At 45.3% G+C, this 45,897-nt stretch carries 27 protein-coding genes and 1 riboswitch; of the genes, 20 read left to right on the top strand and 7 right to left on the bottom strand.

The features are described 5' to 3' along the window. Positions 1-161: 161 nt before the first annotated feature. From GX348_05215 to GX348_05195, 5 genes are all read left to right on the top strand, one after another. Entirely contained in the window at positions 162-2,642 is a 2,481-nt protein-coding gene (locus tag GX348_05215) for a helix-turn-helix transcriptional regulator (GenBank protein ID NLP41589.1), read from the top strand. Positions 2,643-2,758: 116 nt separating this feature from the next. After that, positions 2,759-3,010, top strand: coding sequence for a DUF2442 domain-containing protein (locus GX348_05210; protein NLP41588.1), 252 nt, complete (start codon positions 2,759-2,761; stop codon positions 3,008-3,010). Positions 3,011-3,061: 51 nt separating this feature from the next. Continuing rightward, positions 3,062-18,244 (top strand): leukotoxin LktA family filamentous adhesin, encoded by a 15,183-nt coding sequence (locus GX348_05205; GenBank protein ID NLP41587.1) that lies wholly within the window; start codon positions 3,062-3,064, stop codon positions 18,242-18,244. Positions 18,245-18,326: 82 nt separating this feature from the next. Continuing rightward, positions 18,327-19,940: a ShlB/FhaC/HecB family hemolysin secretion/activation protein gene (locus GX348_05200; GenBank protein ID NLP41586.1), complete on the top strand. Its 1,614-nt coding sequence runs from the start codon at positions 18,327-18,329 to the stop codon at positions 19,938-19,940. A gap of 192 nt (positions 19,941-20,132) precedes the next feature. Next, entirely contained in the window at positions 20,133-20,720 is a 588-nt protein-coding gene (locus GX348_05195; GenBank protein ID NLP41585.1) for a hypothetical protein, read from the top strand. Between the two features lie 71 nt (positions 20,721-20,791). On the opposite strand, the gene GX348_05190 is transcribed toward GX348_05195, so the two are convergent. Both GX348_05190 and GX348_05185 read right to left on the bottom strand, forming a co-directional pair. Then, on the bottom strand, positions 20,792-21,802 hold the full coding sequence (locus tag GX348_05190; protein NLP41584.1) for a D-cysteine desulfhydrase: 1,011 nt from the start codon (positions 21,800-21,802) through the stop codon (positions 20,792-20,794). Between the two features lie 124 nt (positions 21,803-21,926). Further along, entirely contained in the window at positions 21,927-23,144 is a 1,218-nt protein-coding gene (locus GX348_05185) for a dicarboxylate/amino acid:cation symporter (GenBank protein NLP41583.1), read from the bottom strand. Positions 23,145-23,798: 654 nt separating this feature from the next. Between GX348_05185 and GX348_05180 the strand changes: the two genes are divergently transcribed. The 6 genes from GX348_05180 to GX348_05155 all read left to right on the top strand — a co-directional run bounded on the left by GX348_05180 (position 23,799) and on the right by GX348_05155 (position 29,818). Continuing rightward, complete coding sequence (locus GX348_05180; protein ID NLP41582.1) at positions 23,799-25,352, top strand: diguanylate cyclase; 1,554 nt, start codon at positions 23,799-23,801, stop codon at positions 25,350-25,352. A gap of 153 nt (positions 25,353-25,505) precedes the next feature. Next, positions 25,506-26,672: a response regulator gene (locus GX348_05175; protein ID NLP41581.1), complete on the top strand. Its 1,167-nt coding sequence runs from the start codon at positions 25,506-25,508 to the stop codon at positions 26,670-26,672. Between the two features lie 31 nt (positions 26,673-26,703). Then, a complete protein-coding gene (locus GX348_05170; GenBank protein NLP41580.1) occupies positions 26,704-27,186 on the top strand; it encodes a response regulator in 483 nt (160 codons plus the stop codon). Between the two features lie 95 nt (positions 27,187-27,281). Further along, positions 27,282-27,692, top strand: a complete 411-nt coding sequence (locus GX348_05165; GenBank protein ID NLP41579.1) for a hypothetical protein — start codon at positions 27,282-27,284, stop codon at positions 27,690-27,692. Positions 27,693-27,764: 72 nt separating this feature from the next. Then, positions 27,765-29,585: a GAF domain-containing protein gene (locus GX348_05160; protein ID NLP41578.1), complete on the top strand. Its 1,821-nt coding sequence runs from the start codon at positions 27,765-27,767 to the stop codon at positions 29,583-29,585. Positions 29,586-29,650: 65 nt separating this feature from the next. After that, positions 29,651-29,818, top strand: a complete 168-nt coding sequence (locus GX348_05155; GenBank protein ID NLP41577.1) for a DUF1540 domain-containing protein — start codon at positions 29,651-29,653, stop codon at positions 29,816-29,818. A gap of 114 nt (positions 29,819-29,932) precedes the next feature. Here GX348_05155 and GX348_05150 read toward each other — a convergent pair whose 3' ends face one another. From GX348_05150 to GX348_05135, 4 genes are all read right to left on the bottom strand, one after another. Continuing rightward, complete coding sequence (locus GX348_05150; protein NLP41576.1) at positions 29,933-32,173, bottom strand: EAL domain-containing protein; 2,241 nt, start codon at positions 32,171-32,173, stop codon at positions 29,933-29,935. Then, the gene (locus GX348_05145; GenBank protein ID NLP41575.1) at positions 32,157-33,329 is read right to left on the bottom strand and encodes an iron-containing alcohol dehydrogenase; all 1,173 of its coding nucleotides are present in this window, start codon (positions 33,327-33,329) and stop codon (positions 32,157-32,159) included. The genes GX348_05150 and GX348_05145 overlap by 17 nt, the downstream gene beginning before the upstream one ends. 144 nt (positions 33,330-33,473) lie before the next feature. Next, entirely contained in the window at positions 33,474-34,019 is a 546-nt protein-coding gene (locus tag GX348_05140) for a GDYXXLXY domain-containing protein (GenBank protein NLP41574.1), read from the bottom strand. Beyond that, complete coding sequence (locus GX348_05135) at positions 34,009-35,307, bottom strand: DUF2157 domain-containing protein (GenBank protein ID NLP41573.1); 1,299 nt, start codon at positions 35,305-35,307, stop codon at positions 34,009-34,011. Before GX348_05135 ends, GX348_05140 begins: the two co-directional genes overlap by 11 nt. 218 nt (positions 35,308-35,525) lie before the next feature. Between GX348_05135 and msrB the strand changes: the two genes are divergently transcribed. The 5 genes from msrB (at position 35,526) to pheA (ending at position 40,953) form a co-directional block, all read left to right on the top strand. Continuing rightward, positions 35,526-35,921: a peptide-methionine (R)-S-oxide reductase MsrB gene (msrB, locus tag GX348_05130; GenBank protein ID NLP41572.1), complete on the top strand. Its 396-nt coding sequence runs from the start codon at positions 35,526-35,528 to the stop codon at positions 35,919-35,921. A 410-nt stretch (positions 35,922-36,331) separates the two neighbouring features. Continuing rightward, positions 36,332-36,775: a DUF188 domain-containing protein gene (locus tag GX348_05125; GenBank protein NLP41571.1), complete on the top strand. Its 444-nt coding sequence runs from the start codon at positions 36,332-36,334 to the stop codon at positions 36,773-36,775. Between the two features lie 194 nt (positions 36,776-36,969). After that, positions 36,970-38,658: a HAMP domain-containing protein gene (locus tag GX348_05120; GenBank protein ID NLP41570.1), complete on the top strand. Its 1,689-nt coding sequence runs from the start codon at positions 36,970-36,972 to the stop codon at positions 38,656-38,658. 427 nt (positions 38,659-39,085) lie between these two features. Further along, complete coding sequence (aroF, locus tag GX348_05115; protein ID NLP41569.1) at positions 39,086-40,087, top strand: 3-deoxy-7-phosphoheptulonate synthase; 1,002 nt, start codon at positions 39,086-39,088, stop codon at positions 40,085-40,087. A 17-nt stretch (positions 40,088-40,104) separates the two neighbouring features. Continuing rightward, positions 40,105-40,953 carry a prephenate dehydratase gene (gene pheA, locus GX348_05110; GenBank protein NLP41568.1) on the top strand — a complete coding sequence of 283 codons (849 nt, stop codon included), beginning with the start codon at positions 40,105-40,107 and terminating at the stop codon, positions 40,951-40,953. Here the strand turns inward: pheA and xth are convergent. Continuing rightward, complete coding sequence (xth, locus tag GX348_05105; protein ID NLP41567.1) at positions 40,914-41,675, bottom strand: exodeoxyribonuclease III; 762 nt, start codon at positions 41,673-41,675, stop codon at positions 40,914-40,916. The two genes, pheA and xth, sit on opposite strands and share 40 nt — an antisense overlap. A gap of 95 nt (positions 41,676-41,770) precedes the next feature. Next, positions 41,771-41,956, top strand: a riboswitch (cobalamin riboswitch). Between the two features lie 95 nt (positions 41,957-42,051). Here xth and cobT point away from each other — a divergent pair. From cobT to GX348_05085, 4 genes are all read left to right on the top strand, one after another. Further along, complete coding sequence (cobT, locus tag GX348_05100; GenBank protein ID NLP41566.1) at positions 42,052-44,025, top strand: nicotinate-nucleotide--dimethylbenzimidazole phosphoribosyltransferase; 1,974 nt, start codon at positions 42,052-42,054, stop codon at positions 44,023-44,025. Between the two features lie 85 nt (positions 44,026-44,110). After that, on the top strand, positions 44,111-44,545 hold the full coding sequence (locus tag GX348_05095) for an EamA family transporter (protein ID NLP41565.1): 435 nt from the start codon (positions 44,111-44,113) through the stop codon (positions 44,543-44,545). Positions 44,546-44,740: 195 nt separating this feature from the next. Continuing rightward, positions 44,741-45,649 (top strand): nitroreductase, encoded by a 909-nt coding sequence (locus GX348_05090; protein ID NLP41564.1) that lies wholly within the window; start codon positions 44,741-44,743, stop codon positions 45,647-45,649. 10 nt (positions 45,650-45,659) lie between these two features. Beyond that, positions 45,660-45,897: DNA-3-methyladenine glycosylase (locus GX348_05085; GenBank protein NLP41563.1), on the top strand; the 238-nt coding region annotated here is incomplete at its 3' end.

Raw genomic sequence — 45,897 nt, 5'->3', positions numbered from 1 at the left:
TACCCGATACGGCATTGCCTGTGTCGGGTATTTTTATTAGCAAAAAATATTTTTGGATTTTAAAGGAAATATTTCAATAAACCATAATTTGTGATAAAATATAGCAAATTTAAGTTAAACCCCTAGATGCGCGAAGAGGTATGCTCCTAGGAGGTAGCAGTATGTCAACATATAATCCAAAGGCTCTATACATCCGTAAGCCAATTCGAAAAGCACTCGAAAAGGTTTGGGAATATCCTTTAACTGTTATAGAAGCCCCGATGGGCTACGGCAAAACAACGGCTGTAAGAGAATATTTAAAAAACTGTAAAGCTAAAGTTTTATGGCAAACGGTAGCAGACGACTCAATAAGTGGATTTTGGAACGGTTTTTGTCGTTTAATCGCCAAGCTCAATAATCAATGTGCAATTAGTCTGATTGATTTGGGCGCGCCTACTAGCAGTATTTGCAGGGAAGAATCCTTGGACCTTATTACTGGGCTAGTCTTTTCCCGCAAGACGGTAATTGTTATAGACGATTACCATCTATTGTCATGCGAAAGTATTGATAAGTTTTTTGAATGTCTAATAAAAAAGGCTCATCCTAATCTGCATATCATAGTAATTTCCCGAGAGATGTTTAGTGAAAATACTGCAGAACTGATGCTCAAAGGCTATTGCTATTTAATTGATAAGCGTAATTTTGAGTTTACTCAAGATGAAATTATTGAATATTATAAGCTTTGCGGTGTACAGCTAAAGCAACAGGAAGCATCCGCGCTCTATGCTTATACCGAAGGCTGGGTCAGCGCCTTATATCTTTGCATGTTAAGTATTATGCAGGAAGGGCGGATTGAGTGTCAGGCCACTCTTCATGAACTTATTGAAAAGGTCGTTTATCGTAATTGCTCTCCGGAGTTAAAGGCTTTTTTGGAAGTTGTGTGTATCTTTGACAGCTTTAGCTTAAAGCAGGCTAAAGCCATGTGGAATAAGGATAATGCCGAGGTTTTGTTATGCCAGCTTGTCGCTAAAAATGCCTTTACAACATATGATAATGTTAGCAAGACCTATCAGATTCATAATGTTTTTACCAGTTTTCTGCGGGACTTACTGGATAGGCAAGAGGAGAAGAAGCAGCGATCGATTTATGCGATGGCGGGAGAATGGTATTTAAGTGTTCGTGATTATATAAACGCTATGCATTATTTTTATAAAGCCGCTGATTTTGACAAGCTATTAACGGTATTTGAGCTTGATAGAGGCGAAAGTATTAATAATAGCCATAGAGAAATGTTGCTTAGATATTTTGCCGAATGCCCAACGGCAATAAAAAGACAACATCCGCTGGCGGTTTTGTTTTATGTTTCAAAGTTATTTTTGTTTAATGAAAAAGAGTTATATACCGTACAGTACAAGGAGCTTATTGAGGATATCGGCAGTATTCAGGACGAAGAAAAAAGGAACTGGCTATTGGGAGAACTGGCATTTTCAAATATGTTTACAAGATATAATGATTTAAATGCTATGGCCGAACAGGCTTCCCAAGCCAGTCAATTATTGAAAGGCCCTTCCCGGATTTTCAATAGTAATTCTGCCTGGAACTTTGGTGCGCCGTCTATACTCTATCTATTTTATCGCTGCAGCGGCGAACTTGAGAAACAAGCACAGCAGATTATGGAGCTTATCCATCGTTATTGTCAGATAACAGCCGGTCATGGAGCGGGCGGCGATTATGTTATGCAGGCAGAGCGTTATTATTATTGCGGAGACTTTGAAAACGCTGAAATTAACAATCATAAAGCGATGTATATAGCAGGCTGCCATCAGCAGCTGGGTATCATGCTTTGTGCAATGTTTCTGCAAATCCGGCTGGCTTTGATTAAGGGAGATTTATCTTCGGCCTTGGATGTTTTGCAGCAGATGCGGTCAGAAGTTAAGAAAAATAGAAAGTATATGTATGTCGATCTGGTGGATATGTGTGAAGGGTATATATATTCATGCCTTGGTCAAGCATATAAGATTCCCAATTGGATTTTGCATGGCCAGTTACAGGAAAGCCGGCTGCATTATCCTTGTTATGCCTTTTTTAACATTATCTATGGCAGAGGGTTATTGCTGAAAGGTGAATATACAAAACTGCTTGGCATTGCTACACAGTTTATTAGTATTGCCAGCGTTTTTCCTCATCTATTAGGGCATGTGTATACTTATATCTATATGGCGGCAGCCCACTATCGACTAAATCATTACCAGGAAGGGCAAGCAGCACTTAAAAAAGCAATTGATATTGCGGCTCCCGATCAATTAATTATGCCTTTTGTTGAAAATGGGGACTACATCAGCAATATTCTTATCGATTTAGCGCAAGACGGCAATTGTGTCGAATTTATTGGTCATGTCAGAAAAGTTTATGCTTCTGTAAGTAAGAACGTAGAAGGAATGATAGCAAACATCGAGCAACACTTCGGTATCACTAGGCTTACGGCAAGAGAACTGGAAATTGCTGAACTTGTAGCCCAGGGATTATCCAATCACATTATTGCCACCAAGCTTAGTATCGCCGAAGTAACTGTTAAAAAGGCTCTCCAGAAAATATACGCTAAATTAGGCATTGGCAGCCGGGCAGTTCTTGTACGACTATTTACTGAGCAAAAAAAAGGGTGAAACTGGGAAAAGTATACTTTTGGATAGTATTCTGAAACAACTATTTGACTTTATTATAAAGTTAGCTAGTTGTTTCTTTTTTTTTGAATTATTCCAACTAATCAACATTGGCCAAAATGGAGACGAAAGGAATGCTTAAAATGAAAATATTAAGAGTTGTGCCTGACAATAGGCAGTATATTACGGCTTATTTTGACAACAATCATTCGATAAAAATTGATATGAAAGACAAGCTGCAAACGGCTCGTTTTTCCAACCTGAGAAATATGGAATTGTTCATGGCGCCAAAAACTGATGGTCGGGCTATTTTGTGGTCGGGCGGGATTTCGATAGGTATCAGCGAGCTAATGGAAATGGCTAGCAGGTAGATTGTGTCGTACTGGAAGGACTTTAATGTATGGTGAGGAGGAGAAAAGAAAATGGCTGGTATTCAAAGATCGTGGCGGCGTGCCTGGGGACGGGACAAGCCTGTTTGGCAGAAAACAGCGCCGATTAATATAAGACGCCGTGGGCCAAAGAAGGCTAGCGGCAAAGTTGTTGCCGACATTTCAGCCAAACGGAAGAGTTTGGCTAAACAGGTTGCTGCAAGTGTGGCCGTATTGCAATTGCTTAGCAATATAGGCCTTGGCAGTGCGTATGCCAGCAATATCACCATTGATAACAGAACAGCCACCCAAGTCGACATAAACGGCAACATTACTAATATTCATACCAATACCTTTAGTTCCAATGGCAAAAACGCTTTTAATTCCTTCAAAGATTTTTCAGTGTCGCAGGGAGATATTGTAAACCTGCACTTTTCAAATTTGGCCAATACTATGACGGCCGATAATCTGCTTAATTATGTAACCGGCGGAAACGCCTCAAATATTGATGGTATGCTCAACGGGATAAAAAACGGTCAAATTGGCGGCAATGTATATCTGCTTAACCCTAGCGGGATTATGGTTGGGTCTACCGGCGTAGTTAATGTGGGGAATTTAACATTTAGTACTTCAAGCATTGGAAAGCAAATAGATACCGAAAAGTCGATTGCAAGCATTCTGGAAGGTTCAGCCAGCGGCGATATCACTATCCAGGGAAAAATCAATACCGTAACCGGGGCAACGCTGCTGGGCAATACAGTGAAAAACAGTGGTGTTATTCAGACCGGCGCAGCGTTTACCCATGATTCAAGTGTCGTGGACTTCTCTGATATCGTAAATGCAAATGATTTGCAATATGGAACAAAGCTAGCTGTCGAAAACGGCAATATCGTTATTACGGCAGATGACAATTTTGAAAATTCGGGGACTATCAGCGCTCACTCGACTTCAGGCAGTGATGCGGTCCGAATTACTGCTCCTTCAGTCAAGCTGGGCGGCAATATCCTGACCGGCGGGGCGAGTCTTGAGGTCAAAGCCACAGACAGTATTAAAGTTGATAATGCTTTGCTGTCAACGCGGCAGGTTGCTGAGGACAGCACTTTAGAGAATATAAAAAACGGTACGGCAACCGGCGTAGGTAAGGCGGGGAATGTAAGTCTGGCCGTCAATCACACAACGTACAAAGATAAAGCTGATATTAATATAAATAAGTCAGTTATTGATGCTGCCGGAACGGGCGCAGCCGATACCGGCGGCGATGTATCAATTATTGCCTCCAGTCAGGACAAGCTGTTTGCCTGGGCCATGACGGGGCCGGATGCAACTGTAACGGTAAAAGAGGCAGCTATTAAAGGCAACAATATCAGCCTCCAAGCAATCGCTAAAAATGATGCTGCCGATAGCCCGACCTTTGATGAACTGGAGGATGTTAATGATGCTAAGAACAATGATTCTTTGGACGACTTAAAAAACAGCGGCAGCAGTATCGGTGATACACTGGTAAGCACCTTGGGTAATTTGCGGGTTGGTGCGTCGGTCAGTAATGTTCATGCCAAAGCCGAAGTAACACTTGATGACAAGGCAAAACTTGTGGCCGACAAGGATGTGCAGGTCAGCACGGCGGCAACATCGGCAGTCGAGTCGATGCTGTTCTCAGTTTTCGGGGGAGCAGGAGTTGCTATTTCCGATGCGCAAGCGTTAACTACTGTCAAGAGCGGCGCTGAAATTATCGCCGGCAATAATGTTGATGTATCGGCCGCAACCAAGAACAAGATAACTATGAGCACCAAGGCTATACCAGTTGTAGCAGGTTTGACGCCGCTCAATATGCTGGTAACCTATGCCGATATGAAGTCCAATGCTTCGGCAGTAACCGAGGCGGGATCAAGCGTTGATGCCGGAGGAGCATTAAACGTGACGGCCGGCAGTGTAAAGGATATGACTGTTTCGGCCTCGGCCTCGGCGGCCGGCGGGTATTTTTCGGCAGGTGTTGCTATTAATAAATCGGACGTGAACGCTACTGCTGAAATTGCCGGCAATGTTGATGCCGGTAAGGTTGCAGTTGATGCTAAGGTTGACACCCTGAATAACAATACTTGGTCTGAGGCCAGTGTGGGTGACGGCGAACCAGGTTCAGGACTTGATTTAGCGGTTGATTGGATATCAAATTCGTTTGGCGTTTGGGTAAAAGATAAGTTAGGATTAGGCAAACCGCCTAAAAAAGTGCCGCCGTCAGTCGGAATTACGGGGGCAATCGCTGTTACGCTGTCTGAAGACGATGCCACTGCCAAAATTACCAGTAAAGGAACGAATGCGGTTAAGTCTCAGGGCGACATATCGGTAACTTCGGAAGTAACCGATATTATAAGAACAGCGGCCATTGCTCAGCAAAAGCAGCGGGAAGAGAATAATGTCCTAAACCATCCGACCGATGCCAATAAAAAAGCGGCCGGTGTTTCGGCTGCTGTCATTTACGGTCAATATAATAACACTGCCGATGCCTATATCGGCGACAATGCCATAGTAGATACCAAGCAGAAACTGACCATTGACTCCAATGTTAAAATTCCGTTTGAAAACAACTGGAAAGATTTCGACAAGCTTACAACAAATCTCTCCAATGCCTTTCTGAGTTCTAACCTGGGTCTGGACAAGGCCATGTTCACCAGCTGGGCGCAAGCCAGCAGTAACGGTGATAAAGGCACCGGATCGGCCTCAGTAGATATTATGAATTTTAATAACAAGAGCAATGCCTATATCGGCAAAGGCGCAATGATTAACCAGGATGATACATTTAACAGTGACCATGGGAAAAATGACGTAAGTGTAACAGCTAAGACCGATATTGCCACGCTTGATCTTTCCGGCATGCTAAAAACCCCGCTTGATGATTTAATCCAGGCGGCCCGAGACAAAACTGATCCCATGCTGAGCGCCTTTGGCAATACCAGCGGCGGAACGGGTGTTGGCGGGTCAGTACTGGTCACTTTAGAAGACAATACAACTAAAGCGTATATTGATGAAGGCGCTAAAGTAAAAGCTAATGATTTAACGGTTGATGCTGATACCACTGTAAAAAATATTTCACTTGGAGCGGCCGGCGGTAAGGCGGCGGATATCGGGTTTAATGGCACGGCTACTGCAAATATCATTAATAATACTACCTATGCACAAGTTATCGATGCTGATGATATTACAGCTGCAGGTGATATAACCATCGATGCTGCTGACAATATCTATAATATCGACGCCGCCGGCGGGGTAACCGAGAGCAGCAGTGTCGGGGTCGGCGTTTCCATCGCGTATAACGATATTTCGCGGGATACTAAGGCTTCGGTTAGCGGAAATCTTACCGCCGGCGATAGCCTTAATGTCACTGCCGAAAATACTGGTGGCATTGCTACCGTGTCGCTGGCCGGCAGTGTTACGGCCGATAAACCGCCGGAGCCCAAACCTAACGAAGAAGATAAGGATCCGATTGAATTTATCCGCTATTTATTTGCGGAGGAGGATGCTTCAGACGCCTCTAATCCGCTCGCCAAGATTGAAAGTGAGCTGCCTGATCTTGCTTCTAAGGATACTGGCGGGGATAAGCCGCAATCTGGAATTAGCACGGCCGGCAATGTTTCAATTAATATTACTGATGAAAAAGCGGTAGCTTTTGTTGGCGGTGAAACAGCCGGCAAAGTCAAGGCGAAAACCAGCAACATTGAGGCCAAAAATGATTCCGGAATCTATGCGCTATCCGGCGCTGTCGCAATTGCCGCCAATGCCGATCCCAACTCCAAAGGGCTGGCGGGCGCCTTTATGCTCAATAAAGTAAATGAAACTACCGAGGCCTATGTCAAGAATGCCTCGCTTGAAGTAACAGGAACTGCCTCAGGGGAAGGTTTAGCTTTAAAAGCCACGAACGATGCTGATATCGTCAGTATTGCGGCCAGCGGCGGGGTTGCGCCAAGCGGCAAAGCCATTGCCGGTCAGGTTAGTCTAAATATGATGGACAATACAACTGCGGCCTATGTCGATAATGCAGTGATAACAACGGCCAATGATATGACGGCAGTTGCAAAGGACAGCGCTGATATTATCGCGGTGGGCGGCGCTGTGGCCTATGGCGGCGCTGCGGGATTCGGGGCCTCGATTGCCGCAAACTTGATGGACAATACTACCGAAGCCTATATTAATAATTCGAAAGTTGTCGGTACAAGTAATGATAGCGATATTAGTGTAACGGCTGAAGAGGAGAGTGTAATCACAGCAGTAACCGCCGCTGTCGGTGCAAGTCGCGGTTCCATGGCCGGAGCTTTCTCAGCATCAGGAAACGCCCTAAAGAATACGACAAAAGCGTATATTTCCGGCGGTAAGGCGGAAAGTGCAGCAGTTGATACCAAAGGCAGCGTAGCCGTTGCTGCTAGCGACACCGCTGCCGTGACTTCGATAGCCGGTGCCGGGGCAGTGGCTGCCGGCGGCAGCGGCGTTGGGATTGGAGCTTCAACATCGGTATTGGTAACTAATAATGTTGTCAGTGCCGCTATCGGCGACAATACTCAAATTACGGCGCTGGGGCAAAATGCCGGCATTGCAGTTGACGGGATAACAACTGCCGGGCTGGCAGTATCGGCAAAATCCGAGCAAGAAGTAGAGACAATTGCCGCCGGCGGCGCGGGCGGCGGCAATGCCGGTATTGCCGGTTCAGCCGTAGTTAATGTTCTGGATCACCAAAATAAGGCGTATATCGGCAAAAACTCAGTTATTAACGGCAACAATACAGGGGCGGGTGCGGCGCAAAGTATCAGGGTGGCTGCAGCCAATACCACCAATGTTACCGGTTTGGCCGGGGCTTTGGCTATCGGCAAAACAGCCGGCGTTGGCGCAGGTGTCAGCACCGAAGTAATTACAACCGATACAGAGGCTTATATTGATACCGGCGCTGATGTCAAGGCCAAGAATAATGTCATTGTGAGGGCGGATTCACAGGAAAATATAAATTCTTATGCCGGCGGAGCAGCTGGCGGCAACAGCGCCGGCATTGCCGGGGCGGCCAATATTCATATAATGAAAACGGATACAGCCGCCTATATCGGCCGAGCCGGTGATACCGATAAGACTCATGCTAATGTAACTGCTGACGGTAATGTGGCGGTAATAGCTAAAGATGACAGTACGATAAATCTTATCGCCGGTTCGGCGGCCTACGGCGGTAATGCCGGTATTGGCGCGTCAGTTGATACAAATGTTGTAACGAAAAATACCGCCGCCTATCTCGGTGATTACGCTGTAGTAGAGGCAAATGGTCAGGGGGCCGGCGTAGATGTAGAGAATGGTACTTTTACTGTCAGTTATGAAGATTACGGCCAAGACAGTTTTAAAGCACCAACCGTTTCGACGAACGGCAATGGCAGTATTGATGACCGTGCTATTACCAAGGAGCGAAAAGCAGATGCCGCAGCGACTGCCGTTAAGGGGGTTGCAGTTTCCGCAACCAGCCAGAATACAATTAGAAGTGTAGCGGTCGGGGCGAGTGCTTCCGGCAAAGTGGCGGTGACCGGTTCAGCAAGTGTAAACGTAGTCGATAATACAACTGCCGCGTCTATCGGCAAAAATGCCGCAGTAAACCAGAGCGGCGGAACTGACAGTCAGTCGGTATTGGTTGCAGCCGGCAGTGATTACTTTAATCTTGGCATAGGTGGAGCCGGCGCTGCCGGTATTGGTGCGGCCGGCGTTGGTGCCGGTGCCGACGTGGCCATTCTGAATAATACAACTAAAGCCTACATTGATAACGGCGCTAAGGTAGCGGCGAAAAAAGATATTGACGTTAAAGCTGCGGCGAAGGAAGAAGCCATATCGGTTGCTGCTGCGCTTGGGGCCAGTGGTGAAGTCGGAGTGGCCGGAGCGGTAGGCGCTAATATAATAACAAATGAAACCAAGGCCTATATCGGCGATCAAGCTGTGGTTGAAGCCAAAAACAATCTTGCGGTCAACGCTCAGGACGATACTAGTGTAATCAGCGTGGCCGGCGGAGCCGGCATTGGTATAGGCACCGCCGGAGTCGGCGGTTCTGTCAGCGCGACAGTAATCAATAAAGATACGGCAGCTTATATTGGCGATAGTGCAACTGTGGACGCCGGCGCCCAATCCAGTGACGACAGGCTTGAAGTTTATACCGGAGAATATGACGGCAGCGGCAATAGGAAGAAAAGTAAAATAAGTGGAATGTCGGTCTTGGCGCAAAGCAGTGAAAAAATTACTGATGTTGTCGCCAGCGGGGGCGGCGGTCTTTATGCCGGCGTAGCCGGTTCGGCAGCTGTTAATATTGATAAATCCACGACACAGGCATACATTGCTGAAAATGCAAAAATCAATACCTTAGATCAAGCTGCTGCCGGGGCTAAACAGAGTGTAAACGTAGCAGCGGTTAACGATGTTTCCATCTTGTCGGTTAGCGGGGCGGCCGGCGGTGGGGCAGTAGGCGTGAGCGGCGGGGTTGATATCGGCATTGTGCAGAGCGACACTGCCGCATACCTTGGCAATAACGCTCAACTTAACGCAAAAGACAACTTTGCCCTTACAGCGCTTGCTGATAAAGATATTTCAAGTAATGTGGCCAGTCTATCCGGCGGCGGTGTCGGTGTGGCCGGCAGTGTTTCGGTATACGCTTTAGGCACTAACCTTAGCAGCGACGCGCAAAGCAGTTTAACCGCTAAGAAAGACAGCGCCGATGCTAAAAACCCCAATGAAGATAATGTCCAAGGCTATGTAGACGGTCAGCTCAGAACCGATAAATACAGTAAGCTAATGCAATCCTATGATAATGAAAATGCTCATGAGGCGGCGTCTGTATTGAGCCAAAGACAGCAAACCATTAATCTTACCCAAGCAGTAGAAAATACTACAGCAGTGCCAGGGGGCACGGCTGCTTTTACCGGCACTAATGCCAAAATAAATGTCGGTAAAAACCTTGCTGTTAACGCCGCGGACAATCTGACTTTCAACAGCAAGGTGGGGGCGGCAGCGCTGGCCGGAGTGGCGGTTGGCGGTGCTGTAAGTGTGGTGGCGGCTGATAACAGGGCCGATGCACATGTAGGCAGCGGAACAGAAATTACTGCCGGGCAGGACGTTTTGATAAATGGCAGTTTGAGCACAGGTTTTGATGTAAAAGCGCTGGCCGGATCGGCAGGTATGAGCACTGCTTTGGCCGGGTCGGGTGTTTTCATAAAAGATGACAGCGCGGCTGCCGCTTATCTTGATAATATAGCCAAACTTACAGCAGCCAATCTTAGTGTCAACGCGACCGGCGCTCACAATTTGAAAGGGCAGGCGATAGGCGGAGCTGCAGCTTACATCGGTTTGGCTTTATCAGGTGCAGTAGTAAACGGTACGGTAGACGGTGACACTACCGCTTATCTGGGCAATGCTACAGCTAACAACGATAATACTATTTTAGTCAGTGGTAATATTGATATTTCCGCAGACACTGATACCAACTTAACTGGCGATGTTATTGCGCCGGCAGTCGGTTCTTTCGCCGGCGGTGCCGGTGTCGTTAACATGAAGGATTCCAGTAATACCAAAGCCTTTATTGGTCCCAATATGGCCATTCAACAAGCAGATGCAATAAATATTTCGGCGGAATCTACGCCGAAAGTAACGGCTGATGCGACTGTCATCAGCGGTGGTATTGGCGCATTAGGCGCATCGATTGCTATTGCCGAGTCCTCGGGCGGCAGTGAAGCATTTGTGGGCGAGGGCGTAGAAATCGGACAAGAAAGCGGTAAAACGGTTGGTTCTTTAACAATAAGAGCTAAACAATCAAGACAAGGAAATGCTGAGAATGCTGCAGCAACGGCTCGTGGCGGTGCTGTTGGCGGAATCGCCGCCCAAGGAATTGTTACGTCGGCCAAAGTCAACCCGGAGGTTAAGGCTTATACCGGTCAAGATGCAAAAATTTCAACTACCGGCCAAGTCTTGATTAATGCCAACGCTAACCCAAAGGGCAAGGCTAACTCAACAGGTATTAATGCCGGCGGTGTCGCTGTTGGGGCGTCGACAGCCATTACCGAAATTACGCCGGTAATTTCGGCAGCGGTTGGACGAAACAATACACTGACTGCTGATAGTCTTACGGTAGAGGCACAGTTATTGCGTCAGCCTGACAGAAATACCGGTGAGGCAGTGGCCATTGCCGCAGGCGGCGGACTTCTGGTAGGAGTCAATGCTACGGTCAGCAAGACAAACCTTGCGGCTGATGTTACTGGCTCAGTCGGCCAGAACAGTAAGCTTACAGTCACTAATGCGGTGAATGTTAAAGCCAACGCCGATACCAAGCAAGACAGCAAGGCAACAGCAGTTGCGGCCGGTTATTACGCCGCAGGCGCTAACGCGGCCAGCGCTTCCTCAAATAATAATGTAACAGCTTATTTCGACAAAGACGTAACAATCAACGGCGGCAAAGATTCTTACAATCAGCAGCTTAAGAGCGGTATTGTCAGTGTAACGGCAACAGGTAAAGATGATAACTTTGCCGAAGCGAAAACCGGCGTGGGCGGTGTATTGGCAGGTTCGGCAGCAGTGGTGACGACTAATACCAAAGGTACAACCAAGGCTTATATTGATGAAGCGGCTCAAATTTCGGCAGACGGTCTGAATGTTAATGCAATGCATACAGCATTGTTCAACGGCAAGGCCGACAGTACATATGCATCTGCTGTCGGGGCCAGCGGGGTAGTAGTAAACCATACTGTTGATACTGATGTTCTGGTTGATGTCGGTAAAGCTGATATAACGACAGACCATGATGTCAACCTGCGGGCTGAGAATATATCCCGTAAAGATTGGTTAGGCGCAGGAAACGGCGATGATGCGGCGTGGAATATTTCGGCTGCGGGCGGCGGGGCGATATCCGGCGCGGCAGTGGCAGAACGGGTCAATGTTAAACACGATACGGCCGTAACTGTAGGAACAGGAGCGAGCATAACTGCCGGAACCGATACAAGCAAGGGTTCATTTGCCGCAGATGCCAGCAGTGATATTACAGTCCATGATAAAGCCCGTATTAATACCGGGGGAGCAATAAGCGCGGCAGTAGTCGACAGTCGAATTAACGCAGAAGCCGATACCAAAGTTACCATTGGCGATACAGCTCAGATTTATAGTAAAAACGGAACAATTAAAGCAGGCACTAAAGGCAGCGCCGATTTGGATAACCGTGTGGCTGTTGATGTATACGGCGCGGCAGGGGCACCGGCCGGCACAGCTTATAGTAATTATAACGGCAACAATACTGTGACTATTAAGCCAAATGCCGGATTAACAACTGATGACGACGATATAGTATTGGCAGCAGGCCAGGATACAACAGGCAATGTTGGTACAATCAGGGCTAATGCCGCAGTGAACTTATGGAATAAGACGGTTTTTCCGATTAATTCAAAGCCAAATCCGCAAGCAAATGTAACTAGCAATAGCAGTCTTAACATTCAGAAAGACTCAGTTATCGGCAGCGGCCAGGATGTTTATCTTACAGCCGACAAAGGCAAGATTAGCGCGACGTACACCGGTGTCGGCAAGGACCTTTATCGTGAAGCCTTGGCTGAGTTGGGCAGCGCAATCAGCGAGCTATTCGGCGGCGGCGAAGTAAACTTAGACATTAGAGGCGGCTCCAGTTCGGTCAAAGGCACAGCCAATGTCGTTGTTAACGGCAAGGTTGAGACTGGGATTAGAAGGGTGCATGAGCTTACTTTTGGCGGCAGTTATCAAGAATATACCGATGGCGACGGCATCAAGCGCTGGCGCTGGGTTGTAGATCCGGCGACCATTGCCGGTGAAGGCAAGACTCATACAACTGAACATAGCAAGGCTATTGCCGAAAGTATGACTGACCGGATGAATCAATTATATAAACTAAAAGCTGCTTATGCGGGTGATCCAGCCGCTACCGGCGCATATGATGCCGAAATCCTCTTTCTGCAGGAAAAAATGGTAGCCATGGGTTTAGCTTCATGGAATACCGTCGGCGGCAAAAAAGTCTTTGTTCCAGGGCTTAGCGCCGGCACAGGGGCGCTAAGCCCGAAAGCAGAGGCTGAGGCTTCGCTGACTGAGATGCAAGGTTATAAGACATCAGTCGACGCAGCCGTGGCAGTGCAACCGTCGATTATAGAAACTGCTGAAAAGTACCGCGATTTGGTGCAGGCTCGGGATACGGCCAACAATGACCTTACCGGATATATCAACGATATAAGTAACTTTACTGCGGAGCAAATACCGTCAGATAGAGCTGACGCCGAATACAAAAAGTCGCAATTGCCGGCAGGAAATCCTCTGATTGCTAAATATGAGCAGGCGATAGAGTACTATGATGCTTTGGCAGAGGCTAAAGCCGCTATTACAAATGAGAATAGTAACTGGAACCCTGATATTGACTTTGCGACCGTCCAGGCCGCATATGACACCGAGAAAGGCAAACTAACAGAATTAACTGACCAACAGACAAAACTTGCTCTAAGTATTGCCGATCTTGAAACATTGCTTAGTCTCCCAGCTTCCGATCCTAATGCGTTATCGGACAAAGCTCCGACTGGCCCGACCGCTGATTTTATTACTGTTAACCCGATTACAGCTAAATTGGGCGATATAAAAGTAAAAGCTGATAATCTTACAGGCAGCGGGACACTATTTGCTCCCGGCGATGCCAAGATTACCATTACCAACAACAGTCCGGCGTTTCTGACTGTTAATAATCTGATTGTCCGGGATGGCGGGTCGATTTTGTTTAACGGCGCTTCTGTAAAAAATAATGATGCAATTAATGCATTTAATACCGGTAAATCCGGCGCGAATTTCGACGTTACAACCAAAGCCGATACAGATAAGCCAGCTATTACCATAACCAGTACTTTTGATCCTAATGCGCCTGCCAATAAGAAACCGCTATATAATGCCAAGGGCGAAATTCAAGGATCAGTCGCGCTTGGCGTTGCGCCCGACATTACTCTGGCTCAAGGCAGCGTGATATCAAATGTCAACGGTCCGGTCACAATACATAGCGCTTACGGCAGTATCTATGCCAATGGCTCCATCAACGCGGGTACCGTCGATATTAAAGCCAATAATGGTGACTTTGTCCAGAGCTATGTTGATGGCTTTAACCATATTGGGGGCGATCCGGAAAAGCTCTATAACGACAAAGATAAACATAATGGTCTGCGCCCGGGCGGTATCACAGCCAATGGCAATATCTTCATCAGTGCCCGCTACCTTAATATCAACGGTCTCATCAAAAGCGGCATCGCTGATTGGGACTTGCAGCTTGATAGTGATGTGAAAGTTTTGGTCAATGATCAAGCAAAGACCTTAACTGAAGCGCGGGAGGATTATCGTAATAATGGCGGTACGGGTTTTTACAAGCTAGCGCCTGATCCGGTTTCCGGTTATCCCGGTAATATTGCCGAAGCCGGCTATGTCAGTTATGATGCCGGTAATGACAGATTTGAAATCAGCGGCGTCGAAGTGCATGGCGGCTATGTCCAACTGTACGGGCAGATTATAAACACCGCCTGGGACGGCGCGAATACCGGCAAAGTCCAGGCTCTCGATGGCTATGGAAAAATTACAATCACCAATAATTCCGGTAAGGATATCATGCTTAACAATCTTAATACCGGTGAAGGCACAGCAGGCATTATCGATATTACCGACATTCAAGATAGCGCCGGAACGGCAATTCATACCCGCTATACAAGTACCCGGGGAGAGGTTAAAGTTGAGCGGAACGGAGAAGCTGTAGAACCAAACATTATCAGCACAGAAAATGATCGCTCTACTTTGAACTATAATCCCAAAAGCGGTCTGTACTATAACTGGACGACAGGACAGGACTATTCTGTTACTCAGAACTACCATTTTGAATCAAAGGATGTTTTCGGCTATACCTATAAATCGGGAGAAACACCAAAGGGCAAGCCTACTAGCAGCAATCCCGGGGTGCCGACCCCTCTAGCCAACGGTATTTATTTGTCAAACGGCAGACCATTTACTGCTTCGGGTAATCCCTACTATGCTACCAATAAAAAAACCATAGACACAGGGAAGGGTGAGTACCATCTAATTAAAGAAAGGACGACCCGGGACTGGTATACGGTTGGTATAACCGGTACCTACCATCAGGATTATTCGATTACCACGCCGAAAAAGGATATTAGAACCTATTCAGTTAAGGCTGATAACCCTATCGGCATCGAATTTTTTGGCTATGATAGCGGAGAGGTTAACGTTGGCGGCACTAATACAGGCAATATACGGCTAAAAGGTGCTATCAGCAACAAGGAAGGCGTTACCAGCATAGCGGCCACTCAAGATATTATCCAAAGTGACAGTTCCGCCCTGATAACCACCGAACTCCTTGACCTCAGGGCCGACGGCAATATAGGCAGCAGCGCCCAAAACGTCAGAGCCATCATCGGCGATACTCTCAATGCTGTTTCTGCCGCCGGCGATGTAAATGTCACCCAAGTACTTGGCAATCTTAATTTAGGTACCGTCACCGCCGATACAGGCACGCTTCGTCTTGTTGCTGACGGCAGCATCGCCAATGCGGCTAGTTCAGATGTGCGCGGCCAACGGGTTGAACTGACCAGCAATAATGGTTCAATAGGCGATGCGAGTACCCCGCTAATAATTAGAACCGGAACGACAGACAAATATCTAGACGCCGATTACGGTCTTAAAGCCTCGGCGCTAAATGACATTAATATTTCTAACCAGGCGTGGGACGGTAAGAATCTGGCCGGCGATTTGCTTATTGACACTGTCGAGTCAAGAACGGGTAATGTTACGCTGACAACTCCAGGTAGAATGATTGATAATAATACCGAAGAGCAAATTGATACCCGGACTTGGAAGAAATTGACCGACTACTGGGATTCGCTGCAACTGCGGGCGGGTGAGGCCTCTAATGCGCAGAAGCAAGCCCAGACCATTTCCAGCTACGTCAATGGTAAAAATGCTGACTATCAGACCTATTGGCAGTTAAAGGACCATATTGTTAACGGTCAGTATATATGCACCGATGCTGAGCAAGCAGCTTTAAGTGCGCAAAACGTAAATCCGGACGATTTTGCCGCCAGCCAAACAGCAAAATACCGGCAGCTTGATGCCCAAGGCGTTGGGAATTGGAACGACGGTAAATACGATGCTGACTTTGCCTATTCAATAACTAAAGCCGAGCGGGACAGCTTGTTAAAAGGCGCAAGCTGGACTGATCGTGAACTGGCCATTTCTTTAGCGCCCGGCGCGCTTAAACAGCTTACCGATACTAATCCGATTATTAAAGCTCCCAATGTAAAGGGCAAGGATGTTACTTTGGCTGCCGGGAAAGGGATTGGCTCTAACATAGCCCTGCCGGCAATCGACGCTAAGCTTACGCCGGACAAATTAACACAAGAGCAAAAGGTGGCACTGGCTGCGGCCGAACGAGCTGATTTGGTTTTGGACAATGTTAATAACGTTATTACCGTCACTCAGCGCAAGCCGATCAATATTGAGACAACCGGGGTGTTAAATGCAGTGGCCGGTGACTATGCCTACCTTGGTTCGGAAAAAGATGTACGGCTTGACCAGATTAGTGCCGGAACAGATGTCAGGCTTAAAGTTGGTGGGAGCATTTTAAATGGTGCTGCCGGCAACGCCAATATTATTGGGCAGAACGTCATTTTAGAGGCTGCCGACGGAACTATCGGCACTGAGACTGCTTTCCTGCAGCTGAACCAGGACGGAACGCTAACCGCTAGGGCGGCAAAAGATATCTTCCTGCGGAAAGATGGCGATATCAAACTTGATACTTTGTACTCGCTGGAAAATATCAGTCTTGATACAGACGGTAGTATTCAGTCAGACTATGACAACGATAAAGTCAGCATTATGAGTAAATCCCTCAAGTTAAAGGCCAAGCAAGTTGGCAGCAGCGCCAAAGCTTTGGGTATTTCCCTTGCCGACGAAGGGGCCTTGGACGCAGAGGCCGAAAATGATATTCACATAAATAATAGCAGCACTAAGCTTAATATCAGCCAAGCTAAAACGACTGCCGGCAATATTGATATTAGTGCCGGCCAGGATATGTCAGCAAATAATATACAAACCACAGCAGGCAGTATTAAACTTAATTCCGCTGCAAATCTAGATGCGCAAAATATCAAAGCTCCCGGCGCAATTAATCTTATTTCGGGCAAAGACATGGTGGCTTCCACTGTTGAGTCAGCAATAAAAGGGGTTGAACTTACTGCTGGCAGAAATCTCACGGTTGACGCCGTAAAAGCTGCCGCAGGCAATATTGCTGTTAAAGCCGGGGCCAATATTTTAAACGGCGCAGGTGATATGGCTGATATTAATCTTACGGCCCATAACATTAGCCTAACGGCTGAAACCGGCGGTATCGGCCAAACAGACAAGCATGTAACGGTGGCCGCCGCCGGAACGGTTACAGCTGAAGCGCAGAATGATATTAACATTACTGGCAGTGGTAATCTTGTGGCCGATAAGATGTCCAATAGGTCAGGATCAATTAACCTGGCTGTTATCAATGGCAGCAGCCTGCAAATTGCTGAAACCAGCGTTGCTGACGGCATGAATATTCGCAGTGATAACGTAGTGCTCGACCATGTGGTTCACACCGGCAATTCTATGCTTGAAATGGATATCAGCGGATCAAGCAAGCCAATGGCTGAAGATGTTACAGTGAACGTGCTTTCGGCGCAAGGGGTACAGTTCAACAATCTTATAGCGGATAAGGCCGATATAAATGCTCAGACTGATAAGCTTGCTGCGAGCAATACCCGTACAGGTACCAGAACTGAATTCACAAATAATTACTATACTGTTGTAGCCGATAATAATCCGCCGCAAAGCCTGCTGGGCAGTGATGTTCTGCTGCGGCCGCTTGATAATCCTTATGATTTGCTAATGGATGGGAAAGCTATCTCAACGGATGCCAAAGTAATTAATTCCGCAAGCGGTATTAGCTTGAATGGATCTAAGACAAGCGATACTGCAGTTACCATAGCGGAGAAAACCATCAAGGCGGCCGGGCAGACCGGAGTACCGGAGTTTGGTGCGGCAAGTTTAAGCCCGGGCGGAACTCTAGCCCAAGGTAATATAAATCCAACAGACATGGTAGATATCACGCAGATTAGTAATTCCCTAAACGCGGACGGAAATCAGGAAGATCAAGACGAGACTTCTAGCTAATCATTATAAGCGGCATCCGGTGCAGCGCCGGATGCCGGCCTATGGAACGTTAAGTAGCGATACGGAGAGGACGAAGTGAAATATGCTTAAAAAGACAGTTGTTATGGCTGCAGCTGCATTAGCTGTGAGCAGCATATGTCAGGCGGCGGTATCCGATGCGGGAATAGGGGATTATTATAAAAAAGAGCAGAAATTATATCAAAAAGATGCTTTGCCAAGCAGTGATAACATCCTGAACAAGGTAGAGCAAGAAAAAGACGCTGCTAAGCCTGATAATATAATTATTGCGATTAGAAAGATTAACACCAATAAGTCAGCAATCTTGAGCGACGCCGAGCTTAAAGGAATAAAGGAAAAATATGAAGGGCGTGAGCTGGGGCTTAGCGACCTTTATAAAGCAGTTGCCGAGATCAACGCGCTCTATAAAGCAAAAAGCTATATTACCGCCAAAGCAGTTTTACCGCCGCAAAAGATTGAGAACGGAATCGTTAAAATTCAACTCGTCGAAGGGCGGTTTGGAGAATTTCTAATTCAAGGAAACCGGCATACCGAAGATTCTTATTTTAAAAATCGGCTTTCGCTAAGCAGCGGTGATTTAGTAAAATTGGATCAATTGCAAAAAGATATTTTTTATTTCAATAATACTAATGATGTGGCATTGCGGGCAGAACTGCGGCCGGGCAAGGAATTTGGCACAACTGACTGTATATTGCTTGTAAAAGAACCGGCCAAATGGCAGACCACTATGTTCGCCGACAATGCGGGACGCGATGAGAGCGGACTTTATCGTGCCGGTATAGTTGTAACCAATAACAGTTTATTTGGCAACCGTGAGACCTTAACGCTTAATCCGACTTGGACCAAGGGAACGATGGGCGGATCTATAGCTTATAGCGCGCCGGTGGACAAGCTTGGCACTCGGCTTGGTTTTAGTTATAGCAAGAATCAGGTCAATATTGTATCCGGGCCCTATGAAAGTATGGATATTGCCGGTGACTCCTCCGATGTTGGCCTCAGCATAAGTCATCCGTTCGCTGTCACAGCAAACCGGAAGGTGGAAGGCTATGCTGAATTGCATTGGAAGGATTCAAGTACTGATTTTTTTGGCAATACCTTGCTTGATTCAGAGGTTAAGACGGCCACATTAGGCAGCAGCATTCGTACAATCGACAATAAGGGAGTATGGTACAGCCAGTACAGTCTTACCGGTATATCTGCCTCTAAGAAAGATGCATATACCGACAAGCATTTTTGGCGGTTCAATTTATCAGCCATCCGGCATCAGGCTTTAGCCGACCGTCGCAGTATAATCTGGCGGTTATCAGGGCAAATGACCAACAACAGTGAGTTGCCGTCTTCTGAACAAATGTCCTTAGGCGGCATGTCATCAGTAAAAGGTTATCATGAAGGAGTATTATGCGGCGACCAGGGCTATTACATTGGTGTCGAGTATAATTTCCCGCTGCACGACGCGAATAAATTTAAAGGGCTACTTTTTCTTGATCATGGCAGTACCTATAACTCCTTTACAAATGGCTCGCAAAGTCATGACTTTTTGACAAGTACGGGTATCGGTGTTGTTTTTAGCAGTTCGCCCGGTCTCTTTGGCAAAGTAGTAGTAGGTATTCCGCTTAATTCATCTAAGGAACATGATAAAACACGGATTCATTTGTTCTTGCAGTCAAAGATCAAATAAAATTTAATAGTTTTGAGGGCTTTACATTATTGGGACTTGGCTTAGACCAAGTCCTTTTGCCGCCCCAAAGCATATTTGTAAATAACAGTGAAGATTTATTTTTTTAGGTAGAAGATAGGACTTACGCCTCTGGCTGACTGGTCAGTCGCAGTGGTAAAATTTACGGTAACAAGACCATTAGGAGGAATTTATATGCAACTACGGCGAGCTACTGCGGCTGTGGCATTATCAGCTGTGTTAGCGTTCGGTATCCAAGGCGGAGTTGACGCCGCCTCAGTTACAACATCAAACGTTACCGCTTCCGTTGGCGACGTAAGCATATCATCATCGAAAACTACTTTGTCCGGCGATAGCATCAGGTTTGCGCAGGTTCTGTCCAGCAGTTATAACCGCCCGGTTTATGCGCAGGATATTATGCGGTTGAAAGCTGAATTTGATTTTGGGTTCGGCGATATATCGCTTGTTTATGCCACATCCTATTATTCCGGGCGGGATATAAATGAAATTAGCCGTCTCCGTCATAAAAACATGGGGTGGGGCGAAATCGCCAAGTTATATGGAGTAAAGGTAAAAGATCTTAAAAAAGGCAATTATAATGCTGTCCATGCTGCTCGGGCGCGCGGTGTTAATATAACTTACATAGAAATTGAAGATAACGATAATCGTCATGACCGCAAGCATTTCCGTGACAATAAACGCGATGACAAGAAGGATTATAAGAAAAACAGCAAACATGATGATAAGCACAATAATGGCAAAGGCAATGGCCATAAAAAATAAAAACATAGGCCCCAACCGGTAAATGGGTTGTGGGCCTTTTTGTATAGCTACGATATTCGTTTTGTTATCGGCTACTGTGCGCGGCCAAAGTCGAAAATATCGGCGTACGCGTATAAGGCCGGGGAGCCCCCGGTATGGACGAATAGAACATTGTCAGTAGCTTTAAAATAGCCTTTACGGGCCAAGTCAATCAGACCAGCCATTGTCTTGCCGGTATATACCGGATCAAGCAGTATTCCTTCCAGGCTGGCTAAGAGCTTAACAGTTTCAATCATTTCGGGAGTTGGCAGAGAGTAACCAGCACCAACATAATTATCAAAACACTTAACGGTTTCGCGGGGGATTCCGCCTTTGATTTGAAGATGGGCTGCAGTTTTCTGGACTAAGCCGTAAACCAAGTCTTCCTGGATGGCTTTTGGCCGGCTAATGTTAATACCGGTCACAGGAATATTGCTGTTGCAGCCATAAAACCCAGTAACTAGACCAGCATGAGTTCCGGCGCTGCCGCTGGTGCATACTACGTGAGTTATGTTGATTCCCTGCTCAAAGGTTTGACTCAAAATTTCTTCGGCGCAAGCAACATAGCCGGTAGCGCCGATTGCGTTTGAGCCGCCGCCCGGGATGATATAAGCTTTTCGGCCCATTTGTGCTAGCTCATCAGCTAAACTCTGCATGGCTTGCAGCATGTTAGACCCGCCGGGAACTACTTTGACTTTTTCAACGCCCATTAGGTTAAACAAAAAATTATTGCCCAGGGAATCAGGCTTGTAACTGTTGGGGACCCGCTCCTCTAATACCAACTGACACTTCAACCCTTCTTTGACAGCTGCTGCTAATGTAAGCCGGCAATGGTTAGATTGCACTGCGCCGCAGGTTATAAGGGTGTCGGCGCCAGCTGCCAGGGCATCTGCCACCAAAAATTCTAATTTGCGGGTTTTATTTCCCCCCGCCGCAAGGCCGAGTAAATCATCTCTTTTAATATAAATATTGGGTCCACCGATGAAGTCTGTCAATCTCGACAATTTTTCCAAAGGCGTCTGATAGTCAGTGTAACGCCGACGAGGAAATTGAGCTAGGTTCATGCATCTCGCCTCCAATATTTAACATTGAAATTTCATATAAGTAAGGACGCCTATCTAAAGGCGTCCTTACTCTATCGTAGCTATTTTGGCGCCAAAAATAATCTAGGTTTGGCTTTGCCTTGCGTTAAGCCGCATCGGTAATGCCTTTTCCGCCATACTTGTGGAGCAGCAGGGCTGCAATCGTATTACCAAAAACATTTATCATTGTACGGCCCATATCCATAAACCGGTCGACACCGGCTAAGATGGCAATAGCCTCTACCGGCAGCCCGATTGAAGTTAGAATAACCGCAAGAACTACCAAAGAAGCGGAGGGGACGTTAGCCGTTCCCTTATTGGCAATTAAGGTTGTTACTAGGATAGTTAAAATTGAAGCTGTATCGAGCGGAATTCCATAGGCTTCAGCAAGGAAGCAAACTGCTAGCGACTGATAAAGCGCAGCGCCGTCAAGATTGAAGCTATAACCGAGCGGTATGACGAATGAAACAACCTTGTTAGGTATTCCTGTCTTTTCAAGAATTTGCATGTGGACTGGTAGTGTTACTTCTGATGAGCAAGTAGTAAAGCCTAACAGCAGCGGCTCCATTACTTTCTTGGTTGTAGCAAATGGGTGGTGTCCTAGGAAGTAGACAAGCACCCAGAAGATGAGCACAATGACTAGCAAGCCTATATAGAATGTGCCGATTAACTTAGCCATGGCATAAAGAACTTTGCCGCCTTGGGTTGCCAAAACCCATGCCATTATACCGGCCACTGCCAGCGGAGCAGTTGCGACTACGCCTTTAGTCAATTTGAACATGGCTTCCATAATGCCTTCGAGCACATTAACAACAGGGCGGCCTTTTTCCCCAGCTGACGCCAGGCTGAGACCAAAAGTGATAGAAAAGAATAAGATCGGGATGATTTTTTGGTTCGCGGCAGCGCTTATTGCGTTATCTGGAATGATATCAAGAAAGAATTTGGACCAATTTATAGAAGTTGCTAGGTTTTGCGGGAGGCTGCCAGTAGCTTGAAGCGCTACTCCAGCGCCAGGATGGAAGATGAAATTCAAACAGATACCTAATGCAATCGATATTCCTGTTGCGATATAAAACCAAGTAAAAGCAAGCAGGCCTAAGCGTCCTAACTGTTTAATGTCAGTACCCATTTTGTAGATGCCTAGGGTGACGGCCGAGAAAACTAATGGAATTACAATCATTTTAATGGCTTTAATAAATGCTGTGCCGATAGGTTGTAATGACGCGCCGAAGTTTGGCCAGAGCCAACCAATCAAACAACCGATAACAAGACCGACTAAAATTTGTAACCATAGTGGAAACTTTGAGGATGCGCTTTTTGGCATTTGATTTTCTTGGTCTGTCATTCTCTTCCCCTCCTTTTGCTAAATATTATTATTGTCAAGTCTTTTCCAGAACTACTTTCTTTAAATTTGGCTAGGTCCAAGGGAAAAGTGTAAGTATGTTAACCGGACTAGACCAATCAACATAATTGTGATAAAATTGTGTTAATACCGACAAATGATATTAGCTTCAGACGGAGTTTTAACTCCATCTGAAGCTTTTCGGACTTATCCAGGACTTAGATGCTGTTAATTCCGCTTAAGAAGATGGAAGTCTACAGCGTCTTCTCATCGCTAAGATAAGAATAGATTTGGCAAACTCTAAAAAAGGACGCGAAGCCTTGAGTTTATCGACTATTAGTCGATAAACTCAAGGCGACTTTACAATAAGAAACCAAACATATTGGTTAGTTTCTTACTGGTATAGCGGGGAAGAGGAAGTATGAAAACAATAAATACCTTTTATGAGGATTATTCCGGCTTAAATAAGTTTGTCAAAAAAATAAAGAGGTCTTATTTAATCAAAATCGGTCTGCTGTATTAGCTCAGATTTTCAGTGGTCGATGTGACAATGCATTTCTTGCGAATTTAGCGGAAGAAATTAACCAGCTAGTCCCGCAGGCATGTATCATCGGGACGACTACGTCTGGCGAGATAATGAACGGACAAGTAAGCGGGCTTAGGACAGTGATATCTTTTTCGGTTTTTCAGCATAGTAGCATTACAGCCGAAATTTTGCCGAAAAACGGTGACGATTTTGAACTGGGCCGGGTGCTTGCCTCAAAGCTTGGCAGTGATAGGGCAAAACTGCTAATTCTATTTGCTGCTGGGCTAGCGGTAAATACAAAGGATATGCTGCAGGGAGTTCAGTCTGTATATCCCAGTCTACCGGTTGCTGGTGGAATTGCCGGGAGTAATTCACTGACAGAACAAAGCTTTGTAATGTGTAATGGGCAGGTTATTGACAGCGGGGTCGCTGGAGTAGTGCTCGAAGGTGAGGAATTAACGGTTAATTGCCGATCCCATCTAGGCTGGCAGCCTATTGGTAAAGAGATGACTATTACCAAGGTGGATGGTTTGCGAGTTTATACTATTGATAATATGCCTGCTTATGATGTTTATCGCAAGTATCTGGGCCTTGATGAGAGAAATTTTGCTAACGTAATTGAATATCCGCTGATAACTGAGAGACAAGGTATCCCGACAGCTAGGACACCTATTACTTACTTTGCTGATGGCTCAATTCAATTTGCAGCAGAATTGCTTGAGGGCGATAAGGTTCGTTTAAGTTATGGTCATGTTGGGACAATTTCAGAAGCAATTGCCGGTCTGTGCAAAGAAATTAAGCAGAAACCAGTTGAGAGTATATATGTTTATTCCTGTGAATGCCGAAGAGGTTTTCTGCAGGAGTTAAGCAAGATCGAAACCGAGCCCCTTCAGGAAATCGCTCCTACCGCCGGATTTTTTACCTTGGGAGAGTTTTTTCATGCTGGGTCAACTAATCAGTTGCTGAATGCCACCATGACGGTAGTGGCGCTATCTGAAAGAGGCGGAAGGATAATTAAACCGACAGCAAAAAAAATCGGCGAAGTCCCAAAATCACATCAAGATAATGTCGCCGGCAGGGGCACTGGCGTGCTCAAGGCACTAACCCATTTGGTCAACACGGTAACCGCTGAACTGGTTAGCGCAAATGCGAAACTACAATATATCAGTTTGCACGATTCATTGACTGGGCTTTATAATCGCACCTTTTTCGAGCAAGAAGTAAAACGGTTAAGCAGCCTAGACACTCCAGTAGGGGTTATCATGTGTGACCTAGCCTTTCTGAAGATGCTGAATGATGTATTTGGACATAGCGCTGGCGACAAAGCCCTTAAGTCGGCCGCAGGCATAATCACTAAAGTTTGCCCGGAAGATGCTGTTGCTGCCAGAATTGGCGGCGATGAATTTGCAATATTGGTTAATAATGCTGAATTGACGATGGTTGAAGACATTAGCAATCAAATTTTGGCTGAAGCAGCTGAAGCTCGACGCCTGGATCCGGAAAGCTTGCTGTATTTATCGATTGGGTTTGCTTTCAAGGGGCATAATGCGATCAAAAGTATAGCGGAAGCTATAAGCGTGGCTGACACCAATATGTATCGTCATAAACGGGCCGATAAGAAAAAGGTGTGGCAGGAGATTAGACAAAATCATCCAGGGGCTTAGACGCTGTTAAATCCCACTTAACGAAGATGGGAATATTACAGCGTCTTGGTCATCGGCTAAATTGTTAACCTTTTTAAAAGGGAAAACGTTGCTAAGCGGTGAACTAACTACACAAGTTAGTTCACCGCTTATTTTTATTAGGAGATGAGAGTATTGCATACGAGAAGCATCCTCTTGGTCGACGATGAAAAGCAAATACTGAAGGCGTTGCAAAGAGTGTTCCTTGAAACTGATTATGAAGTATTTACCGCAAATAGCGGAGAAGAAGCTTTGGAAATTATGTGCAGGGAGAAAGTGGATTTAATAATTAGCGATATGCGGATGCCAAACATGGACGGGCATGAACTATTAAAAAGAACGAAACAGCTCTATCCCACGACAATAAGAATAATTCTGAGTGGCTATGCTGAAGAATCCCAGATATTTAAGTCTTTATTAGATGGCTCTTCAAAAATGTACTTGCTAAAGCCTTGGGATAATGACCAGCTGCTTGAGGTTGTTAAACACATGTTTGAAAGTCAGAGCATTTTGCAGCAGGCTAAGCTGCTTAATACTATCAATAACATGAAGGGCTTATCGACACTGGGCAAAATCTACAACCGGTTAATTGAGTTAATCGACACTGAGGCAGATATGAAGGATATAGCTGCACTTATTGAAAGTGATCCGGCAATAGCAGCCCGGGTTTTAAGCCTTGTAAATTCAGCATTCTATGGAAAAAATACAGGCTCAATACGGCAGGCAATTGTTTATCTTGGCTTACATATTGTCAAGGATATCGTATTAACAGTAAGTATAATGGAATCTGCTTCGTCGCCTAGCCTAAGCTATAACCGGCAATTATTATGGAAACATGCTGGACTGACTAATAAGTATCTTATTCTAATTTATGAAAAACTCTTAAAAAAGAAAATTCCCGACTCTTGTGCCGCCGCGGGGCTCTTGCATGACATTGGTAAGGTTTTTCTGCTTAGTCAGTACCCTTGTGAATTTTTGGATATTTCAAACAAATTAACGGTAGATAAAACAAGCGACTTCTTGCAAAAAGAAAAGCAAGTGATTGGAGTGACCCATCAGGAGCTTGGCGGATACCTACTCAACTGGTGGGATATTCCTTATCCTATTGTTGAAGCCGCCTTATTCCATCACAATCCTGCAGCTAATCCGATTGTGAATAGAGAACTGGTTTGCGCGGTCAATATTGCCGACCATTTTTCCTGGAAGTCACTAAACAAGCAAAATAATGCGGAAATAAATGAGTTCGCCCTGAAATTTCTTGACATATCTCAAGAAGAATGCCGTTTACTATTGGTAGAGTAATTGCTTTGTTATTTTGGGAGGTGCAGGCTGAATGGATAACATTGTTCTATTTGTAGACGATGAGGTTCACATTTTAAGCTCAATAAAGCGGGCTGTTTTCGAAGAAAAATTTAAGTCGCTGTTTGCGAGCAGCGCCAAAGAGGCCCTTGAAATAATGGAAAAAAATGATGTCAGTGTTGTAGTAGCAGATATGAAAATGCCTAAGATGGATGGGCTGACTTTCTTAAAGATAGTCAAGGAAACCAGGCCTGAGATTATTAGGATGGTACTTTCCGGGTATACTGTTCTGCCACAAGTTCTGGCAGCAATTAACCAAGCTGATATTTTCAAGTTTATAACTAAGCCCTGGGATATGGAGGAAGATTTACTGGGGGCTGTGCGACAGGCTGTCGATTATTACAATCTATATAAGGAACGGGATAGACTTAAGGAAACACTCCAGCACCGCAATGTTACTTACCAGAAAGTGCTTCGTGATATGGAAGTTAAACTTGCGATGTATAAAAAAATATAGATATAATTAAAGAACTTAGTTCCTGGGAACAAAACAAGCCAAGCGATCCGGATTTAGAGGCCTTAAAAGAGCTAAAAGCTATACTAATCAGAATAATGCCTATCGTTAAAGCCAACTTTGATATCAAAGAGATCGTTGATGGTGCCCAGCATATCTTCAATGAGTCTAACGTTAATTGCCGATTTACACTGACCGAGCAAGGATGTAATTCCTATAATCTGTCCGCGTTTAATACTTTTATAATCTTTGTGCTGAGTTTTATCGCAAGTAAGCTTGATAAAGTCACCAAAAAAGACATTTACTGCGAACTTGGCTGCGCTAGTTTTCAAGCTAAGCACCAGTTAACTGCTAAGTTTCAAATTGATTGGTCTCTTATAGCTGAGAGCGAGTTTGCAGAGCTTGAAAGCTGCCTGCGGGTACTGGCAAAGCTTTGCGCCTACTGGCAAAGCTTTGCGCCTACTATGACAGTCAGCTTGATTGCCGCAGGACGCGTAATGAACTGCTAATAGTCTTTGTGTCTGATATAAAATGAGACTTGCGTCAATGCAATGTATACCAGTCTTTTTGGAGGGAACAATTTGGAGACTAAGACATGTTTACCAGGACGAGAAGATCTGTTGAATTCACTTCATCATGTTGCTTTGAAGATTATGAGTCAATTGGATTTTCATAATCTCCTTCAAGATATAATTGTCAACGCTATGACAGCGCTTGAAGCAACCGATGGGTTTGTTGATTTATTTGATGATGAGCTACAGGCTATGGTTACACGTGTCGGCATTGGTCTATATGCCGAACTAATCGGAAGCACAGCAAATTTTACCGAGGGAATTAGCGGTATAGTGTGGCGCTCAACTTCGGTATATATATGGAATGACGAGGATAATACTAATTGCAGTTGGCTTGTCGGCAAGGCTAAAACTGTTATCGGGATTCCGCTTAAAGCAGGGGATAAACTATTTGGGGTTATCGGTGTAGGTTTTTCCAAGGGAAATCGCCGATTAACACCTGAAAACCTTGAGTGGCTTGATAAGTTCGCAGAGATAGCATCAACTTCGCTTAATAATGCTTTCTTACATACTGCAGTGAAGAAGGAATTGCTTGTTCGAAAATGGGTCGAGGAAGCCTTGCAGACCTCCCAAGACAGGTATCAGACATTAGTAGATAATATCGGGGTTGGGATTTGGCTGCTTAATCAGGAAATGGAGATTGTCTCAATTAATAATCAGTTATCTAAATGGTTTCCCACAATTGACATAAGTCAACGTTCTACCTGCTATCAAGCATTAGAACAACAGGGGCAGGTGTGCAATAACTGCCCGGTCATAAAGACTTTCCACGACGGGAGTATTAGTGAGAGAGTTGCTACAAAAGTAGTTGACGGGGTAAATAAATATTTTCGGATAGTTACGTGGCCGATAATGAACAAGGATGGAACGGTAAGCGAAGTAATTCAGATGTTTCAAGATATTGCTAACTGGCGTCAAGCCGAGGAACAGCTGATGGAGAAAAATCTAAAGCTGCAGGAAGCATTGGACAAGCTTGGCCGTACTCAATCACAGCTGATTCAGCAGGAAAAGCTTGCAGGAATAGGACAACTGGCTGCCGGAGTGGCTCACGAGATCAATAATCCGCTAGGATTCGTGATCAGCAACTTTGATACATTGGTAAAATATCTTGATCGGTTGAAAGAGGTATTAGCAGCCTATAGCGAATGGAAAGTGAATATGGCTAAGAACGCAGACTTTAGTATGCAGGCTTGGATTAATAAATTAGACAAGTTAGAAAAAGAAAAGAAACTTAAGCTAATTATGGAAGATATGCCTGACTTAATTAAGGAATCTACTGACGGGCTGGATCGTGTAAGTAAGATAATTAAGGAACTTAGAGCGTTTTCGCGGGTTGATAATCAAAATAATTACGAAGAGTACGACGTGAATGAGGGAATAGAAAGTGCATTGATTGTCGCAAGAAACGAAATAAAATACTGGGCCGAGGTTGAGAAGGAGTTCGCAGATATTCCAAATATACAGGCAGTCGGGGGAGCCATTAATCAGGTTTTCTTGAACATAATCGTTAATGCTGCCCAAGCTATTAAGCTAAAAAACTGCGAAGGCCTAGGGTTGATTAGAATTAGAACATATAATGACGATGAGCATATCTATTGTGATATTACTGATTCAGGAGTGGGGATTTCAGCCGAGAATTTAAATAAACTATTTAATCCATTCTTTACTACTAAGCCTGTCGGTCAGGGGACCGGCCTTGGGTTAAGCATATCGTACGATATTGTGAACAAACATCATGGTGAAATAAATGTAAGCAGTAATCTTGGAGTAGGAACCACATTTACAATTAAGTTGCCGATAAAACAGACTGACTTTACTAATGATATATAGGCGTACATAAACAACCAAGAATACCGCCAATATTTTTCGGATAAAATACTGGCGGAGGTGATAAAATGAGCAGTGTACTTTCAGGGGTAAAATGTACCGTAAAGAACTGTAAGTTTAATGATCGCGGTAATCTTTGTACTGCTTCAGCTATTGAAGTGAATGTTGACAACGGTGGAGATTCAGCAAGACAAAGTCGTGAAACAAACTGTCGTACTTTCCAGCCGGAGATGTAAAACATCCCCAAAAGACGTTGCAAAGGCAACGTCTTTTGTTATCTCCTGACTATGGCGAAAAGATGGAACGGGACCCTTCTTGCCTCAAAGGTAAGGCAAGGAAGGTCCCGCGTGTTATATTTTTACTTTGAAGGCTAATGCTTCCTCATGCGGCAGCGGCCTGCTGATAAAGTAACCTTGGATATAGGGGCAGTTTAACTGGCGAAGTGTTTCCAACTGCTCGATTGTCTCGACGCCTTCGGCGACTACCGGGAGATTTAAATTTTGAGCAAGGCTGATAATTGTTCTGACAATTGAATTAGTTGCATTATCATGAACTATGTTTTGTATGAAGTCCTTGTCCAACTTAATGATATTGATAGGAAGTTTGCGGAGGTAAGTGAGTGATGAATAGCCTGACCCAAAATCATCAAGGGAAATTGTAATGCCTTTTGAACGCAAAAACTCAATAACTCGGACATTCGCTGCGAAAGATTCCATTAATATACTTTCGGTAATCTCAAGTTCAAGCAGTTCAGGCGGGTAGTTTTCCTCTGCTATGATGCGGCATACGGCTGCGCCGAAGTCATCCTGCATAAGTTGCCGGGCTGAAATATTAACTGAAATGCGGATAGGGTTTTTTTGTGCCTTATTAACCTGAATTCCAAACCGGCAGGCTGAACGCAGGGCAAACTCGCCAATCGGCAGAATAAGACCGGTTTCTTCGGCAAGGGGGATAAAGGATAGAGGCGGGACTAGGCCTTTTTGCGGGTGTTTCCATCTGATCAGGGCCTCGAAGGCGACAATCTGTTTGGTTTCTAAATCAATTTCCGGCTGATAATGCATAATTAGCTCATTGGCTGCTAAGGCATTCCGCAGTTCATGCTCTAGTTCAATACGGTTAAGTACTGCTTTTTGCATCTCGGGCTTATATAGGCAAAATGATTTTTTTCCCCCAGCTTTTGCGTGGTTTAAGGCGGTATCAGCTTCACGCATAACCTCGGCTGCTGATAAGGTTGTTGTATAAACAGCAGTTACCCCAATGCTGCAGGACAAGGCGAGATTCATATCGTTAACCGCTATGGGGCTGTCAAACAACTTTAGTAAGCTCTTAGCCCAGTATTCAAGTTCATCTAAATTAATTTCACGAATTAGCACAACAAATTCGTCTCCACCAAGGCGGGCGGCGATAGATTTAGCAGGATAAAAGGCCTTAAGTCGCTGGGCGACCTTTTGCAAAAGCCCGTCGCCTGCGATATGTCCGAGAGAATCATTAACAAGTTTAAAGTTATCAATATCTAATAAGAATAGGCCGCCTGATACTTCAGTGCTTTCACATTGTGCAATAAAATTATCAAGTTTTTTATTAAAACTGAACCTGTTAGGGAGGCCGGTGAGAGTATCGTGGTAGGCAAGATAATGGATTTGCTGTTCATGTTTTTTATGTTCAGTAATATCCGTTAAGGAGCCGGAAATTCGTATCGGTATACCGTTTTTATCAAAAAGAGCCTTGCCTTTTGCTCGTATCCAAAGCCAGTTCCCGGGAGTAGGCGAAAAACGGTACTCAGTATCATATTGCGGGGATTCGCCGGAAAGATGCAGTGCTAAGGCTTGCTCGCGGTTAGGTAAGTCTTCCGGATGGATGCGGGAACGCCAAAATGCATTATGGTTATGCTCAGTTTCGGAAGTGATGGCAAGCGTTTCGTAACCGTGTGAGGAAATGGTCAAACTATCATTAATTAAATCCCAGTCCCAAATTGCATCATTGGCGCCTTCCATTGCCAAGCGGTAGCGGGCTTCGCTTTGCTCCAGTTCATTAATTTTTTTTCGAAGTGTTTCCTCGGCAGTCGAAAGATGGCCGTAGAGAGATTCCAACTCCTCGTAGCTAGCGTGAAGTTCCTCGTAGGCGGCTTGGAGGCGATCTTCAGATAACCTTCGTTCGGTAATATTGCGGGCGACAATGACCGCATAGCTTGTATCGTGGAGCATTGCCCGGCTTATTGTGATCTCGGCCGGAATAGTCCCTTTACTGCTGCAATTAAATAAACCTTCTAAAGTTCGGGGTTCATCTAAATTTGAAATATTATCGACTAAGTTAGTAGAAAATAAACTTTCAAGTGTAGACAAATCTAAATTGCTATTGTTGCCTAAACATAAGCGGGCAGTTTCATTTAAATCAACTATGCGCATAGTGCTAAGTTCGACAAGAAATATGGCTTCAGGAGTCTGATTGAGCAATAACCGAAAACGTTCGAGCTCCGCAATATGGTGTTGAAGCTCTGGATAGTAGTTTTTTCGGACGGAAGTCTCGCCTAACCCAATAAGCAGTTCCCGAGTTAAACTAGCTGAGTCTTGCTGGTTATAGTGCTTTTTCATATATGGCCTCGATTTCTTGGATAGTCATTGAACGGGGGTTGGTGGCAAGGCAGACATCCGAAGCGGCATTAGCAGCGAGGCAATTAATATCGGCAGGCGTGACATTAAGGCTGCGTAAAGTATGTGATAACCCAACTTTGTGGCGGAAGTTTTCAATGGTATCGCGTAGCTTTTTAGCTGCAGCGTCATCGGGCATAGTATCTAAAGAAACACCCATAATCTTACCGAGGGTATTGAACCGGTCAGGGCAGGCGCAGTAATTATATTCGACAACCGGCCCCAACAGCAGAGCGTTGCATTCACCATGAGCAAGGTTAAAATGCCCCCCGAGACTATGGGAGAGGGCGTGCGCTGCTCCCAAGATAGCATTAGAGAAAGCCAGCCCAGCCTGTAAGCTTCCTTGGGACATTTGTGACCGCCAGTATAGGTTGTCCGGAGCCGCGATTGCCTCCGCAAGGGAAGTCCAAATAAGACGCACCGCTTCAAGAGCATGAAGATCGGTAAAGAGTGAATTTACATTTGAGACATAGGCCTCAACTGCGTGAGTCAAGGCATCTAAGCCTGTGCAGGCCGTTAGATATGAATCCATCGTTGTAGTAAGCTCTGGGTCGATCAGCCCCACATCAGGGAGAATAGCTTTACTGACAATCGAAATTTTTGTTTTGCTTTTTTCATCGCGGATGATGGCGAACTGGGAAACCTCAGATGCCGAGCCGCTTGTCGTTGGAACAGAAATCAAAGGCGGCATGGGCTTAGTTACTTTGTCAATCCCGTTAAAGGTCAGAATGTCCCCATAATTGGAGACTACTATTCCGATGCCTTTGGCGCAGTCGATTACGCTTCCGCCTCCTAATGCGACGATTGCATTACAGTTCGCTGAGGAATAGAGCCCTGCACCGTTCATTATCTCGAATGATGTAGGGTTAGGCGATACTTGATCAAAAATAACAAAGGGCAAGCCGTAAGCAGTTAATGATTTTTGGATGTTCTCAACCCAAGGGGTTGTTGTTCGTAATACTTCATCTGTTACAAGTAGAACCTTTTGGGCACCGTAGTTTTGGGCATATCGGCCGGCTAGTTCGGATGCACCGATTCCGAAAATAAACTCGGGCGCAACAAATTTTCGTAGTTCAAAAAACGAACCAGAACAATTCACCGCAATCCTCCCCTCTTATTTCCAATTGTTCTAAATATTCGAAACAAAAGTGACGAATCCTTCTTAAGTAGGTATTAATTGTGTTGGTTTTTGTCAAAGGGGAGGAGGAAGAATATCTAGCGTCTGGTTAGATTAGTGACTGCTTTAATTGTCCTGCAAGAACTCAACGAGCGTTTGACCGTCGATATACAGCTGTTCAATGACGGCATACCCGTCTTTTATACGGACGGCGGCCATACCAGTCTGGTCGGCTTTTTCCCGGTAGGCGGCCTCGGCGGCAGTTGCCATACCTTCAGGCAAGTAGTAGCGTTTAAAAGGTAGCTCAATATGAACGGTATTTCCTTCGACATATTGAACCTTTACTTTAAGATAGGGGCCATGGACGGGCTTAATAGTACTAACGCCGCTAATATAGGCATTTCCCTGCGCGGTTTCAGCAATAGCGGCATAAGCTGTCTGTCCGTAAACTAAGTTTGAGTTGTCAGCTAGTGGGCCGGTCGTTTCTTTAAATCTTAGATCGATGTAGCGGCCCTTAAAGGCGTCATAAGGGTCAACAGGTGCAGTTTGCCAGTAAAACTGCTGCCCGGTCAGGAGAATATTCTCCCAGCGCCAAGCCATATGCAGGGGCGTGGCGAGCTGAATCAGAGCAACGATAGCAAACAATAGTAAGATTAGCTTATTATTTTTCATTGTGTTCTCCTGCTTTCCGGCGCACCATCAGCCAGTTAGTTATCAAGAAACCTATACCCAGCAGGACAAATACCACACCGCGGATAACAAAACTGAAATTCATATCAAGAAAACGGGCTATAATGAGTACAGCCATCATTAGCATTCCGGCATTTACGACCCCGAGACTGTTTTTATGACTGCCGGCGCTGATGATGCTGATGCTCAGCAATAACATATAAATATTCATAATGATTGTTGCTCCGACGCCGCTAGTATCAAAATGATTTATTAGATAGGCGGCGCCCACAATTAACGGCGCAAGCGAAAATATGACATTTTTGCAGCCCAAGCGCTTTGCTGTCAGACCATTTCCAATGATAAATATTAGCAGCAGGACAACAGTTAACATACTTTCAACGGCATTGACGGCGTAAGTATTAAGCTGTAAATTGCTCCAAATGTTGTGGAAGGTCATGATAAAGACAAGACCAAGACTGCCAGTTAGACCGATAAATTTGAAGGGCATCTGCCAAGTTTTCCGGCCGCTGTTAAACCACAATAAACCGCTAAGATAATTGACGGAAAATAAAGCGCTGTAAATAAGCCAACCGAATCTGTCCAGATGATTGGCGGCGGCAGCTGCAAAGCAGAAATAGAAGCAAAGGTTGACAACCCAAGACAAAATTACAGCCTCATTAGCATAGCGATTTGACTTTATAAGTCCCCACCAATAGGGCATAACTAGAAAAAACATAACCCAGATAAATTGCTTTTCAGGATAACCATAGCCGTGCCCCGACCATAAGGTAATGCCGGCAAGATATAAAATCGCCGCGCCGGTAGACTTCATTAAATAAATTAGCGGCAGTGATAGCAGCGTCCAGATTAGCAAAAACGCATCAGTGTCCTCTGTTAAATGATAGGTTTGCCCGACTAAGGCCATAGCTGCGCCAATCATCAGCACATGGAGAACAGCTGACGATTCCCGCCAAATAGCGCTGTCCCGTTTAAAGTGAAGCACAGCGCCGGCAAGCAGTTGGGCTGCCAAAAGCAGGCCGATCGATATAGCGAGTCGGCTAGGGCGCGTCAACTGGGACCAGTTATGGGCGATAAGCAGAATAATACCAAGCCCTACCAACAGGACGCCGATAATGCCAAAGACCATTAAAAAGGTTCTTTTCCCTGATGATTGTTCAAGAGGGCCGTAATGTTCATGTAGTTTTTTTGCTGTATCTGTGGAAAGTACGCCTTTTGCGACAAGCTCAGGCAGCTCTTGATACAGCCATTCGATAGCTTTCTTGTTCATGGCACAATCTCCTGTAATGTTTTAGATCAGCAAATGATAATAGTCTTTGCATAATATTATCATATTAATAACCTATATAAAAATAGATAATTAGTACTTGGCGGTGAAAAACTATTCTCAGCTAGCCGAGCATTACTTAAGGAATTGTGGTGAGTGGATTGACCGAAAAAATCAGTGGGAAATTTGATAAGCAGCAGCTTAAGAAAACTCTCAGTACTATGCAATATACCGTTACTCAAGAAAATGGCACTGAGCCGCCTTTCCGCAATGAATACTGGGATAACAAGCGCGAAGGCATCTATGTTGATATTGTGTCAGGGGAACCGTTGTTTACATCACTCGACAAGTTTGATTCAGGATGCGGCTGGCCAAGTTTCACAAAACCGATTTCTACCGACAAAGTAAAAGAGAAAAATGATACAAGCCATTTTATGATCCGTACCGAGGTGCGGAGTACGTCATCAGATTCACACCTTGGCCATGTTTTTAATGATGGACCTGGGCCGACGAAGCTGCGGTATTGTATAAACTCAGCAGCCTTGCGCTTTATTCCCAAGGAAGACTTGGAAAAAGAGGGCTATGGGGAGTTTTTAAAATTGTTCGATGATAAGTAAGACTGGCTTCGGGTCGCGGAGCATGCATTTAATTCTAAACATAACGCCTCTTGTCATTTAGTACTTCTGTATTGTAAAATAGTCGTACAAGTATGGTGGCAAAGGAGCGGTATAAGTGGATTTACTCGCATTATTGCAAGAGAAAAAGAAAAAAGCTAATGAAAACAATAAAGCTTTCCAGAAAGCAGGCAAGGTGAAAGTTGCCAATAACAAAATGCCGATCCGCAAAACAGGCAGAGGAAGATAATTTTAATTGTAGATTAAACATAAGAAAACCCTGCAGAATTTTTAACAAAACTGCAGGGTTTTTGTGCTTTTCAATTAATAGAGATTGTATCATTACAATAAAAAAGTGGTAAATTGAGTGACTGTAACAAAGGAAGTTTTTCGGAAGAAAACAAGAGGTGAATATGAAACTAATAGTTGACGCCGACGCCTGTCCTAAAGCTGCCTTGGCTATATGCCGGCGCATCGGCCGCGAGCAGGATGTGCCGGTTTGGACAGTGGCTAGCTTTAATCACAATATTGTATCGGACAATCATATTGTGGTTGGCGATGCCTCACAGGAAGCTGATTTGAGAATTATTAATTTAACCGAGGCGGGTGACATTGTAATAACTCAGGATTGGGGATTGGCAGCTATGGTGCTGGGCAAGCAGGCCAAATGTTTAAGCCCGGATGGCCGAGTGTACCATCCGGATAAGATTGAATTTCTGCTGGAAGAACGTGAGGTTAAAGCTAAGCTGCGGCGGGGCGGCGGGCGGACAAAAGGACCGAAAAAGCGCACGATAGCTAATGACCAAGCTTTTGAAATAAGTTTAAAAAGAATCCTAAGCAAAGCCTTGTATGAGTAATCTAATAAATAAGCTGTACTAGACGGCAGGCTCCACTAATGTAAAGGAGCCGGCCGTCTTTTTCGTAGTTGACTTATATAGAAAATGTTGGTAGAATACAAACAATTAGAAATAACCATCTATTAATAATTATTATAAACAATTATTAATAGATGGTTATTTCTAATCTATGACAATTTAAAGGGGCTGTTATTGTGAATATGCGTATTAGAACAAAACTGACATTGTATACTATAGCTATTGGAGTTGCTATATCTCTTATCGTGGGAATATTTTCGATTCAGGGCATGAAATCGCGAGTTAACAGCGCCATGACCGATAAGGCTAAAAGTGATTTACAAACTGGACTGGCGCTTATCGATAAGACATACCCCGGCGCGTGGTTAGTTAAAGATGGTGTTTTATACAAGGGCGGCATAATGCTAAACGATCAGATTGAATTTGTTGATCGCATTGGTGCTTTAACGGGTGATACTGTAACTATATTTTTAGGTGATACCAGAATTGCGACAAATGTGCAGTGCGAGGGCAAGCGGATGGTAGGAACGCAGGCGTCGCCCGAAGTTGCTGAGAAGGTGCTCAAGCAGGGCGAGATGTATTTTAGTGAGGCCAATGTTGTTGGTGAAAACTATCAGACAGCTTACGCACCCATTCGAAATGAAAGTGGCGATATTATCGGAATGTTTTATGTGGGGGCCTCCAAGAAATTCAGTGATGAGCTGCAGCAACTGTTTGTCCGGCAGTTAGCGGTTGTTTTAGGCGCTATAATTTTGGTGACTGTGGCCATTGCCTATTACATAGCGAAAAGGGCCACTCTGCCGATTCTAGCAATATTAGCGGCCACGCAGAAGGTAGCAGCCGGTAACCTGCAAGTAGAACCTTTGAAAATTTCATCGCAGGATGAGCTTGGACAATTGGCTGAAGGTTTTAATACAATGCTTATTGAGCTACGTGATCTTATTACGATTGTTGCAAACTCAGCTGAACAGGTTGCGGCTTCATCGGAAGAACTAACGGCAAGCGCGGAGCAATCAGCTGAGGCTGCAACTCATATAGCTGAGCGAATTACCGAAGTGGCAGCAGGTACTGAGCGGCAGCTCTATGATATCAATTCATCCAATAGCGTCATTGGGAATATGACCGAGGGGATCAATCAGATTGCCGCTAATTCTGCAAGTTTAGCAAAAATTGTAGATAAGACCACCGAGGCAGTACGAAATGGGGACAAAACAGTAAATATCACGATTGAGCAAATGGGGAATGTTGAAAAAACAGTTTTCGATTCCGCGCAAGTGGTTGCCAAATTAGGTGAACGGTCTAAGGAAATTGGCCAAATTGTAACAACTATATCCAACATTGCCGGGCAGACTAATTTGCTTGCGCTCAATGCTGCAATTGAAGCGGCGCGGGCCGGTGAGCAAGGCAGGGGTTTTTCAGTTGTGGCTGAAGAAGTCCGCAAGTTAGCTGAGCAATCGCAAACTGCCGCTAAAGAAATCGCTGATTTAATTGTTGAAATCCAAAATGACACTAATGAAGCAATTCTGGCTATGAAACAAGGGACTCTAGAGGTTAAGAACGGCCTGGACGCTGTAAATATTACCGGGGCTGCCTTCCTGGATATTAGGAAGCTTGTCGAGGAAATGCTAAGTCAAATCAATAATATCTCGGCCGAAATCCAGGAAATGGCGGCAGGGAGTCATCAGATTGTAGCTACAGTAGAAGATGTTGCACGGATCTGCCAAGACACAGCAGGGCAATCGCAGAGTGTCTCTGCAGCTACCCAAGAACAATCTGCCTCGATGCAGGAGGTTGCGGCTTCAAGTCAGGCGTTAGCCAAAATGGCGGAAGATCTACAAAAGGCTGTTATTGCGTTTAAATTATAGTTAACTTTCCCGCGATTGGATAAATCAGGTTAACACAAATTCGGTATAAACTAATAAAATTCTTGACAATGTTACACATTTAGTGGTAGTATTGTGTACAATATACTACATCTAAGCAACAAGAGGTCAATTTTAGCTCAGGGAGGTGTCATTGATGAATAACGCTCAAAAGGTTAATCAACTCAATAGCGGTTTGTGGTTTAGCTTTTTTAGCCAAGGCTTTTATTTTAGCGTTGGTTTCTTTACGTTGCCACAACTGAATATGAGGAGAACCTTTGGGAGAATTTCATTAATGACCAGATGATATAATGCTTGTGATATAGTTTTATATTAATAGAATACGGTAATACAGGAAGAGGTTCTTACCAAAGAACCTCTTCTTTTATTTGTTCGCGGTATTGACTAAATTCTAAAGGAGGAAGGGAATATGCTAGTAGTAATGAAAACAGGCACGCCTAAACAGGAAGTTGCCAGAGTCAATAAAATATTGGCCCAGCTTGAAGTTGAGGTTACCTTAATCGAGGGAGGGCAGCAAGATGTATTTGCGCTGGTTGGAGATACAACAAAACTTGACCTAGGTGCAATTAAGTCCAACATTTACGTGGAGAAGGTCATGCGGGTTCAGCAGCCGTACAAATTAGCCAGCCGGGCCTTTCATCCCGATGATACGGTTGTCGAAATTGGTGAGTGTAAGATTGGCGGCGGTAATATCGCTGTGATAGCGGGGCCGTGCTCGATTGAGAGCCAGGAACAAATGATTCATACTGCTGAACTTGTCAAAAGCTACGGTGCGCAGATGCTGAGGGGCGGAGCTTATAAGCCTCGCACATCTCCTTATAGTTTCCAAGGCATGGGTGAAGAAGGTCTTGCCCTGCTTGTTAAGGCGCGCGAGGCTACCGGCCTGCCGATTGTGACAGAGGTAATGTGTGTCGAGACTTTTGACATTGTCGAAGCCAGTGTTGACCTCATTCAAATCGGGGCTCGCAACATGCAGAATTTTCCCCTCCTTAAGCGAGCCGGCCGCAGCACAAAACCCATTCTCCTTAAACGCGGCTTGAGTGCGACACTTGAGGAATTTCTAATGTCGGCAGAGTATATTATGGCCGGTGGCAATCCCAATGTTATCCTATGCGAGCGGGGGATTCGCTCATTCGATACCTATACCAGAAATACGCTTGACCTTAGTGTGGTTCCGGCGGTAAAAGAGCTGAGCCACCTGCCGATTATTGTTGACCCCAGCCATGCCTGCGGCAAATGGTCAATGGTTGAACCATTAGCCAAGGCGGCTATTGCGGTAGGCGCTGACGGGCTTATTATCGAAGTGCATCACAAGCCGGAAGAGGCGCTTTGTGATGGCGGTCAGTCCCTGAAACCCGAAAAATTTGGTCACTTAATGTCTTCAGTCCAAAAAATCTATGCGGCAATATAGTAAGATGAGGTGAGCAAATGAAAATCGGATACCTTGGGCCGCCCGGCTCGTATAGCCATGAAGCTGCCTGTCAATATAGCGCTAATGTGGCAAAAGATGTACAGCTTATTGCGTTACCGACTTTTTCCGCTATTATCGAAGGAGTAGAGCGAGGCGTTATTGCAAATGGCATTATCCCTATCGAAAATTCAACGCATGGGGCTGTTGCAGTAGCCATGGATAGTCTTGTCAATTTAAACAACAGCACAGTCTGCGGTGAAGTTGTGCTTAACATTGAACATTATCTGTTAAGCGCGAACGGCGTTGACAATGAGATTAAGTATGTATTTTCCCATGAGCAGGCACTTGGTCAATGCCGTGAGTTCTTTTTAAACCGATATCCGCACATTGAATTTATTCAGTGCGGCAGTACGTCGCAGGCTTGTGAATTGGCAAAAAAAAATGGCAGCACTTATGGTGCTATTGCCGGTAAGCCGGCCGCCAAGCTTTACGGTTTGAAAGTTGCAGCCGAAAATGTTCAGGATAATGATTACAATCAGACCCGGTTTTTAATAATTGGCAGTACGCCGCCGGCACCAACCGGTCAAGATAAAACATCAATTGTTTTTGCTTTCCATGATGATTGCCCCGGTAGTTTATTTGGTGTGATGAAGGCGTTTGCCACTCGCGATATTAACCTGACGAGGATTGAGTCGCGCCCGGCAAAGCATACAATGGGGAAATATATCTTTTATATAGACTTTAATGGTCATGCCAAGGAGGAGGCTTGCCAGGCGGCCTTGCAGAACATAGCCGGTCAGGTCAGTTGGCTGAAGATACTGGGTTCTTATCCGAGCGGGCCAATTTCTAAACCGACCGGACAATGATCGCTGCCCATAATCTGGTCGTAAATCAAAGCCTCTCTGATACGGTTATTCAGTCTTTCTGAAACAAGGAAATAGTCAATGCGCCACCCGATATTGCGGGCCCGGGCATTCATCATATAGGACCACCAGGTATAGGCGTCGGTTTTGTCGGGATATAAATAGCGGAAGGTATCAGTAAACCCGGCCGCTAGAAGTTCAGTCATCTTGTTGCGTTCTTCATCGCTGAACCCAGCACTTTTACGGTTGGTTTTCGGATTTTTTATATCAATCTCCTGATGAGCAACATTTATATCGCCGCAGACAATTACCGGCTTAGTTTGATCGAGCTGTTTAAGGTGGGCTTTAAAGGCGTCCTCCCACTTCATCCGATATTCAAGGCGCATCAGCCCGCGCTGGGAATTTGGCGTGTAGACGTTTACCAGGAAAAAGTCGTTAAACTCCAGTGTGATGAGGCGGCCTTCCTGATCGTGTTCTTCAATATTCATGCCATAGCTAACCGCTAGGGGCGTAAGTTTGGTAAAGACAGCTGTCCCAGAGTAACCCTTTTTTATAGCGCTGTTCCAATACTCTTGATAACCAGGCCAGCAGACAGGGCTTTGCTCTTGCTGCATCTTGGTTTCTTGGATGCAGAAAATGTCGGCGTCAGCACTAGCGAAAAAATCATTAAACCCTTTGTTCAAGCAGGCGCGTAGACCGTTTACGTTCCATGAGATTAGTTTCATTTTGCAACCTCTTTTTCAGTATTTGTGCCTTAATTTCGATATGCCCTGAAAAACTCCTTTGACGTTTTTGCTATCTACTGATATAATTACAGCAAATTAATAACTGCCGTTAAGGTGCCGCCTCTACATGGCGGAGAATAGGGAAGTCTGAGCATGATTTAATGCATAAGCGCGGGCCCGCCACTGTACCGGGGAGAACTTACAAGGCCACTCGTCAAGGGGAAGGCGTAAGATTCAATGAAACGGGAGCCAGGAGACCTGCCTTAAACGGTTAAACCCTTCGTGGAAAAGAAGGCTTTTTTGGACATGTGCCAAAAGAGCCTTTTATTTTTAATGAATTTTATGCTAGCATTTCCTGAGTATTTGGAGGTTAAATATGAGTCTACTTGAAGAAACGCTTCGAAAAATAACTATGCCCAATGCTGATATTATGGAACAGGTTGAGGCTAGGCTGAGCAGCCGCCCGGCAAAAGGGCTTGGTAAATTGCGCAGTATGGTTAAGCAATATGCGGCAATCGTTGGCCAACCGGTACCGATAACACCCCGCAATTGTATGGTGATAACCTGTGCTGATCACGGGGTTGCCCGCCAGGGAATCAGTGCCTATCCAGTTGAAACAACGCTGCATATGACGGCTAACTATCTTGTTTCGAAAGGGGCAAGCGCCAATGCTTTTGCCAACTTTTGCAACGCTGACATGGTTGTTGCCGATATCGGAATAGCCGGTGATCTATCAAATATTCCTGGGCTTTGGCAGCGAAAAATTGCCTACGGCACGCAAGACTTTACTAAAGGTCCGGCTATGACAGCGCAGCAGGCGCGCAAAGCGGTCGAAACTGGTATCGAAATTGTCAACAACAGAGTAAAGCTAGGCTATAACTGTTTTAGCTTAGGGGAAATGGGTATTGGCAATACGACCTCCAGTGCAGCCGTTGTGGCCGCGTTTACCGGGCTTGATGCTGCGAAAATAACTGGCCGCGGTACCGGGATTTCCGACAGCAGGATGAACGTGAAAATTAATGTTGTTCGCCAAGGGTTGGCCCTTAATAAGCCAAATCCCAAAGACGGTTTAGATGTACTTGCTAAAGTGGGCGGTTTTGAGATCGGGGCGCTCGCCGGGGTAATAATTGGCGCGGCTGCTAACCGCTGCGCCGTAGTAATTGATGGTCTTAATACCACAGCTGCGGCGATGATTGCCAATGCAATCTGCCCTAAATGCCGAAGTTATATATTTGCTTCGCATTTGTCAGGCGAGCCTGCCCATATAATTGCACTAAAGTTTCTGGGACTGGAAGCTTGCGTAAATATGGGAGTCCGGCTTGGTGAGGCTATCGGAGCTTCGGTAGTAATAGATATGCTGAAGGTAGCTATTAATGCTTTTAATTATGTAGCCAATGAAACAACTATAGCTCCTCAATGGGGCAGACAAGCCGGTTGGGGAAATGATATGTTGGATCGTGTAATTTCAGCTATAAAGCCGTTAGATTCTGATGCCATGGAAAAGTGCCAGCTGCGTTTGGACAATTTGACTAAGCCGCTTGGAAGTTTAAGCTATTTTGAAGAATTGATCCGGCAAATGGCCGGTATCACCCGCAACCCTAGGCCGCGTGTTCTGCCTAAAAGCCTTATTATAATGGGGGACAGTATCGGAGAAGCCGAAAAGAGCTGTTCCGCCGTTGATGTTTTTGCCAGCCATGTATCAGCGTCTGTAGTTAGGGTCGATATATATGCCACTGTCAACGGCGCGATGTCGGATGACGCAAAAACTATCCAAGCGATTCAAGCCGGTATAACAGCCGCCCGCCAGGAAATAGTTAAAGGCGCGCGGGTGTTGGGGTTGGGTGCATTAGGGGCCAACAGCATTTCAGCCGGTACGGCGATCATTGAACAGTATGCTGATAAGACGGTCCCGGTGGGCAATTTAGCAATTCAAGACCATATCGATAGTCTTAGTCAATCCGGCAGTTATGAGATTGCCGGATTAGTGGGCGTAATACTCGGCGCGGCTGCCGGCGGGGCGGCCGTAGTTTTGGATGGTCTTGCAACAACCGCAGCCGCTCTAGTTGCGGTACATATGGCGCCCGCTGTCCGTGAATATCTGGTGGGGTCTCATTTTGCGGTTGATCCGGCCCAACGAGTTGCGCTCGACAGTCTCGGAATCAAGGCCTATTTGCACCTAGATATTGAGGCAGGTGATGGAACGGGTGCAGCGTTGGGCATGTCGTTGATCAATGCTTCTCTCCATGTTTTAAACGATATGAAAACTTTTGGCGATGCCGAAGTGGCTGTGGCGCAAGACGGACCTGGCGCTTTGCGGCAGAGTAAGGATGTAAAAGACAGCACAATTTAATAACATTAAATAGCACCACTATTAGGGCCTTGAGAATATACTATCAATGAACTTGCGAAGAACATAAAAAGGGGTTGAATTTACGTTGAATGACTACCTGTGGCTGATTTTCGCGCTGCTGTCGGCCCTCGCAGCATCATTGGTAGCTATTTTTGGTAAAATTGGCTTGCAAACCGCCGATGCTAATACAGCAACGGCTGTGCGGGCAATAATTATGGCAGTCTTTCTAGTGGGTGTTGTAATTTTTCAAGGCAATCTTAGTCAAATACCGCTCATTGTTGCTGATAGACCCACTTTTGGATTTATCGTTTTAAGCGGCGTTGCCGGGGCGCTTTCCTGGCTGTTTTATTTTCTGGCGCTTAAATTTGGTAAGGTTGCGCAGGTCGCCCCGATTGACAAACTGAGTGTCGTTTTAGCCACCGTTCTGGCGGTAATATTCTTGGGGGAAAAGATAAGTTTCTTGAATGGGATCGGGGTTGCGCTTATTGCTGCCGGTGCTATCTTAGTTGCGCTTGGATAGGAGACAGAATTTTTGACTTGCTGTGATTATTAGAAAGATTATATCCGCAAAATGCGCCGTCAAATTATAAAAAATCCTGCTATGCTTTAGCCGAGGCATGGCAGGATTTACCTTTTAATAACCGAAAATAGAGCATAATTAAATCAGATAATAGTTTTTTATTACTAAAACAGTGTAATACGGAGGTTAATTAACATGGCGATAAAATCTAGCCGGACAAACGGGGTGGGTATGGTAACTATCGACCATACTCGGTGCAGTGGCTGTCGGTTATGTGTCAGCGTGTGTAAGGGAGCGCCGTTAAAATGGGAGAATAACCGAGTGGTTGTTGACCAAACAGAAGGCTTTGGCTGCTATGGCTGCGGACACTGCATGGCGGTTTGTCCAGTTGGCTGCATTTTCGTTGATGGACGTTGCTTATCGTCGGACGATGTTTTTGATTTTTTGCCGACCAGCAAACCAGCCGACTACAATCAATTAATTGACCTCATGCGCCAACGGCGCAGTATTCGTAATTTTACCGAGGAAGAAGTAAGTTCCGAAGCTATTAATAACATTATTGCCGCGGCGGCCACAGCTCCTATGGGTATCCCGCCTTCCGAGGTAGGGGTAGTCGTAATTTCAGGCCGGAGAAAGGTTAGGGCTTTTGCTGCTGATATTGTAGCTCAGATCCGCAGCATGAAGTGGCAAATTTCAAAACCGGCGGTGTATATGATGCGTCCGCTCATGAGTAAAGATTCGTTCGAGGTCTTCCTATCATTCGTTCCTGTGCTTTTTGAGGCAATCGACGAAGGGGCGCGGAACGGCCAAGATTTACTATTTTATGATGCGCCGCTTGTTATGATGTTTCACGTTTCGGCCTTTGTTGATCCGGTTGATTCGTATATCGCCGCAACCTTCGCTATGTTAGCCGCCGAAGCCCAAGGTCTGGGAAGTTGTATGATTGGTAGCGTTGCGCCGGTAATAAAAAACAGCAATAAGCTCAAGCAAAAATACGGAATACCCGCTAACAACCAACCAGGTCTGGCCATGATTTTTGGCCATCCGGCAATTTCCTATCGCCGTGGGGTGCAGCGGACGTTAGCCAGTGTGAAATATATTTAGTCTTTTGGTAATGCTATTAGCTGAGGTGACTAGTTTGGATAAATTACCCCGATCGTACTATGAACAGGATAGCCTGACCTTGGCTAAGGATTTATTAGGAAAATATTTAGTACATGCAGCTGATAACGGAACAACCATTGGCAAGATTATAGAGACTGAGGCTTACCGCGGTCCGCTTGACGCTGCAGCGCATTCTTATAGCGGAAAGCCTACTGCCCGAACTAAAATAATGTTTGGTCCGGGAGGGT

It is taken from the genome of Veillonellaceae bacterium (genome assembly GCA_012523975.1).
Lineage (GTDB): Bacteria > Bacillota > Negativicutes > JAAYSF01 > JAAYSF01 > JAAYSF01.
This window is presented reverse-complemented; position numbering and strand designations above follow the sequence as displayed.

Coding starts and splice junctions, on each gene's coding strand:
- GX348_05090 (NLP41564.1), top strand. CDS start 44,741: ATGGCGATAAAATCTAGCCGGACAAACGGGGTGGGTATGGTAACTATC.
- GX348_05210 (NLP41588.1), top strand. CDS start 2,759: ATGGAGACGAAAGGAATGCTTAAAATGAAAATATTAAGAGTTGTGCCT.
- GX348_05180 (NLP41582.1), top strand. CDS start 23,799: ATGAACGGACAAGTAAGCGGGCTTAGGACAGTGATATCTTTTTCGGTT.
- pheA (NLP41568.1), top strand. CDS start 40,105: ATGAAAATCGGATACCTTGGGCCGCCCGGCTCGTATAGCCATGAAGCT.
- GX348_05150 (NLP41576.1), bottom strand. CDS start 32,173: ATGAAAAAGCACTATAACCAGCAAGACTCAGCTAGTTTAACTCGGGAA.
- aroF (NLP41569.1), top strand. CDS start 39,086: ATGCTAGTAGTAATGAAAACAGGCACGCCTAAACAGGAAGTTGCCAGA.
- GX348_05215 (NLP41589.1), top strand. CDS start 162: ATGTCAACATATAATCCAAAGGCTCTATACATCCGTAAGCCAATTCGA.
- GX348_05155 (NLP41577.1), top strand. CDS start 29,651: ATGAGCAGTGTACTTTCAGGGGTAAAATGTACCGTAAAGAACTGTAAG.
- xth (NLP41567.1), bottom strand. CDS start 41,675: ATGAAACTAATCTCATGGAACGTAAACGGTCTACGCGCCTGCTTGAAC.
- GX348_05195 (NLP41585.1), top strand. CDS start 20,133: ATGCAACTACGGCGAGCTACTGCGGCTGTGGCATTATCAGCTGTGTTA.
- GX348_05165 (NLP41579.1), top strand. CDS start 27,282: ATGCCTATCGTTAAAGCCAACTTTGATATCAAAGAGATCGTTGATGGT.
- GX348_05135 (NLP41573.1), bottom strand. CDS start 35,307: ATGAACAAGAAAGCTATCGAATGGCTGTATCAAGAGCTGCCTGAGCTT.
- GX348_05185 (NLP41583.1), bottom strand. CDS start 23,144: ATGCCAAAAAGCGCATCCTCAAAGTTTCCACTATGGTTACAAATTTTA.
- GX348_05200 (NLP41586.1), top strand. CDS start 18,327: ATGCTTAAAAAGACAGTTGTTATGGCTGCAGCTGCATTAGCTGTGAGC.
- cobT (NLP41566.1), top strand. CDS start 42,052: ATGAGTCTACTTGAAGAAACGCTTCGAAAAATAACTATGCCCAATGCT.
- GX348_05170 (NLP41580.1), top strand. CDS start 26,704: ATGGATAACATTGTTCTATTTGTAGACGATGAGGTTCACATTTTAAGC.
- msrB (NLP41572.1), top strand. CDS start 35,526: ATGCAATATACCGTTACTCAAGAAAATGGCACTGAGCCGCCTTTCCGC.
- GX348_05205 (NLP41587.1), top strand. CDS start 3,062: ATGGCTGGTATTCAAAGATCGTGGCGGCGTGCCTGGGGACGGGACAAG.
- GX348_05140 (NLP41574.1), bottom strand. CDS start 34,019: ATGAAAAATAATAAGCTAATCTTACTATTGTTTGCTATCGTTGCTCTG.
- GX348_05125 (NLP41571.1), top strand. CDS start 36,332: ATGAAACTAATAGTTGACGCCGACGCCTGTCCTAAAGCTGCCTTGGCT.
- GX348_05190 (NLP41584.1), bottom strand. CDS start 21,802: ATGAACCTAGCTCAATTTCCTCGTCGGCGTTACACTGACTATCAGACG.